The sequence below is a fragment of the Pigmentiphaga litoralis genome, assembly GCF_013408655.1.
GTDB lineage: Bacteria > Pseudomonadota > Gammaproteobacteria > Burkholderiales > Burkholderiaceae_B > Pigmentiphaga > Pigmentiphaga litoralis_A.
In genome coordinates this window covers 1,143,628-1,201,298 of the sequence record NZ_JACCBP010000001.1, presented here as the reverse complement: position 1 = coordinate 1,201,298, position 57,671 = coordinate 1,143,628, and the positions used below count along the sequence as shown (strand labels likewise).

The window sequence follows — 57,671 nt, the reverse complement described above, 5'->3', positions numbered from 1 at the left end:
CTGCTTCCATGGTCTTCCTATGCAATTATTTCGACGTAACTTCGCATTTTAGCGCTCGTTGCGCCGCGCGGGCTCGGCATGTTCAACAAGCAGTTGCACCGCCACCATGCCGTTCCAGTTGTTGAGTCCCAGGCGGTAGGCCACATCGACCGCCGCGGGGAGCGAATCGGCCTGTCCGAACCAGATGCCGTCGAAGCGCTGGTTGCCGCGCTCCAGGGCCAGTTTCAGGTGCTTTTCCCCGACAATGCGCTGGTTCCGGACAGTGAACGTGTCGACAAAGACCGGGGCGGGAAAGCCCGAGCCCCACACCTGCTGGTCCAGCAGCGTTGCCATTTCGGTGTTGGCATAACAGGTGTCGAGCGATCCGTCGGTTTCCAGCGCCGGTTCGAACTGGCTGCGGCCGCTGAGCTCGCGCACCGCCGCATCGAACGCCGACGCGAACACCGGAAAATCCGACTCATGCAGCGTCAAGCCCGCCGCCATGGCGTGCCCGCCAAATTTGCGGATCAGTTGCGGATAGCGTTTGGACACCAGGTCCAGTACGTCACGCAGGTGCACGTCGGGCACCGAGCGGCCCGAGCCGCGCAATTCGCCGTCTCCGGCCGGTGCGAATGCAATGGTCGGACACCAGAATTTGTCTTTCAATTTCGAAGCGACCAGACCTACCACGCCCTGATGCCAGCCGGCGTCGAACACGCAGACGCTGGCATTCATGGACGCGGTCAGGTTTTCCACCGCCAGCAAGGCCTGCTCGCGCATCGTGGCTTCGATATCGCGGCGTTCCCGGTTGATCGTGTCGAGCTGTCGGGCCAGTTGCAGGGCCTCGTCCTCGTCATCGGTGATCAGGCAGCGGATGCCCAGGCTCATGTCGGCCAGACGCCCGGCCGCATTGATCCGGGGGCCCAGCGCAAAGCCCATGTCAAACGTGCTGGCTTCACGCGGCGCGCGGGACGCCACGACGAACAGCGCCTGCACACCGGGCTGCATTAGCCCCTTGCGGATCCGCTGCAGGCCCTGCGCGACCAGCAGGCGATTGTTGGCGTCCAGCTTGACCACGTCGGCCACCGTGCCAAGCGCCACCAGGTCCACCAAAGCATTGAGCCGCGGGCCGCCATCGGGCGGGTACACACCGCGTTTGCGAAGTTCGGCCCGCAAGGCCAGCATCAGGTAAAAAATGACGCCGACACCGGCGAGGTTCTTTGAAGGGAAACCGCAGCCCGGCTGGTTCGGATTGACGATGGCCAGGGCGTCGGGCAACACGTCGCCGGGCAGGTGGTGGTCGGTCACAATCACGTCGATGCCGACTGCCTTGGCGGCGGCCACGCCATCGATACTGGCAATGCCGTTGTCGACCGTGACGATAATGTCCGGCTTGCCCATGCGCGGATGCTTTACCGCCAGGTCGACCACGGCGGGCGACAGCCCATAGCCGGTCTCGAAGCGATTCGGCACCAGAAAATCGACATCGGCTCCCATGCTGCGCAGGCCGCGAATGCCGACTGCGCACGCGGTTGCGCCGTCGCAGTCATAGTCGGCCACGATCAACAGGCGCTTGCGGTCGCGGATGGCGTCCGCCAGCAGTTCCGCAGCGCGCGTGGCGTGCGTCAAGCCGTGCGGCGCCAGCATCGACGTCCACTCGCCCCGCGTTTCGGCGGGTTCCGCCACGCCACGCGCTGCCCATAACCGGGCGAGCAGCGGGTGGATGCCCGACCGCTCCAGGCGTTGTGCGATACCGCTGTCGACGCGGCGCGTCAGGATTCGGGGTGCAGCCACCAGCGGGTCCAGTCTTGTTTGGGTTGAGGAAGCCAGCGCAGCGCCTTCGGGCGCGCCGTCAGGCGTAAGGTGACATGGCGTTCGACATCGGGAAATACAAGGTCGATCGCCTGAATGCTGCCATCGAGCAGCGCGGCATCCAGCGGCGCGAACCAGTCGGCGTCGAGCCGGGTCAGGGCCGCCAGCCAGTCGCCCCAGGCCTGCGCGCGACAGGGCAGTTCCAGGGCGTCGAGCAGAATGGCTGCGTCCGTCTTGATCTGCGACGCGGGGGTGCTGCTGCCGCTCCAGGCGAGCTTGGCCCGTTCGGCCAGTCCCTGCAGCCAGGGCGCATCGCCGATCAGGTGACGCGGCGGCGTGCCGCGCCAGGTGGGCGTCCAGGCCGGAGCGCCCCCGTGCAGCCATAGTCCGTTCACGGCGGGTTCGCCCCGTTCCGCGCGGGCCTCATTGACAGGATGCTCGTGCCAGCTCATCTGCACGTCATTGGCCAGGCGGCGCCACGGCCGCGCGGGCAGGCCCTTGGGCCAGTAATCGTTCAGGTCACCGCCCATGACCGCCGACGGCGTGGCCGCATAAGGCGTCAGACCGTCTGGCAAGCCGACTTGCCAGCGGCGCGGGGTCAGATAGGTCACCGTAAAGCCATCGGCGTCGAAGAGCGGCTGGACCGTGGCCAGCAAGGCCCGTGATTCGTCGGCGGTGATGTCCAGCGAGTTGGTATCGGTCAGCACCAGGCCGTCACGTCCGACCTGGATGTGGGCCAGGTCGGCGACCCAGAGGGGGCCGTCTCCCTGAGCGTCGGGCGCGAGCAGAGCGGCCAGGCCGGCACCGAGGGGTGCCATCGGCGCGTCGGGTGCATCCCCCGGACCCGCAGGCGGCTCGAATCCGGCGCGGTGCAGCCACCAGGCTTCGGACGGCGTGGCCTTGGGATCGAAAACAGGCGGCTCGCTGACTGTCGCGGGCGCTGTCCGCAGCCACTTCAACAGCGTGGGGGCGGGCGACGGCGTGGCCGACAGTTGTTTGGCGAGTTCGGGGGCGATCGGGCCGGGCGGCAGCGCGCCGGGCACGACGAGGACGAGGGAAGGGGAGGCAGGCACGGCGCTATTGTAAGGCGGTCGCAGGCTAGGTCTGTGACGACTGGACACGGGCGGCGGATGAGCGCGCCACGGGCATCTGACATAATACGCGCGTGCTCAATATTCCCTACGAACTCTGGGTCGGCTGGCGCTACACGCGCGCCGGCCGCGGGCGGCGTCGCGACCGCTTCATTTCCTTCATTGCCGGCAGTTCGATGGCAGGCATCGCGCTGGGCGTGGCGGCGCTGATCATCGTGCTGTCCGTCATGAATGGCTTTCAGACCGAAGTGCGCGACCGGATGCTGTCGGTGCTGCCGCACATCGAACTGTTCTCGAACGGTGGCGAGCGTGGGGCGGCCCTGGCCGACTGGCGGGGGCTGACCGAATTGGCCAAGAAGAATCCCGAAGTGCTGGCGGGCGCGCCTTACGTATCGGCGCAGGCCATGATCGCACGCGACCAGACGCTGCGTGGCGTGCAGGTGCGCGGAGTCGACCCGGCCACCGAGCGCAACGTATCCGACCTGGTCGGCAGCATGAAACAGGGTTCGCTGGACGCCCTGCAACCCGGCAGCTTTGGCGTGGTGCTGGGCCGGACCCTGGCCAGCGCGCTTGATGTCAGGCTGGGCGATCCGGTGTTGATGCTGGCCCCCCAGGGGTCGGTCACCCCGGCGGGCTTTACGCCGCGCATGCGCCAGTTCACGGTCGTGGGCGTGTTCGAAGCGGGCCATTACGAATATGACTCCAGCCTGGCCTTTGTGAACGTGGATGACGCCGCGCGGCTGTTCCGGGAAACCGGTACCGGCGGCGTACGTTTGCGGATCAAGGACATGCAGGAGGCCCCGCAGGTGGCTTCCGAATTGGCGTCGTTATTGCCCGCGGGCATCGTGGCCAGCGACTGGTCCAGGAACAACCGCACGTGGTTTGCGGCCGTGCAGACCGAGAAGCGGATGATGTTCCTGATCCTGACCCTGATCGTGGCGGTGGCGGCGTTCAATCTGCTGTCTTCCCTGGTCATGGCGGTCAACGACAAACAATCCGATATCGCGATCATGCGGACTTTGGGCGCATCGCCGGGCGAAGTTGCCCGCGTGTTCGTGGTGCAAGGCGCGCTGATCGGCGTTATCGGCACGATCCTGGGGGTGGCTGGCGGCATGCTGGTGGCCTTCAATATCGATGTGATTGTCCCGTTCATCGAACGTCTGCTGGGCATGCAGTTCTTGCCCAAGGACATTTATCTGATTACCGAACTGCCGTCCGATCCGCGGATGGCAGACATCGTTTCCATTGGTGTGACGTCGCTGGTGCTGTCTTTCCTGGCCACGTTGTATCCCAGCTGGCGCGCCTCGCGGCTGCAGCCGGCGGAGGTGTTGCGTCATGATTGAACAGGTTCCGGGCAACGTGGTTCCGGATGGCGTGGTCGCAAGCACCGCGCCGGCGCGGGTGGCGCCCGGCCGGGTGGTCCTGGAAGGCCGAGGCCTGACCAAGATCTATACCGAAGGCGAAAATCGCGTGCAGGTGCTGGGCGGGGTCGACCTGGCCGTGCACCAGTCTGAAATGCTGGCATTGATCGGCGCGTCGGGTTCGGGCAAAAGCACCCTGCTGCATGTGCTGGGGCTGCTGGACCAGCCCACGTCCGGCACCGTGACGGTGGACGGGCAGGCCGCCGCCAACTTTTCCGAAAAACAGCGCAGCGTCGTGCGAAACGAAAAGCTGGGGTTCGTGTACCAGTTCCATCATCTGCTGGCCGAGTTCTCGGCGCTGGACAACGTGGCCATGCCGCTCATCATCCGGCGCATGAGCCGCGCCGACGCGCGCGAGCAGGCAGCCGACATGCTGCAGCAGGTCGGGCTGGCGGCGCGTGCGACGCATCACCCTGGCCAGTTGTCGGGGGGCGAGCGTCAGCGCGTCGCCCTGGCACGCGCCTTGGTGACACGACCCGTGTGCGTGCTGGCCGATGAACCCACTGGCAACCTGGACCGGCACACGGCACGGGATATCTTTGCGCTGCTGCGTCGACTGAACCAGGAATTGGGCATGGCGTTCGTGATCGTGACCCACGATTCGGAACTGGCCGCGCGCGCCGACCGGCAACTGAAGATGGCGGACGGCGTCTTGCTGCCGGCCGAGATCGCAGCGGCGTGACGCGCTTGGTGGCGGCGCCGCTGAGCGACCGCCGCGACGATCGTTTGGGGACAGCGCCTGCTGCCGGGTCACGCTGTAATAAGAGCTCGTGTCTGCTCGCGCTGATTTATTCTGGCAGCTATGCTGATTGATACCCACTGCCATCTCGATGCATCGGAATTCGATGCCGACCGGCCTGACGTCATTGTGCAGGCCGCGGCGCGAGGTGTGCGCGCCATCGTCATTCCGGCCATCGCCCGGTCCAACTTCGACACCGTACGCGACCTGGCTCATCGATTTGACGGTGGCACGTACGCGCTTGGCATCCATCCCATCTTTGTGCGGCACGCGCAGGACAGTGATCTGGATGCCCTGCGCGACGCGATTGTCGCGGCGTTGCCCGACCCGCGTTTTGTTGCCATTGGCGAGATCGGCCTGGACTTCTTCATTCCGGAGATTTCGCAAGGCGCCGAGCGCGACAAACAGGAGCGCTTCTACGCCGCGCAACTGAAGCTGGCTGCGGAATTCGATCTGCCGGTACTGCTGCATGTTCGGCGTTCGCAAGACATTCTCCTCAAATACCTAAGACGCATCCCGGTTCGCGGTGGCATCGGCCACGCCTTCAATGGCAGCGAACAACAGGCGCGTGCGTTTATCGACATGGGCTTTGCCCTGGGCGTGGGCGGCGCGATGACCTGGACACGGGCGCTCAACATCCGCCGGCTGTGCAGCGAGTTCGATCTGGAGCACTACGTGCTTGAGACCGACGCCCCTGACATTCCCCCTGCGTGGTTGCCCGACACGGACCGGCGCAACACCCCCGGACAGGTGCAAGGTGTGGCGCAGGCCCTTGCCGATTTGCGCGGCATTCCCGTCGATGACGTGATCAAGGTTACCGGCGCCAACGCCCTTCGTGTCCTGCCAAGATTGGCAGGGATAAAACTGTCCTGATGCGCCTCCGTTGATTGCCGGCAGTCGGTAGCATGGGTCGTCTCGCGCCATGTCGGCGCGGCGATTCAGGGCGGGGTTGGGGCAGTCATGGGACGATGGGCGGCATGGGCATTCGTGGTGGGGGCGGCTCTCGTACATGGGTTGCCGGCGCTGCCGCATGTGCTGCTCGGCGTGATCGTGTTCATCGCTTTCGTTTGTGCGGGTGCGGGTCTGTGGCAGGCGGCGGATGTGCGGGCACGTCGTCCCTGGGTGGGCTGGCTTGCCTGGCCGGCGCTAGCGCTTGGCCTGGGCGCAGCCATGACCATGGTGCGCGCCGATTTCCGCTTGCGGGATGCGTTGGACGCGTCGGTCGAGAATCAGGCGATGCCATTGACCTGGCGTGTCGCGGGCCTGGCGACGGTAACGGATCGTGGGCAGCGCTTCGAAGCGGACATCATTGATCCACCCCCGGGCGTTCCAACGCGCGTGCTGGTGATGCAGCCCAGTGCCGGCAGGTTTGGCCAGCCCGGACGCTCGCCACATTCGGTGCCCCCGGACCGTGCGTCGCCTTCGGGTTCTCCGATAGACCGTACAAGCGCTGTTCGCCCTGTGGGCTCGGTGGCGTCTTCCTTGCCAGGTGCGTCCGATCCGATTCCGATGGGGGTGGTTCCCGGAAACATCTGGACCGGCAGGCTTGCGCTCAAGCGGCCACATGGCCTCCTGAACCCGCACGGCTTTGATTATGAAGCGCATCTTTTTCAGCAGGGCATCCGCGCCACCGCAACGGTGCGCGGCCCGGCGACCCGCGTCGGCGATGCGCCGTACGCCAGCTTCGATATCGCGATCCAACGCGTGCGGCACCGGCTGCGGGAGGCCATGGCGCCGGGACTGGAGGGCACACGGTATGGCGGCGTCATACTCGCCCTGGCCATGGGCGATCAGGCGGCCATCCGAAAGGAAGATTGGCGCACCTTCAATCTGACAGGCATCACCCATCTGGTGTCGATCAGCGGCCTGCACGTCACGATGATGGCGGCCCTGGGCGGTGCGTTGGCCATGCTGGGCTGGTCCCGCCTGTCTTGGCGCGGCGTCATGCTGGCCGAACGGGCGCCGGCGCAGGTCATGGGCGCCTGCGCTGCATTGTGCGTGGCCTGGGCCTACTGCCTGGTGGCAGGTTGGGGCATTCCTGCCCAGCGCACATTCTTCATGCTGGCCGTGGTGGCGGTGGCGGCCATTGCCCGACTGCGGCTTGGCGGGCCACGGGTGCTGGCCCTGGCGGCGGCGACGGTCACCGTATTGGATCCCTGGGCGCCTGTGTCGGCAGGCTTCTGGCTGTCGTTCGGCGCCGTCGCCGTATTGATGCTCGCGGGAAGCGGGCGGTGGCGGCGTCAACGGGTGCCCGACGTGGCGGGCCGGCTGACGGTGTGGCGACACCGGCTCGGGCAGGGGCTGCGCGACGCTGCCCGTCTGCAAGCGGCGTTGACGCTCGGGCTGCTGCCTTTGCTGGCGCTCATGTTCCAGCAGGTATCACTGGTGTCGCCGATTGCCAATGCCATCGCGATACCGGTAGTCAGTCTGGTGGTCACGCCGCTGGCACTCGCCGCCATGTTCCTGTCGGTGCTGCCCGGTCCGGACGGGCTGGCGCACCTGGTATCAGCGGCAGCGCAGGGGGTGTTCGCGGCGGTGATGTGGCCCGTGCAGGCACTGGCTGACCTGCCGTATGCCAGCGCCACTACGGCGGCGGCGCCGTGGCCCTGGGTTGCGATCGGGCTGCTCGGGGTGGCGTGGACCTTGCAGCCTGCCGGTTTGCCGCGGCGATGGCTCGGCATCGCGCTGGTGCTGCCCGTGCTGTGCTATCGGCCGGAACGGCCGGAGGCGGGCGACTGGCGGCTGGCGGTGCTGGATGTGGGGCAGGGCGGCGCCGCGGTACTCGAGACGGCGACCCAGACCTTGGTATTCGATACCGGGCCACCGTTTGGCGACAACGCCGATGCGGGCGAGCGTGTCGTCTGGCCCTATCTGCGGGCACGTGGCATCCGGAAGGTCGATCATCTGCTGGTGTCCCACGGGGACGCCGATCATGCAGGCGGCCTTGCGTCATTGCTGGCGGCTGTGCCGGTGACGGCCATCACCGCGTCGTATGACGTGGCGCGCGAGACCGCCTGGCCGGCCACTTTGCCCGGGTTGCCCTCGGCGACCCGATCCGGGCCGTGCGAGGCGGGGCAGGCGTGGCAGGTGGATGGCGTGACGTTTCACATGCTGTATCCGCGCGCCGTGACTGGAAAGCCTCGCTCACCCCCTGCAGATGCGGCCACGGCGCGACGCGCCTCGGCGGACCGCAACGCGAACAGCTGCGTGCTGCATGTGCAAGGACGCCATCACTCGGCTTTGCTTCCAGGGGACATTGGCGCGGAGCAGGAGGACGTGATTCTGCGGTCGGCTCGTCTGCAGGGCGGGGTGGTTCCGGCTGCCCGGACAAACGGGGCCGCATCGGCAGGAGATGTGGACGAAGGGAATGCGGATGAAGGCAAGGCGGACGAAGGCAATGTAGATGAAGGCAATGGGTACGAAGGCAATGGGTACGAAGGCAATGCGGCCAACCTAGTGGCGGCGGCCCGGCACTCCGTAGATCGGGTGGCCGCTGCGAACCTTGGGGCAGGCCAGAGTCCTGACGCAGATGCCTTGGCCAGTCCCTTGCCGGCCGATGTCGCGTTGATGGCGCACCACGGGTCCCGGCATTCCTCCCACGTCGCCTGGACGGTGGCCGTCGCAGCCAGGCACGCGGTGGCGCAGGCAGGCTACTTGAACAGCTATCGGCATCCGCACCCGGACGCCCTGGCCCGATGGCAGGCGGCCGGGGCCGCTATCCACCGCACTGACAGGCACGGCGCGGTCATTTTCACTTCGCGCCGCGGCGTGCTGTCCGTCAGCCGGGAGCGAGAACAGCGGCGACGGTACTGGCATGCCGAATGATCGACATGATGATTGTGGCCTTCGACTGCGGCGACGTTGGTGAGGAGCACCCGTCCTGCCTTCCGTCCTGCCAGCACTCTACAATCGTTCCATCAATCCACCACGAGGTGACCCGCATGACGCATCACGCCGCACCGGACGCGCTTGAAGAACCCCGTCTTGCCCATGTGACCTGCTTGAGCCCGGCCGGGCTGCATCGGATGGCGTACTGGGAGTGGGGCGATCCGGACAATCCGGCGGTGCTGATCTGCGCGCATGGATTGACTCGCAGCGGGCGCGATTTTGACCGGCTGGCGCGGCGGCTGTCATCGCGGTATCGCGTGGTCTGTCCCGACATCGTGGGGCGAGGGCAGTCGGATTGGCTGAGCGACTCGGCCTACTACGTGATTCCCCAATACGTGTCTGACATGCTGCCCTTGTTGGCGGCAGTGGGCGGCAAGACGGTGCATTGGTTCGGCACGTCGCTGGGTGGCTTGATCGGCATGAGCCTGGCGAGCCTGGCGGGCACGCCGATCACGCGTCTGGTGATCAATGACGTCGGCCCGCGTCTTGCGCCCGATGCCTTGATGCGCATCGGGCAGTACGTCGGAAAAGCGGGGGACTTTCCGTCGAGAGAAGCCGGGTTGGAGTACCTGAGCGTGGTGTCGGCGGCGTTTGGTCCGCATAAGCCCGAAGCCTGGCAGGAGCTGAACCAGTACATTCTGGTGCCGGCGGACGCGGGGCCGGGCAGGACTCAGCAAGGGAATTCGAGGACGCTGGCCGCCGCGATCCCGGCAGCAACGCCGGCGGCCTCGGCGGAACCCACCGCCTGGCGCTTGCACTATGACCCGGCGATTTCCGTCGCCTTCAAGCCCATGGCGCCGCCGATCGCCATGGCGGCCGAGATGATGTTGTGGAAGGCGTTCGACGCGATCGACTGCCCGACGCTGATCGTGCGGGGCGAGCAGTCCGACCTGCTGAGCGCGGCAACGGCTGCCGAAATGACGAGGCGCAATCCGAATGCGCAGGTGGTCGAGATTGCCGGCGTGGGGCACGCGCCCACGTTCATGTCGGACGACCAGATCGCCATCGCCGAGGGCTTCCTGACAGGCGGGGCCGGCGCGACCGCCACGTCGCACACCCGCGGCGCGGCAGGCCCGGCGGACTGACTGACGATGCTGCATCCGCCACGACATTACGTCTACCTCGATGCGGTCGCGCGCGCGGGCTCGATCCGCAAGGCGGCGGAGCAGCTGCATGTCGCGTCCACGGCCTTGAACCGCAAGATCCTCGAGATCGAAGGCGAAGTCGGCACGCCCCTGTTCGAACGGCTGCCGCGCGGGGTGCGGCTCACCGCGGCAGGCGAAGTTCTGCTCGCCACCGTGCGCCGCGGCCTGGCGGATCTGGAGTCCGCGTCGTCTCAGATCGAGCAGTTGCAGGGCCTGGTGCGCGGCACGGTGCGTATCGCCTGTGCCGAGTCGGTCGCCAACGACCTGGTGCCTGCGACCGTGGCCGCCTATCAGCGCACGCATCCTGGCGTCCAGTTCCGGATCACGGTTGGCGGGACGGCGGCGCTGGTGCGCGATGTGCTGAATGACGACGTGGAACTGGTGGTCGCCCATGACCCTCCGGCTGCCGAAGGCCTGGAGATCATCGCCAGTGTGCCCCAACCCCTGTGCGTGATGATGCGGCCGGACCATCCGCTGGCCGGCCAGGAAAGCGTCCGCCTGGCCGACTGCGAACGGTATCCCATCGCCTTGGGCGCCGAAAGTTTCGGCAGCCGCCGGCTGATCGACCGGCTGGCCGCCAAACTGCGGCTGTCTTTACGAGTCTCGCTGGAAGCGAATTCGGTGGAGACGCTCAAGTTCTTTGCGTTGACCACCAACGCGCTGTGCTTCCAGTTTCGGGTCGGCACCGCGCGCGATGTTGGCCGTGGGGATCTGGTCGCTATCCCGTTGGCTGACCGCGATCTGGCCGGCGGAAAATTGATGATGGCCGCGCGCGCTGGCCGCGCCTTGCCAGTCGCCACGTCCAGTTTTGCGCAGGCGCTAAAAGCAGCATTGGAAGCGATGTAGGAGCGCCGTCAGGCGTTGAATCGAAACAGGAAAACCCGTTAAGTCGAGTTCAGCGCATCACGCAGCCGCAGCCGCGCCCGCCAGATCACGCAGCAGATCCTCACCCAGCGCATTAACAGACGGCGCGCCGCATAGCTGCATCGTTCTCGACAACTCGTCGCGCAGGATGGTCAGGACCCGGGACGCGCCAGCATGTCCGCCCGCGCACACCCCATACAACAGGGGCCGGCCGACCAGCACGCCGGCCGCGCCCAGACACAGCGCCTTGGCAATGTCCGACCCCCGCCGTATGCCGCCATCAAAAAAGACCGGAGTGCGTCCGTCGACCCGACTGACGATGGCCGCCAAGGCGGCCAACGCGGGAATGCCTGTGTCGAGCTGTCGGCCACCATGATTCGACACGATGACCCCATCGCATCCCGCGTGCAGGGTGCGTTCGGCGTCGTCCGGCCGCAGGATGCCTTTCACCAGCAGGGGGCCATCCCACTGCTTCCTTATCTCCGCCAGTCCCGCCCAGCCAAACGCGTGATCGAATTCCGCGCCGACCGACGGCGCCAGGCTGGACGCCCGCTTGGATGCCGGTGCCAATGCCGACAGGTTAGGCATGCCGGGCGGGCCATGCCGCAGCAGGTTTAAGGCCCACGCGGGGCGGGACGCGAAGGCCGCCAGGTTTCGCGCGGTGAACCGGAAGGGCATGCTGCAATCGTTGCGAAGGTCGCGTTCCCGCTTGCCGCCCACGGGCACGTCCACCGTCACGATCAAGGTCTCGAAGCCGCAAGCACGGGCTCGGCCGATCAGTCCCTTCATTAACGCCCGATCTTTCAAGGGATAGAGCTGGAACCATTTTCGTCCTGGTACGGACGCGCCGATCTGTTCGATGGACGTGCTGGCTGTCGTGGACAAGGTGTAGGGAATGTCGAAGTCGGAGGCGACTTGCCCGAGAAGCTGGTCCCCTTCGATGCACCCATATCCCACCGCGCCCATTGGCGCCACAATGACCGGCATGCCTGCGTCGCGGCCCAGCAGTGCAGCACGAAGGTCGGGGGTCCCGCTTCCGGTCATGACGCGCGGCGTCCAGCCAAAGCGCTGGAAGACATCGCGGTTCAACGCCAGCGTGCGTTCGTCCTCGGCGCCGCCTGCATAAAAGTCAAAGATCGGCTTGGGCAGGCGGCGGCGCGCAATGGCTTCGAAATCATCGACGCGAAAGGTCCGGTTCAGCGTGGCCATGGCAAGTCGGTCAAGGCTGCCTGGGCACGCGGGCGAGCTCGACCAGCACGCGTGCGGCCTGCCGGTCCTGCGTCAGGAAGCCTGCGAATTCGTCGGGCGTGTCGACGGCTTTCTCTACGTATCTCGACTCCAGCATTTCCATCATCTTCGGGTCGTCGAAGGTCTCGGCAAAGGCACGATGCACCCGTGTCACCACGCTGGCTGGCGTACCCGCCGGGGCGGCAATGCCCCACCAGGGGCGGCTCGGGAATCCGTCCAGTCCCGCTTCCGCCGCAGTCGGCACGTCCGGAAGCTGCGCCGAGCGTTTTGATGCGGACAGGGCAATGGCGCGCAGCTGGCCGCTCTGGATCAGGCCGATGAAGTTGCCGAGCCCCATCTGCGCCACCTGGATATCGCCTGCGGTCACCGCATTGGCGATCGGCCCGCCGCCCTTGTACGGGACGCCGACGATGCGCGTGCGCCATTCCTGGTTCAGCCAGGCAACGAACAGTTCCTGCAGCGATCCGGACCCCAAGGTGCCGACGTTGACCTTGTCGGGGTGGGCTTGCGCGTAGGACCGCAATTCGGCCACCGATCGGACAGGAAGGGCGGCGGGCACTACCAGGCCTTCGGTCACGAAGAACAGCCGGTTGACCGGCTTGAAGTCCTTTTCGGGATCGTAGGGCAGCTTTTCAAACATGTAGGGATTGAAGGACATGATCGAGTGATAAACCGCACACAGTGTGTAGCCGTCGGCTGGCGCACGCGCGCAGGCTTCGGCCCCGACAATCCCGCTGGCGCCTGGGCGGTTGTCAATGACAACGGGTTGGCCCAGGCGTTGCGCCAGGCCGGGCGCGGCCGAGCGCAAGACAACGTCGGTCACGCTGCCGGCCGCGATCGGCACGATCAACCGTATGGGCCGGGTCGGGTAAGCGCCCTGCGCGTGGGCAAAGCCCGCAAGCGCCAACAGGGCAGCGCCGAGCACCCCGCGTGAAAGGGATGGCGTCATGTCAGTCTCCTCGGCGGCGTCGATCGCCGCTCGTTGGTCTAGTGAAGCGATGTCTGGGTATTGAGCGACATGTCCAGGGCGGCAATGACTTCGCCAAACCGGGCGTCGTCTTCGCGCATGTAGTCGGCGAACGCGTCGCCCATCCGCCAACCCAGCGTAAAGAAACTGGCCGCGGCTTCCGCATTGAAGTCAGGATCGGCCGCCACGGCGTGCAACGCATCAATGTAGATGCGGGTCATCGGTTCAGGAAGGCCACGGGGCGCCACGATGCCGCGCCAGTGCGCGACGGACCAGTCCACCCCGATCGCTTCGGCCACGGTCGGCACTGACGGGAACGCGGCGTGGCGCCGATCTTCCATGGTCGCCAGCGCGCGCGCCGCGTTCGACAGGAGCGGCCCCCGCGCGTCGGTCATAGTGATCGGGGCAACATCGGCGCGTCCCGCCAGGGCGTGTTCCAGCCCTTGCTCGCCGCTGTGGGTTTCGATCCAGCCAAGGTGGCTCAAGGGAATGCCGGCAGCCTGCATCAGGCCCGCAAGCGAAAACTTCCAGACACTGAAGTCAGGTCCGCCGGACCCGGTAATACGGTGATGGCGGCAATGCTCCAGGAATTCGGCCAGCGTATGAAATGGCGATGCCGCGGGAACGATGATGGCGCTTGATTCCACAAACGGCACCGCCAGCGGGGTGAAGTCGGCGGGCGTCAACGACGTCAGTCCCGGATGCCAATGCATCATGCCGATCTCGCCCGTGATCAGGCCCAGCGTGGCGCCATCGGGCGCGGCATCGGCGATGGCTTGGTGACCGGACACGGCGCCAGGGCAATTGATGACCGTGACGTCACGGTTCAGGTGGCGCTGCAGGTACTTCGCGATCAGGCGTGCGCGCTGGTCGCTGCCGCCGCCTTGCACGTAGGGCACCAGCATTCGAATGGAGGAAGCAGAAGCGGGCATAGGGTTCCTGTCGGATAAGGCATGGCTACAGGATGATGGACCGATATCCGTCCTGCAGCGACGCCAGAGTACCCAGCGCCATGCCCACTGCCCAATGGCATCTTTTCATGCCCCATTCCCGCCAGTTATAGGGGGTGTGCAAGTACATCAAGACGCCGCATCAAGACGCCGCATCAAGACGCCGCATGCAGATGCCGCAACAGGCTGTGGCGGAACAGGTCGACCACCGGCAGCGGCACGGGCCGCTTCAGCCGGGCCAGGCCCCCGCGAAACGTCCAGATGCCTTCGTCCGTGGCCAGGGTGTCGATACCCAACTGGCGCGCATGGGCCAGGACCTGATGCGATTGGGTGGCAATGAATTCGCCGGTGGCCACCAGTGACAGCACCAGCTCCAGCGAATCGGCCTCGGCGGCAAAGCCGGGCGAATCCAGTCCGCGCAACGCAAAGAACTGCTTCATCCGGTCCAGCACGGCATAGTCGTTGTGCGGACCCACGAACTTGCACCGGCTCAGGTCGGCAACCGATACCTGGGACTTACTGGCAAGGGGATGGCTGGCATGCGCAAGGAACACGTGGCTGCTGTCGATCAGGTATTCCTTCTCGATGTCATCGTGGTCAGGAAAGTCGAGCGCCGCGCACAGCACGTCGACTTCGCCACGAAGAAGCTGAGGCAACAGCGTGCTCAGCACACCCGGCACCACACGCACGCGAAGGCTGGCGTGCGTCCGGGACAACTCCGCGATCACATCGGGCAACAGGTGGACGGACCAGAGCGGCCCGGCCCCGACCGTCAAGGTGCCGACGCCCCCGTCCTTCATCAGCAGTATTTCGTCGTGGGCGCGTTGCGCTTCCAGCTGGATCAGCCTGGCCCGGTGGGCCAGCGTCGATCCGTAAGCGGTCAGGACCATGCCGGCCGAAGTGCGCTGGAACAGAGGCACACCCAATTCATCTTCGAGCCGGCGCAGGCTTTTCGACAGCGCCGGTTGGGTGATGCAAAGATGGTCGGCAGCTGCCGTCAGCGTGCGGTGGGTGACCACCGCAAGAAAGCAGGTCAGCAGTTTCGAATTGAGCACGGGGGGCGGCCTTGATCAGGATCGTGCCGCCACTGTAGCGTCCGCTGGCTGCGACTTCCAGCCAGGGGACACCCCCGTCTGATTACGGCGTGGTCCCGCCCGGATAGGCGCCCGGCGAATCGCCGTAGATCGGTGCGCCCATGTCGATCTTGACGGTACTCGGATCGACGTTGGCCTGGCCGTCCTTGTAATGGGTGACCATGCGCGGATACATGATCACCAGCGCGACCATGATCAGCTGGATCGCAATGAAAGGTACGGACCCCCAATAGATCTGACGGGTTTCGACCTTCTTGATCATCTTGCCGGTCACGCGATCCTTGTAGTCCTTGTTGGGCGCCACGGACCGCAGGTAGAACAGCGCGAAGCCGAAGGGCGGGTGCATGAAGGACGTCTGCATGTTGACAGCCAGCAGCACGCCGAACCAGACCAGGTCGATGCCGAGCTTGTCGGCGACGGGGCCGAGCAGCGGCACCAGGATGAAGGCCAGTTCAAAGAAGTCCAGGAAGAAGGCCAGGAAGAACATGATGACGTTGACTGCGATCAGGAAGCCGATCTGGCCGCCGGGCAGGTTGGTCAGCAGATGTTCCACCCACAGGTCGCCGCTCACGCCGCGGAAAGTCAGGCCGAACACGGTCGAGCCCACCAGGATGAAGACGACGAAGCAGGTGATCTTGGTGGTCACGGTCATCGACTGACGCAGCAGCGACAGGCTCAGGCTGCGGCGTCCCCATGCCATCAGCAGCGCGCCCACGGCGCCCATGGCGCCGCCTTCCGTCGGCGTGGCGATGCCAAGGAAGATCGTGCCCAGCACCAGAAAGATCAGCCCCAGGGGCGGGATCAGCACGAAGGTGACGCGTTCGGCAATCGCTGAAAGCAGGCCCAGCTTGAACCACTTGTTCAGCAGGGCCAGCACCCATGCCACCGCGCCGCCGACCAGCATGGACAGCACGATCTTTTCGTCCATGGCGCGGCCGACCAGTTCCAGCCTGGCGTAGGTCAGCGCCGCCGCAGTGGCAATCCCCAGCAGCACCAGCAGCGACAGGTTGCCGCTTGCGCCGTTGGATTCGCGAAAACGCCGGGCTTCGGGCGGCAGGGCAGGCACGTCGCCGGGCCGGAACATGGCAAGCAGCATCACGTACACGACATACAGGCCGGTCAGGATCAGGCCGGGCAGCATGGCGCCCATGTACATGTCGCCCACGGAACGGCCCAGCTGGTCGGCCAGCACGATCAGGACCATGGACGGCGGGATGACCTGCGTCAGCGTGCCAGATGCAGCGATGACGCCACTGGCGAGCTTGCGGTCATAGCCATAGCGCAACATGATGGGCAACGAGATGAGGCCCATGGAAATGACCGAGGCCGACACCACGCCCGTCACGGCGCCGAGCAGTGCGCCGACCAGAATCACCGCCACGGCCAGGCCGCCGCGGATCGGGCCAAACAGCTGGCCGATGGTTTCGAGCAGGTCTTCGGCCATCCCGGATCGGTCCAGGATCAGGCCCATGAAGGTGAAAAAGGGAATCGCCAGCAGCGTGTCATTGGTCATGATGCCGAACACACGTTGCGGCAAGGCCTGGAACAGCACGGGCGTGAACAAGCCCAGTTCGATGCCGATCAGGCCGAACAGCACGCCGTTGGCGGCCAGCGCAAACGCAACCGGGAACCCGACCAGCAGAAGCAGGATCAGGCACGCGAACATGATCGGCGCCAGATTGGCGATCAGGAATTCGGTCATGGCCGTTCTCCGTGCTGGAGCGCGGCCAGGCGGGCAGCTTCTTCGGTGCGCCGCTCGGCTTCAAGCCGGACCTGTTCCGTATAGTCCTCTTCGGCCTGCGCTTCTGAATTCTTGATGCGCGGATCGGGACAGTCACCGCGCAGAAAGCCGATGCACTTGATCAGGTGGGACACGCCCGCCAGGAACAGCAACGAGAACCCGACCGGGATCAGCAGCTTGGCGGGCCAGAGCAGCAGGCCGCCGCTGTTGGCGGAACGCTCCAGCGTGTCGTAGGACGCGACGAACATGGGCCACGACGGCAGCAGGATCAGGAAGACCATCGGGAACAGCATGAAGATGACGCCGAAGATCTCGATCTTGACCTGGGTGCGGATCGGCAGCTTTTCCATCAGGATGTCGAGCCGAACATGATCATTATTGAGCAGCGTATAGCCTGCGGCGAGCAGGAAGCTCGCGCCGAACAGATACCACTGCAGTTCCAGCCAGGCGTTGGAACTGATGTGGAAGAACTTGCGGATGATGGCGTTGCCGGCGCTGATGACGACAACCACCAGCACAAGCCACGATACCCATTCGCCAACACGGCGATTGATGGCATCGATCAGATGCGAGAAGGCGAGCAGGGGCCGCATGGAACGGGTTCCTAAGACAGGGACGGATCGGTGAAGCAGCGCGGCTCGCGTGGGGCGAGCCGCGTAACGGCGTGGGCAGCGATCAATGCGTGCGGCTGAAGATCCCCTTGATCCGGTCCCACAGCACGCCGAAGAACATGCGGGTCGGACTGAAGGCGGCGACCGGTGGGGGCGCGCCGGCATCGGCCGGACGCTGCAGACGGGCCGTGACGTTGCGGCCAAAGTCCGCGATCATGCGGCGCACGAAGTCCCGGACCAGGCCCGAGCGCGAAAACTGCGCCAGGGGGCCTTGCAAGGAATACAGCAGTTCCACATCGACCCGCGTGCGGCTGCTGTCGAGGGCGGTCAGGCGATAGGTGATGTCGCCATTGGCGCGCGACTGGCTGAGCGTGTCCTGCCCCGCGCCGCGAAAGACTGCGGTCTTGGTGGTGTCGTCCCGTTCCAGCCGGGCCGCGCCATTGAACGCGGCGGACATCGGCCCGAATTTGATCGCGACCTTCCCCTTGACGCGATCACCATCATGTTCGGTGATCGATGCGCCGGGCAGGCAGCTGGCCACGGCGGGCAGGTCCACCATGAAGTCCCAGACCTGGTCGGCCGGGAAGGGCACTTCGAATTGCCCGGTGATCTCCGACCCCTTGGTGCGGGAAGCGGGGGCGGTCGAGGCAGACGAAGACGTCGACGCCGAAGACGCAGTGGAAGCCGATGAAGCCGATGCAGCCGTGTCCTTCACCGGCGTCGTCACCTTGGCAATGAAGCCTTCGAACGGCGTCTGCGCAGCCGGGGCGGCAGCCGACGATGAAGCAGGGGCCGGCAGGGCCGCCACCGCGCCCGCGGGCTCGCCACGCAGCGCACGGCGCAAAGCCGAGATCTCTTCGTCCGGCGTGGCGATCAGATCCGCCAGCACCGACCGGATCGCCGCCACGATGCCCATGTATCCGGTACAGCGGCACAGGTTGCCGGCCAGTTCGACCCGGATGCGCGCATCGTCGGCATCGGGACAACGCAGCACGATGTCGCGCGCGGTGGCCAGCATGCCGGGCGTGCAGTAGCCGCACTGCAAAGCATGGTGCGCAGTGAACGCTTCACGCAGGCGCCGCATGACGGGGTCCGCGTCGTAGCCTTCAATGGTGGTGATGTGCTTGCCCGCACAGGCGGACGCAAACGAAATGCAGGACCTGATCGGTTGTCCGTCCATCAGGACAGTACAGGCGCCGCAGACGCCGTGCTCGCAACCCAGGTGGGTGCCGGTCAGACGGGCTTCTTCGCGCAGGAAGTCGCCCAGGTGCATACGCGCGGGAACGTCGGATGAGACCTTGCGGCCATTCACATCCAGGGTGACTAACGCCATGTTGATTCTTCTGCTCCAAGAAGTTGCGCCAGGCAGCGGCGGACCGCTACGGCATGCAATTTACGGTCGACGGCGTCGTGATCCGGCATCGCTTCGGCCACCGCATGGGCGATGGCGTCCTGGGTGCAGGCCGTCTGGCCTTCGCGCGCCACGGCGGCCGCCAGGGACGGCAGCAGGCGGGGGGCACCCGACAGGGCGCCGATCGCAATGCGCGCCATGCCCGTGGACGAATCGAAGCGGGCCGCGCAACTGGCTTCGGCAAACTCGCCGGTCTTGCGGCAATACTTGTAGTAGCCCCAGCGCATGGCGGGAGACGCCACCGGGAAGCGGACGGCGGCGATCAGTTCGTTCTCGGCAAGCACCGTGGTGTAGGCGCCGATCATGAAGGCATCGGCATCCACCAGGCGGCTGCCGGCCGGTGAAACAATCTCGAGCGATGCCCCGAAGGCCACGGCCGTGACCAGCCAGTCCGCTGCCGGATCGGCATGGGCCAGGCTGCCGCCCAGGGTGCCGCGATTGCGTACGGACCGGTAGGCAATGCCCGCCGCGATCTTTTGCAGGGGCGTGCCGCGCAGCAGGGGGTGGATGCCGTCTTCGATCTCGGCGTGCGTCACGGCGGCGCCGACCCGGATGCTGTCGCCCTCCTGGGTGACCGTGCGCAGGCCAGGGATGCCCGAGACGTCCACCACGACGCCGGGCCGCGCCAGGCGCAGATTGAGCATGGGGCCCAGCGACTGGCTGCCGCCCATGGCCTTGGCGCCCGGGCTGCCGGACAGCAGCGACATGGCCGCGCCGACCTCGTCGGGCCGGGTGTAGTCGAATAAAGCGGCTTTCATGAAAAGTCCTTCACGCCACGTTGACGGTCTGGCGGATCGGCAGAGTGATGACGAGGGGATCGGGGCCCGGACCGTCTTCGATCGCCTGCAGCAGGCGGCGCGGGCTCAGCGGCGTGCGCGTCACTTCGGCCGCGCCAATCACGCGCAGGGCGTCGTTGACCGCGTTGAAGATCACCGCGGGCGGTGCAATCGCGCCGCCTTCGCCCATGCCCTTGGCGCCGAATTCGGTGTGCGGCGACTTGGTCTCGAAGTGATGCATGCGGATGGTCGGCACTTCGACCGCGCCAGGCAGCACATAGTCGGCCAAGGTCGACGCCAGCGGCTGGCCGTTTTCGTCGTAGGGCGTCTCTTCGTACAGCGCGGTGCCGATGCCTTGCGCAATGCCGCCGTAGGTCTGGCCTTCGACCACCATGGGGTTGATCATCGTGCCGCAGTCCTCGACCACCACATAGTCCAGGATCTCGACATCGCCGGTATCGGTGTCCACCGCCACGACGGCCGCGTGGGTGGCATAAGTAAATGCGCCGGTGTCGACCTTGGGCTTGTAGCCCGCCGTGACTTCCAGCCCGCCCGTATCCACGTCGGCCGGCAGCAGATGCGGACGCAGGTACCACGCGTTCGCCACGTCGCCGATCGATACCGACTTGCCGTCCGGACCGACCACGCGGCCATCGGCCAGCGAGACGGCGGACAGGTCGGCGCCGAGCAGATGCGCGCCAATGGCAAGCACCCGCGGCGCCAGTTTCTTGCACGCCACCGACACGGCGCCGCCCGACATCACCATCGAACGCGACGCATAGGTGCCGGTCGAAAACGGTGTCTGGCCCGTGTCGCCATGAATCAACTTGGTCCGCGCAATGTCGACGCCCAGGATTTCATGCGCGATCTGCGCAAACGTCGTTTCCATGCCCTGGCCGTGCGAATGCACGCCCACCCGCATTTCCAGGCCGCCGTCGGGCGTGATGCGCACCGTGGCCGAGTCGAAGCCCGGAATCAGCGGCGTGCCCCACGCGGCGAACACCGACGTGCCGTGCGCGGATTGTTCGGTGTAGGTGGCGATGCCGATGCCCAGCAGGCGGCCATCGGCTTCACCGGCTTTCTGGCGTTCGCGCAGTTGGTCGAACTGCAGCATCTCCATGGCCTTGGCCAGGCTGGCGCCATAGTCGCCACTGTCCAGATGTTTGTTGGTGACGTTGACGTAGGGCATCGCGTCGGCCGGCACCAGGTTTTCCTTGCGGACTTCCCAGGGCTCGCGGCCGACCTCGCGCGCAATGGCGTCCATGGTCAGCTCGATCGCAAAGCACACGCCGGTGCGCGCCACGCCGCGATAGGGAACGAATCCGGGCTTGTTGGTCGCCACGCATTTGGTCACGCAGCGGTAGCCGCGAAAGTCATACGGGCCGGGCAGGTTGCCGATGGCCTGGCCGGGTTCGAGTCCGGCCGTGAAGGGCCAGACCGAATAGGCGCCGCCATCGATGGTGATGACCGCGTCGAGCGCGAGCAGCTTGCCGCGCTTGTCGACATAGGCCGTCATGTCATACGAATGCTCGCGCGAGTTCGCGCCGGCAATCAGGTGTTCGCGCCGGTCTTCAATGAAGCGGAACGGGCGCTTGTGGGTCTTGGCCAGCCACGCAATGCACAGCTCTTCCTGCTGCAGCACGCACTTGTAGCCGAAGGCCCCGCCCACGTCGGGCGAGATCACGCGGACCTGGTCCTGCGGCAGCTTCAGGCACTCGGCCAGGATCGTGCGGATCATGTGCGGGACCTGGGTCGCGCTGACCACCACCAACTGGTCGGCCTGGAAGTCCCAGTAGGCCAGGACGGCCTTGCCTTCCATCGGCACCATGCATTGGCGCGACAGGTCCACCGTGCGCTTGACCACCCGGTCAGCCTTTGCCGCCCAGGTGTCGAAGTCGCGATCGGCATGCAGCGTCATGAACAGGTTGCTGGTCCAGTCATCATGGACGAAGGTGCCGGTGGCGGCCTCGGCAGTGGTGGCGTTGGCATAGACCGGCAGGTCGTCCAGGTCGATCTGGATCTGTTCGACGATGTCTTCGGCCAGCGCGCGGGTCGGCGCAAAGGCCATGGCCATGGGCTCGCCCACAAAGCGGACCTTGCCCGATGCCAGTGGCGGCTGCGCCGACAGCTGATACGTGGGCAAGGTCGATTCGGCAACGATATCCAGCGAATCGGCCATGTCGCCGCGCAGCACCACAGCCACGCGAATGTCGTCAGGAATCGATGCGCCCACGATGCGCGCATGGGCCAGGGGGCTGCGCAAAAAGGCCACTTCACTCAGGCCGGGCATGGACATGTCGGCAACGAAGTTGCCCTTGCCATGCAGGTGGCGCGCGTCTTCCTTGCGGCGCACGCGCGCCCCGACCCCCTGCGCCTTGTGCGCGGACGTGGGATGTTCGGTACTCATGAGCTACGTGCCACCGCCGCAAAGGTGTAGTTGTCGAGCGCGTTTTCGGCCACGCGGAACCAGCTGACTTCGTCTTGCTGGAATTTCTTCCACGACGGGTAGATGGCCTTGAAGTCGGCGTTCTTTTCCGACAGCTCGGTCCACAGTTCCTGCGATGCCTTGTAGGTGGCGTCCATCACGTCTTTCGGGAAGTAGCCCAGCTTGGCGCCGCCGCCCACCAGCTTGCGCAGGGCCAGCGGATTCTGTGCGTCGTAGTTGGCCAGCATCTTCATGGTCTGTTCGGCACAGGCACATTCGAATGCGGCCTTGTAAGAGGCCGGCAGGGCTTCCCAGGCTTTCTCGTTGACCATCGACGTGATCGAAGCGCTGCCTTCGAACCAGCCTGGCGAGTAATAGAACGGCGCCACGCGGTTCAGGCCCAGCTTTTCATCGTCGTGGGGGCCGATCCATTCGGCCGCGTCGATCGTGCCTTTTTCCAGCGCCGAGTAGATATCGCCCGCCGGAATCTGCTGCGAGACCGCGCCGAATTTGGCGAGCACCATGCCGCCGATCCCGCCGATGCGCATCTTCAGACCGTTGAGATCCGCAACCGATTTGATTTCCTTGCGATACCAGCCGCCCATCTGCACGCCCACGTTGCCGCTGACGTGATTGACGATGCCGTACTGCTTGTACATCTTGCGCAGCAAGGCCATGCCGCCGCCGTAGTGGATCCATGCGTTGTGCTGGCGCGAGTTCAGGCCGAAGGCCAGGCCGGTGTCAAAGGCCACCGCAGTGTTCTTGCCGATGAAGGCCGAGCTCAGCACGTGATTGCATTCCACCGTGCCGTTGCTGACGGCATCCATGTTCTGTGGCGGCGGCACGAGTTCGCCGGCCGGGAAGGCGCGGATTTCGAACTTGCCGTCGGTCATTGCCGACACGCGCTTGCACAGTTCTTCGGCCGAACCGTAGATCGTGTCCAGGCTCTTGGGCCAGCTGGTCGACATGCGCCAGCGCACGGTCGGCGTGCCCTGGGCAATGGCGGGAGCGGCCAATGTGGCAAGGCTGGCGCCGGCGGCGGTGGTGGCTTGGGAAAGGAAACGGCGTCGCTGCATGGATGCATCCCTGGGTAGGTGGGGTGGGGTAGAGAATTACTCAGCGTACTGACATATTCGTCAGCCTACTGATGGTTTTTGCCTGTGTCAACGGTATTTGCAGGGGTTGATTTCGCACGCGCTAAGGTGGTGCCGCCCCAGGAAGCCGCCCCGTTTTTCTGCACCACGCGTGCGCTTCGATGCATCGACTTGGCGCATTTTTCGGGCTGCATTGCACTGCACACAATTTGCGCTCGGTCCGAGCGTTTTATTGCGCTATGCGGCAGGAAGCGCCGTGCGCAGACTGTGGGTGTTGCGGCGCAAACCATTCATCTCTTCCATGCAAACTTTTGTCTACCGACTTCCCATGGCCCATCCGGGCGACGTCTCGGCCCTGGCCAGCCTGATCGATGCGGGCGAACTGCGGGCCCGCGATATCGTTGCCTTCATCGGCAAGACAGAAGGCAATGGCGGCGTCAACGATTTCACGCGCGGTTATTTCACGCAGTCGCTGATGGCGCTGCTGGCCCGCCATACCGGCGAGCCGGCCGAGGCATTGGCCGCGCGTATTCCCTGTGTCCTGTCGGGCGGAACCGAAGGCGTGCTCAGCCCGCACTTCGTGGTGTTCGCGCGGCACGGTGATGCGCCCGCCCAACCGGTTGACACTGTCAACGGTTCGCTGGCGATCGGCACCGCGTTCACCGACCCCTTGCCGGCCGAAGCGGTGGGCCGATGGGCGCAAGTGGAAAGCGTGGCCGCGGCGGTGCGTGCGGCCATGAATGACGCGGGCCTGACGGATCCGCGCGAGATCGAATTCGTGCAGGTCAAGTGTCCGTGCATCACGTCGGCGCGGGTGCAGGATGCCGCCGCCCGTGGCCAGACCGTCGTAACGACCGATGCCAACCGGTCGATGGCCTTGTCGCGTGCGGCCGGGGCGTTCGGCATTGCACTGGCCTTGGGTGAACTGCCCGCGTCAGCCACCGATGCCGACCTGCTGGCCGATTTTGCGGTGGCCTGCAACCGCGCCAGTGTGTCGTCGGGTGTGGAAGTCACCTGCAATGAAGTGATCGTGCTGGGCAACTCGACACGCTGGTCGGGCCCCTTGCGGATTGCCCATGCGCCGATGCGCGACGCGCTCGATCTGCCTGCTGTCGGCGCGGCGCTGGACCGGCTGGGCATTGCGGCGCGGCCGCAGGTTGACGACGCTGACCGGGATCGCATCGCCGCGGTGCTGGTCAAGTGCGAGCCCGATCGCCGCGGTCAGATTCGCGGCGCGCGCCATACCATGCTGGACGACACCGACATCAATGCCCAGCGGCACATCCGTGGCGCGGTCGGCGCCCTGGTCGCCGGTGTGATGGGTGACGGCCGGCTGTTCGTGTCGGGCGGCGCGGAACACCAGGGCCCCGATGGCGGCGGACTGGTGGCGGTGATCGCGGCCGGGCGCGCATGACCAATGCAGATTCCGCCCGCCCGGATGGGACATCGTCCGCGCTGGCAACATCGCCGCGGCCGGCGTGGCAGCATTCGGCCACCGAGCTGTCCCTGCGGTTTGCCGCTGGCACCTTGACGCCGGTACACGCGCTGCAATCCATCGCGGACCGCCTGGCGGCCGTGAACCCGTTGCTCAACGCGGTGATCAGCGAACGGCTGGCGGATGCGGCACTCGAGGCCGAGGCAAGCACCGCGCGCTGGCGCGCCGGTATGCCGCTGTCGGCATTCGACGGCGTGCCGTTGACGGTCAAGGACAACATCCCGGTACAAGGATTGCCGTGCACCTGGGGCAGCCGCCTGTACGCCGGCTATCGGCCTGAACGTGACGAGCTGGCGGTGGAACGCCTGCGCGCGGCAGGCATGATCGTGATCGGCAAGACCAACGTGCCGGAATTCACGCTGCAGGGCTACACCGACAACCTGGTGTTCGGTGCCACCGTCAATCCATGGGACCGGGCAATGACGCCGGGCGGATCGAGCGGCGGCGCGGTCGCGTGCGTTGCGGCCGGCATTGGCCCGGTGGCGATCGGCACCGATGGCGGCGGGTCGATCCGCCGGCCGTGTTCGCACACCGGGCTGGTCGGATTCAAGCCGGGGGAGGGGACCGTGCCACGTGAACAGGGCTTGCCCGAGATCCTGCCTGGCATGGAAGTCATCGGACCGATCACCCGCACGGTGGCCGATGCCGCGGCCGTGCTGCGCTTGCTAAGCGGTGGCAGTTTGCCCGGCGACAGTTTGCCCGGCGGCCGTCTTCCCGCGCCCCCATGCACCAACATCGAGCATCCCAAGCTGGTGCAGCCCGCGCCGCTGCGCATCGTGTACTGGCCCGAATTCGACGGAGATCCTGTCGATCCGGCCATTGCGGCAAGCGTCAATGAGGTGGCCGACATGCTTGCGGGTCTCAACCATCTCGTTGACACACGCAACGGGCCGGCCATCCTGCGCGACTTCAACAGCCAGGCCTGGCCTGTCATCAGCCAGACCGGGCTGGCCGCCACGCTGCAGGCCACCTTTGGCGCCGCGCTGGACGATACGGCCATGACGCCCGCGCTGCAGGCCATGGCCACCGCCGGCCGGGCCCTGTCGGCGATCGACCTGTTCAACGCCCACGCGCTGGTCCGCCGCATGAAAGCGGAACTGTCAGCCTGCTTCGCCACGGCGGATCTGCTGCTGTTGCCCAGCGCCGCCGCCTTGCCATGGCCGGCCACGCACAGCCATCCGGACACCATTGCCGGGCTGCCGGTGGGCCCGCGCGGCCATGCCGTTTTCACCGCCTTCGTGAATGCCGCCGGGTTGCCCGCGATCAATCTGCCGGCCCGACCCGACCGCACTGGCATGCCCATCGGCTTCCAGCTGGTGGGACCGCCCGGCGCCGAATCGCTGCTGCTGGGCTTGGCCGCGCAGTACGAAGCTGCCCACCCGTGGGCCCATCGGTGGCCGGCTCTGTGATGCGCCCGCTTCCGTCCAACCCACCGCCGTGCATGCCCCGCCTTGGCGCATGCGCATGGCACCGTTTTTGCCTATTGATGGGCGGGCAGGCCGCGCCGCGCGTGCGCCGCGCCCGCCCGAGTCGTCAAGGAATCCCTACAGCATGAAAATCGCAATCATCGGCGCCGGCGTGGCGGGCTGCATTCTTGCCCGTTCCCTGGCCGACATCCCGGGCGTGGAAACGGTCTGCCTTGAACGGGTTCTGCAAGACGATCATTCCGAATCGGGCACCGGCCTGAACATCGGGCCCAATGCGGTCAAGGCCTTGCGCCTGACCGAACCGGCGCTGGCCGATGCCATTGCCGCGGCAAGCTTTGCGTGGAAGAAGTGGCGGGTGTCCCTGACCGATGGCACCGTGCTGTTCGATCTGCCGCTGGACCAGGTGGCCGATTGCGACGGCGTGCGCATCCGCTGGTCGGAACTCTACAGTGTGCTGCGCCGCGAAGCCGCCGGCGTCATCCAGTACGGCTGCGAGATCCAGGCGATCGCCCGCGACCCGGACGCCGCCGGCAAGACGACCGTGCAGTACACCCACCATGGCGAGCCCCGTGTGCTCGACGACATCGACCTGCTGATAGCCGCGGACGGCCGCTATTCGCAAACGCGCGAGACCTTCTCGGGTACGCCGCCAGTGCGCCAGCTGGGCGTGTCCATCTTCCGCCTGCTCGTGCCCGACACCAGCGCCGGGCTGATCGACGACTACGAACAATGGTTCAACGGGCCCAACCGACTGCTGTCGTTCCGCGTGCCCTCGGCCCACATCTATATCGCCGGCACCTTCCCGATTCCCGCCGACGAATCCGTGCCCGACGCCTGCAAGACCGCCGACTTCCTGCGCGCCGCCTACACGCCTGAAGGCGGGCTGCCCAGCGATCAGGCCACCTGGCTGATCGATACCGTGTGCGCCAACACCGACGCGCTGCACTGGGCGCGCATGCAGGAATCCGACATGCGTTTTGCCGAGCCCGACGTGCAGGTGATGTACCTGGGCGATGCGGCCCACGGCATGGTGCCGACTCTGGGGCAGGGCGCCACGCAGGCCATCGAAGACGCCTGCTGCGCCGTGCACCTGCTGCGCGCCGGCATGGCAGCCGGCACGCCGCCGCGCGACTGGCTGGACCAGCTGGACGCCGCCCGCCGCGATCGCGTGCGCTTCACCATGCAGCTGTCGTTCGATGCCAGCGACACCATGCTCGCAGGGGCCGATCCGGTCGCCGGCACCCTCAAGAAAACCGGACCCGAATTCATCGGCGATCTGACGCGCCTGTACCGCGACGTCGTCCTGCCAGGAGTGAGCGCATGACCGCCGCGAACCGCGCCCCCGGCGCCGCCATCCTGGGCCTGTTCCACATCGCCATCAAGACTTCGAACCTGGACGCCACCCGCGCGTTCTGGTGCAAGGTGCTGGGCCTGAAAGAAATCGCGCGCCCCGACTTCGGCTATCCGGGCGCGTGGCTGGCCTGCCCGCAACCGGGTGGCCAGGCCATCATCCACGTGTACGCCGGCGGCCCCGCGCTGGGTCCGGAAGGCATCGCGCCCGCCGGCACCGCCGCGATCGATCACCTGTCGGTCGCCTGCCTGGGCTTTCATGACTATGTGGCCCGCTTCAAAGCCGCTGGCCTGGCGTGGCGCGAGTTCATCGTGCCCGGCACTTCGCTGTGGCAGCTGTTCGTGTACGACCCGAGCGGCGTGCAGATCGAACTGACCTTTGAAGGCAGCATCGAAGGCGGCGCGGCCATCGGCCCCGATGGCACATCCACCGAATTGCCTTTGCCCGACATGTCGCCCGGCCGCGGCTATGTCGCCGGCGCTTCCTTTTTCGACCCCCTGAACTATCCCGACCTGCTCACTCTCTTGAATTGAAGGATGTTGTCATGAAGCTTCGTCATGGTTTTACCGCCGCTGTCGGGACCGCCGCCGTGCTGCTGGCAGGGCTCTTTGCCGCGCCCGCCAGCGCCGCCGACAAGGTCAAGGTCGGGGTCTTCCCGTCCAGCTCGGCCCTACCTTATTTCGTCGCCCTGCATCGCGGCTACTTCAAGGACGTGGGCATCGAAGTCGAAACCGTGCCCCTGGCCAACCATCCGCTGATCGTGCAATCAATGGTCGCCGGCACCATCGACATCGCCTCCAACCTGGTGACGCTGGAAGGCGCCAACATCAACGCGCGCCGTCCCAATACGCTCAGCTACATCGCGTTGAACGGCCAGAACGCGCAGTACATCACCGAGCAGTTCGTGGTGAAGTCGTCCAGCACGGCCAAGTCGCTCAAGGACCTGAAGGGCACCAAGCTCTTTTCGGCGCCCGGCCCGGCCAACATCGGCAGCGCGCGCGCCGTGCTCAAGGCCATCGGCCTGGAAGAAAACAAGGACTACACGATCCAGGAACAGCAGCTGAGCGTGCACCTGGGCGCATTGCAGGGCGGCCAGTTCGATGGCGGCTACACGCTGGAACCCATTGCCAGCAACATCATCGCGCAAGGGGTGGGACGGCGCCTGGAAGCGGGCGTGATCTCGACGCACCTGCTGGGCAACAAGGACGCCCTGGCGTTCGCCGCGGGCGCGGCGATTTCCGGCAAGTTGCTGGCCGACAACCCCGACCTGGCCAAGCGCTTTGCGTCGGCCTGGGCCAAGGGCGCCAAGGATGCGAACACCGATCCCAAGGTGCGTGACTACCTGGCGCAGGACATGAACACGCCCGCCGCGCTGGCGCCCACCGTGCCGCTGGCCAAGATCGTCATGGTCAGCGACCTGTCGCCGGCCGATCTCACGTCCTTCCAGAAGTTCGTCGACATCGGCGTGAGCCTGGGTGTCGTGAAGGACAAGATCGATACCGCCACCTTCATCAAGAAATTCTGATCCAAGGCCTCTCCATGCGCGCAGCTCACCTCCAGGCCGTCGCCTCCGGCCCCAGCGTTGCCCCGGCGCAGGGGGTCGGGGCCGACGCGGCCGCGGGCCACCGCTGGTTTCCGGCAGGCACCCACATCACCGTGCGGGGCCTGACCAAGCGATTCGAAGGCGGCACGCTGTACGAAAACTTCGACCTCGACATTCCGAAGGGCAAGATCATTTCGATCTTCGGACCCAACGGCTGCGGCAAGAGCACCCTCATCAACATGATGTCGGGGATCATGCCGTACGACAGCGGGCAGATCCTGTTCGAGGGCAAGGAGGTGCGCGAAAGCCGCATCGGCTACGTCTTCCAGAACTATCGCGAAGCCGTGTTCCCATGGCTGCGCGCCCGCGACAACATCCGGTATCCGCTCCAGTTCCTGGGGCTGAGCCGGGCCGAATGCGACGCGCGTGTGGAAAGCCTGCTGGCCAGTTTCGACGTCAAGCTCGACCTGAATCGCTACCCGTATGAAATGTCAGGCGGGCAGCAGCAGCTGGTGTCGATCATGCGGGCCCTGGTGGTCGACCCCGAAGTGCTGTTTCTTGACGAGCCGTTTTCGGCGCTCGATTACGAGATGACGCTATTCCTGCGCGACCGCCTGCAGAAGGTGCTGATCGAGCGGCAGACCACCACGCTGCTGGTGTCGCATGACCTGGACGAGGCCGTGTGCCTGGCCGACATCGTGCTGCTGCTGACCAAGCGGCCGACCCACGTGAGCGAGATCGTGCCCTTCGATGCGCCGCGTCCGCGCACCGTCGACACCACCGTCACGCCCGAGTTTGTCCGGGTCAAGAGCCATTGCCTGGAAGTCTTTCAACGCGAGGTACGCAAGCCATGATCACGCACCTGTCGCGCCGCTGGGCGCCCCGCCTGCAACCGCTGGTGGGGGCCTTGCTCATCATCTTTCTGTGGTGGTTCGCGCACGAGGTCAAGCTGGTCGACCCGGTGCTGCTGCCATCGCCCGGTGAATCGCTGGACGCCTTCTGGAAGGGCCTGACGCAGGGCACTTTGTGGGGCGATTTCTACAAGACCATCATTCGGACTTTTGCGTCCTTCATCATCGCCACGGTGATTGCCGTGCCGCTGGGGATCTTGCTCGGATCATCCGAACGCGTCTATCGTTCGCTCGAATTCGCGATCGACTTTTTCCGCTCGACGCCGGCGTCGGCCATGTTCCCCTTGTTCCTGGTGCTGTTCGGCGTAGGCGAGGCGACCAAGATCGCGGTCGCCGCGTTTGGCGCCGGCCTGGGCATCCTGTTCAACGTGTCGTATGGTGTGATGAACGCGCGCAAGCAGCGTCAGCTGGCGGCCAAGGTGATGGGCGCCTCGTCGTTCAAGGTGCTGCGTGACGTGACCTTGTGGGAATCGTTGCCGCAGACGTTCGTGGGCATGCGGTCGGGCGTCTCGCTGGCGCTCGTGATCGTGATCGTGGCCGAGATGTTCATCGGTTCCACCGACGGCCTGGGCCAGCGCATCATGAACGCGCAGATGGTGTTCGACATGCCCGAAATGTATGCCGCGATTTTTGCCGCCGGCGCGCTCGGTTACGTGCTCAATCTGCTGTTCCTGGTGGCCGAACGCCGTTTCGTCCACTGGGGCGGCAAGTAATTCCCTTCTTCCTTTTCAGGCGCTTTTCATGTCCCCAGAAATCAATCATCCCGAGACCCTGGCCGAAGTCGAAGCCGTGTTTGCCGAGTACGAACAGGCGCTGGTCACCAACGACGTCGACGTGCTCGACCGTCTGTTCTGGAATTCGCCGCACACGCTGCGTTACGGCGCCGGCGAAAACCTGTATGGCTTCCAGGCGATCCAGGATTTTCGCAATGCGCGCCCATCGGTTGGCCTGTCGCGCACCATTTCGGCCAAGTCGGTCACTACCTTTGGCCGCGACTTTGCCGTGGCGAACGTGGAATTCACGCGTGAATCGACGCCGCGCATCGGCCGGCAGACGCAGACCTGGGTGCGCATGGACGACGGCTGGCGCGTGGTGGCGGCGCATGTGAGCCTGATGGATACGCCCAAGGGCTGAGGGCAGGGCGCGGCGCGGTCACTGCTAAACTCGCTGCCGCTTTCCTCTTTCCCTCACGTTCAAGGAATTCCATGAGTCTCAAGCGCTTCCACACCGGCAAACGGATGTCTGAAATGGTTGTCCACGGCAACGTTGCCTACCTGGCTGGCCAGGTTGCAGGCGACCCGTCGCAAGACGTCGCCGGTCAGACCACCCAAGTGCTGGCCGCCATCGACGCCTTGCTGGCCGAAGCCGGTACCGACAAGACCCAGATCATCCGCGCCGAGATCTTCCTGGCCGACATCGCTACCTTCAGCCAGATGAATGGCGTGTGGGACACCTGGGTGCCTGCCGGCAACACGCCTGCCCGCGCCACCGTCGAAGCCAAGCTGGCCGCGCCGGAATACAAGGTCGAGATCGTCATCACCGCGGCGATCTGACGCCCTGAGCGGCGGAACCAGCTGGCCGGCTCACCCGGCCGGCCGGTCTTGTCTGCTCACGTGGCCAGCGGGTCCTGCCGGCTTACCCGCCCAGCGGGTCCTGCCGGTAATACGCCGCCAGCAGCGCATACCAGTCCGGGTATGCCGCGGCCAGCGGCGCCGGCCGCACAAAGAACGCCTCCGAGCTCACCGCAAAGAACTCGGCAATATCGGTTGCGGCATACGGATCGATCGGCAGCTGGCCATACCAGGCGTTCGCTTCTTCCGATTCCGGGTCGACATCGTCCGGAATCGCGGCCTCGATGGCATCGAGCTGGTCATTGAACGCCTCATAACTTGCCGTTATCACCTGTTGCCACTGCCGCGGCCGCAAGTCCGGATGGGCATCGAGCGCGGGCATACCATCGGGCTCGCCATCGATCAGGTCGAGCTTGTGCGCGAACTCGTGCACCACCACATTAAAGGCATGGGCGGGGTCTTCCGCGGCGTCGGGATCGGTGTTGCGCGGTGCGGCGTCTTCCCACGACAGCACCACGGGTCCGCCGTCCCACGCTTCGCCCGCGGCCTCCTGTACATACTCGTGGACCACGCCGTCTTCGTCCATTTCCTCTCGGGGAATCAGGAAACCGGCCGGATAGACGATGATTTCATTCCAGCCATGGTAGAGCAGGGGATCGAGCTTCAGGATGGGCAGGCAGGCCTGGACCGCGATCGACAGGCAGGTCGCATCGTCCAGCACAAAACCGCCGGCCCCGGACATTGATTTGCTTGCAAGGAACCAGGCGCAACGGCTTTTGAGCTCTTCCGTTTCCGATTGGCTCAACCGCGCCAGAAACCCATGCCCTTGGAGCGTTTGGGTCCATAATTCGGGTGTAATGCGTGCCTGTACCTGAGCCACCTGCGTCGTCGACGCACCGCGGCCAAAAATCCATCCCAACATGATGTGTGGTTCCCGGGTCTGAAGGCAGTGGTCGCACTCTTGCAACCCTGCGCGATTTAAAGTGTATGACGATGAGCGATACCACCCTCCAAGCTTCTTCTGCCGTGATGTCCCACTTCGGGGACGCGTGGAATCACGTCGCCAACGACGGCCTGTCGTTCGACGCGCAGGAAGAACTGCGTCAGGCGCTGGCGTGGGCCTTGCCCCGCTTCGAGCGCGACGGCGCCGTGGGGGAAGAATCGCTGGCCGGCCATGCCGCCGGTGTGGTCGCCATTCTGTCTGGCCTGCAGGTCGACGTGCACACCCGGATGGCCGCCATGCTCGCGACCGCGGTCGGCAACCGCGAAGTCAACGCCAATCCCAGCAAGGACCCCGTCACGCTGCGCTTTGGCGCCGAGATCGGCCGGCTGGTGCACGGCTACCGCGCCCTGATCCGGCTGGGACAAGTCACGCGCGACGCCAGCGATTCGTCCGCCGGCAGCGGCGCGCAGTCCGAAATGCTCCGCAAGATGCTGCTTGCCATGGCGGCGGACCTGCGCATCGTGCTGATGCGGCTGGCGTCACGGCTGCAGACGCTGCGCTGGCATGCACAAAGCAAGCTGCCGCTTGAAGAGTCCGTGGCGCGCGAAACGCTGGAACTTTACGCCCCGCTGGCGAACCGCCTGGGCATCTGGCAGATCAAGTGGGAAATGGAAGACCTGGCCTTCCGGTTTCTTGAGCCTGTCCGCTACAAGGAAATCGCCCGGCTGCTGGAAGAAAAGCGGGTGGAACGCGAGCTGTTCATCAACCTCGCGGTCACGCGCGTGTCCGCGGCGCTGGCCTCGGCCGGCATCGCCGGCGAAGTCACCGGCCGGCCCAAGCACATCTACAGCATCTGGAACAAGATGCGCAACAAGCGCATGGATTTTTCCAGCCTGTTCGATCTGCGGGCGCTGCGCATCATCGTTGACGACATCCGTACCTGCTATACCGCGCTCAGCCTGGTCCACAACCTGTGGACCCCGGTGCCCAACGAATTCGACGACTACATTTCGCGGCCCAAGCCCAACGGCTACCGGTCCTTGCACACGGTGGTGTACGACGACGACGGCCGGCCGTTCGAAGTCCAGATCCGCACCGAAGAGATGCACCAGTTTGCCGAGTTCGGGATGGCGGCCCACTGGCGCTACAAGGAAGCCGGCGCCAAGGGCGGCAACGTCAGCGCCGATTCCGAATACGACCGCAAGCTGTCCTGGATCCGCCAGCTGCTGGCGTGGAAAAGCGATGTCCAGGTTGACGAGACCCTGGGCGCGACCGCGCTCGACCAGCTCGACGACAACATCTACGTGCTGACCCCGCAAGCCCGCGTGATCGAGTTGCCGTCGGGTGCGACCCCGGTCGACTTCGCCTATCAGGTGCATACCGACCTGGGTCATCGCTGCCGGGGTGCGCGGGTGGATGGCGTCATGGTGCCGCTCAATACCCGGCTGATCACCGGGCAGACGGTGGAAGTCATCACGACCAAGTCGGGCGGCCCGTCGCGCGACTGGCTGAACCCGCAGCTGGCCTACCTGGCCAGCCAGCGCTCGCGCGCCAAGGTCCGCGCGTGGTTCAACGCGATCGACATCCAGCAGCGGATCGCGCAGGGCCAGACCATGCTCGACAAAGAGCTGCAGCGCCTGGGCAAGACCGCGACCAATCTGGAACAGCTGGCCCAGCAGTTGGGTTTTGCCTGCGCCGACGACTTGTACGTGGCCATCGCCAAAGACGAATTCGGGTTGCGCCAGGTCGGCACGGCGTTCGAGGCGCCCACGATCGAACCCGAGATCGAACTGGCCGCGCTCAATCGCCCCAGCCTGTCCGAAAGCCCGGCCCATGCCGGCAAGAGCGGGGTGCTGGTGGTGGGCGTCGATGCGCTGATGACCCAGCTGGCCAAATGCTGCCGGCCCGCGCCGCCCGACCTGATCTCCGGCTTCGTCACGCGCGGCCGCGGGGTGTCGATCCACCGCCGCGACTGCAAGAGCTTCCTGGCCCTGGCCGACCGTGAACGCGAACGGATCATCGACGTGACCTGGGGCGACACCCGCGACGCCGTCTATCCGGTCGACATTATCGTCATGGCGGCCGATCGTCACGGCCTGCTGCGCGACATCTCCGAAGTGTTCGCGCGCCAGCGCATCAACGTGATTGGCGTGAACACACAAAGCCGGCAGTTGCAGGCAAGAATGGTCTTCACGGCCGAGGTCGGCAATGCCGAGCACCTGAACAAGGCGCTGGCAGGGATCCGGGACGTGGCGGGGGTGGTCGAGGTATCGCGGCGCTGATCAGGCGCTGATCAGGTGCTGCACTGGGCGATGCCGGAGCGGTACTGTGGTCGGGCCGGCGCCGCACGCGTGCCCACCTTGCGCTAGTCCGGCGGCCCGCTCCGGCCGCCGGTTCTCGCCATCAAGCGGCCAGCCCGTCCAGCCAGTCCTCGACGCGGGTCGACGCCATGCAGGCTTGTCCGCTCAGCCCTGACAGCACCTGTTCGCGTTTTTCTGCGGGCCAATGATCCGCCGTCAACCCGGCAAATTTCTCCAGCAGGCGGGGCAGGCATGCCGCTCGCCGCGAAGGATCACCCATCGGATACAGGGTTTCGACCCGGTCCGACGTTTCGCCTGAACGCAGCTCGATCTCCACCGCATTCGCGCAACTCAGGACTGCCGGGTCATGGTGGCCAACGGTATAGGCGGGGTCTTCCATCACGTCCATCTTGGCCCGCAGTGCGTCGATCCGTGGGTCGCTCGCGCTGGCGTCGCTATAGTCCTCGCTGCGTACCGATCCCTTCAGCAAGGCCGTCGCAACGATGTACTGCAGCGAGTGGTCGCGCGCCGCACGCGTGGTCAGTGGGCCGGTCTTGTTGATGCGCCGCATGACTTCGTCGTGCGTGAAGATGCGAATCCGGGCGATGTCATCGATGCGGCCAGCCAGCCACGGCCGCAGCGCCACGGCGCTTTCCAGCGCCGTGCTGGCATTGCGTTGGCACGGCGACAGCTTGAAGATGACCCGGTCCAGGATGCCGTGGCCCAGCGATTGCGCCAACGTGACCGGGCGGCCACCCAGATGCACCGCTTCGAATCCCCATGTGGGGGCCGATAGCGGCTGCGGGTAGCCCATCTCTCCTTGCAGCGTACGCAGTGCCAGCCACACCGCCCGCGCGCCGGCATCCCCGCCGGCCCAGCCTTTGCGCGTGCCGGCGTTGGGGGTGTGCCGGTAGGCGTTCAGTGCCTGTCCATCAAGAAAGGCATGGCTCAATGCACGCCGGACGGCATCGCGATCGCCGCCCAGCAGCCAGGTGGCCACTGCCGTCGATGCGATCTTGACCCCGATGACATGGTCCAGCGCCACGGACGGGTGATCGAAGCGGTTGGCCTGGGCCAGACGGCCCTGGATGTCGTACGCCTTGATCATGGCATCCTGCACGTCCCGCAAGGTCAGGGCGGGTCGCGACTGACGCTGGCGCAAGCGGCTGGCATAGCAGGCGGTTGCCAGGATGGCGCCCAGATTGTCCGACGGATGACCGCCCACCACGCTGGTGTCGCTAAAGTCCAGCCACCGTATGGCAGTGCCGATGTCGAACGCCGCAGTGACGGGATCGAGTCGCCACGCGGTGCCGGGCACGGGCACGCTTTCCCATCCCGGCGCCGGCGTAAAAAGCGGCGTCAGCAGCCGCACGCACTCGGGGTCACCCAGCGCACCGATTGCACATCCCAGCGCATCCACCAGGCAGAGGCGCGTCGTGTCCAGGGTGGCATCGGGCCAGTCCACGTTCGTCACGACATAGTCGGCGATCCCGTCGAGTACAGCTTCGCCGCGCCACACGGCATGCAAAGCGCTGTCGGCCATTACTCGATCCTGGCATTGGCAAGCTTCGCGATCCGGCCCCATTTGGTGCTTTCCGAAGTCAGATAGGCCGCAAAGGCCTCGCGCGTGGTCGGCGACGGTTCCGCCCCCTGCGCCGTCAGCTTGGTCCGCACGGCGTCGGATTCCAGGGTCTCGCGCATGGCGGTGCTGAGCTTGTCCAACACCGGCGCAGGGGTGCCCGCCGGCGCCATCATGCCGTTCCAGTTCAAGGCTTCAAAGTTCGGCAGGCCGGCGCTCGCGATGGTGGGCACGTCAGGCAACGATGGCGCGCGCTTCAGGCTGGTGACCCCGATGGCCTTCAACGTGCCGTTCTTGATGTAGGGCAGGGCGGCCGGCACACTGCTGAAATACATGTCGACCTGGCCGGCAGCCACCGCAAGCAGGGCGGGTCCGCCGCCTTTGTAGGGCACGTGCAGCCAGTTGGCGCCCAGTTCCGTCTTGAGCCATTCCGCCGCCAGATGCGTGGAACTGCCATTGCCCGCCGATCCGTAGGTCAGCCCCTTCAGCTCGCCCTTGGCTTTTGACACGAACTGCGCCAACGTGTCGGCCGGAAACGCCGCCTTCACCACCAGCACATTCGGGAACACGGTGGCCAGTCCCACGGGCGCGAGATCTTTCACGGCGTCGTACGGCATCCTGGCGTACAGGTGCGGATTGATGGCGACTGGCGCGACGTTGGCCCAAAGCAGCGTGTAGCCATCCGGCTTGCTCTTGGCGACCGCATCGGTGCCGATGTTCCCGCCCGCGCCTGCCTTGTTTTCGACGACGATGCTCTGCCCAAGGCGCTCGCTCATGTGCTGGGCGGTGATGCGTGCGGTCAGATCGGTGCTGCCGCCGGGTTCGAACGGGACGATCAAGCGGATGGGGCGCGACGGGTAGGCGTCCGCGGCGTGGGCCAGTGGCGTCGACAGGGCGGTAATGCTTACCAGCGCGGCAAGGGCGGTGCGCCCGCCGACGGTGGCGAGGGCGCCGAGCGCGCTCAGTCCCTTGCAGGCGCTGACGCTGGCGCGGCAGGGCAGGTGGATGATCATGGCGGTCTCCGGATTTATGATGGGTGTCTGGCTCTGCCTGGGATAGGCCAGTTGCGGTGATTCTAGGTAGCCGGGCTGCACGGCTCCAGCGAATAGATTTCCCGGTTGATGTGAGGAAAAGGAACAATGCGCCGTCTGCCGCCCTTGAACAGCCTGAAAACGTTCGAAGCAGCGGCGCGCCTGGGGGGCGTCGTGCCAGCTGCGGATGAACTCTGCGTGTCCCACGGCGCCGTCAGCAAACAGTTGGCCAATCTGGAAAGCTGGATGGGGGTTGCGCTGTTCGACCGCAGCGCGCGCAGGCTCGTGTTGACGGCCGCCGGCCGGGAGCTGCTCGCGGCGGTCAGCCCCGCGCTCGACCAGGTGGCGGAGGCGATCGGACGCATTGCAACCGTGGCCCGGCCCGACGCCGTGCAACTGGTCGTGAGCGCGCCGCCGACCTTGACCTTGCACTGGCTCGTGCCGCGCCTGACAAGCTTTTTGCGGCTGCATCCCGACATCGGCATCCGGCTCAACAATCGCCGCGAACAGAACGGGGCATGGCCCACCGGCGTGGATATGGTGATCCGCCGGGGCGCCAGCCGCCACGGTCAGCGCCAGCAAGTGCCGTTCATGCGCGAATCGATCACCCCGATGTGTTCGCCATCGATTGCCAAGCGGTTCACGGAAGGCTCCAACCTCGATCATGACGGCGGCCTGACCCGTGACGCGCTGTCGGTGCTGGCAAGCCAGACCTGGCTGACCGCCGATATGCGGCCCGACGACTGGAGCCATTGGCAGGGCTACGCCCAACTGGCCGCGCCGGATCCGGTGGCGACCGTCAGCTTCGATCACACCTATCTGGCGCTGGAGGCCGCGCTGGACGGGCTGGGCGTGGCGATGGCGCCCCGCTACCTGATGGAAGACGAACTGGCGTCCGGGCGGCTGGTCGCGCCATTTCCGCAGGCGCTTGCGCCGTCCGAACCGTATGTCATCGTTTATGAAACCCATCGGGAAGGGGATAGGGCCATTGCCGCATTTTCCGCGTGGTTGCTGGGGCAAGGGTCGATGCACGAAGCCCGTGTGGCGGGTACCGACGCATTGATTGAATTCTCCTAGCGTCAGCGCTTTGACAAGCCGATATTTAATAGGTTATAGTTTCATTCGTTGCTGCTGCAGGCGGTTAGCTCAGTTGGTTAGAGCGCTTCGTTGACATCGAAGAGGTCGCTGGTTCGAATCCAGTACTGCCTACCAGTTATTTCCCTTCAAGCTTTGGTTTGTTTTCTTCCAGGCTTGAATCTCCAGAGAATGTCCACAGATATTCTCGGAACCGGCGGTGGTTCAATGCCGGTAATTCAGGAAATGCCGGAACATGCGTTCTGTCTTGTTTAACGTACGTGAAGTCGAAGTGCACGGTAAGGTTCAAGTGCACAACGCACGAACTACTCGCAGAGAAATCGCCGCCTAGTCGCGCTGGTTTTTCTGAGGGCTGTTGTTGTTTGTCCCGACCATATCGGGGTCCTTGCAGAATCGGAAATGAAACGCGGCCATGGCCGCTTTTTTTTCGTCCAACGATTTGATGTGGCCCGACGATTCGGCATGGCGGGCGTCGCATCCCTGGCTGTTCCCCAATACCGCTTTCTCTATCGAGGTTTGTCATGATTCAGGTAACGCTGCCCGACGGCTCCCAGCGTGAGTTTCCCGGTCCGGTGACCGTGGGCGAAGTGGCTGCGTCGATCGGCGCTGGCTTAGCCAAGGCTGCGCTGGCGGGGCGGGTCACGCTCGACGACGCAGAATCGCGCCTGGTCGACACCAGCTTCACCATTGACCGTGACGCCAAACTGGCGATCGTGACCGCCAAGGACGCCGACGGGCTGGATACCATCCGCCATTCGACGGCGCACTTGCTCGCGTACGCGGTCAAGTTGCTTTACCCGTCGGCGCAAGTGACCATCGGCCCGGTCATCGACAATGGCTTCTACTACGACTTTTCGTACTCGCGCCCGTTCACGCCCGACGATCTGGCCGCCATCGAAGCGAAGATGGCAGAGCTCGCCAAGAAAGACGAGCCGGTCACACGCGAAGAATGGAAGCGCGACGACGCGGTGGCCTTCTTCAATTCGATCGGCGAAAAGTACAAGGCCGAGATCATCTCGTCCATTCCGGCCGACCAGAACATCACCCTGTACCGGGAAGGCGATTTCCTGGATCTGTGCCGCGGCCCCCACGTGCCGAGTACCGGCAAGCTGAAGGTCTTCAAGCTGATGAAGGTGGCTGGCGCCTACTGGCGCGGCGACAGCAAAAACGAGATGCTGCAGCGGATCTACGGCACGGCCTGGGCCAAGAAAGAAGACCAGGATCAGTACCTGCACCAGTTGGAAGAAGCCGAAAAGCGCGACCACCGTCGCCTTGGCCGGGAACTGGACCTGTTCCACTTCCAGGAAGAAGCGCCGGGCCTGATTTTCTGGCATCCCAAGGGTTGGACGATCTGGCAGAACGTCGAGCAATACATGCGCGGCGTGTATCGCGACAACGGCTACCAGGAAGTCAAGGCGCCGCAGATTCTGGATCGCTCGCTGTGGGAGAAAACCGGCCACTGGGATAACTACCGTGACAACATGTTCACGACGGAATCCGAGAACCGTTATTACGCGCTCAAGCCCATGAACTGCCCGGGTCACGTGCAGATCTTCAAGTCCAATCTGCATTCCTACCGCGACCTGCCGCTGCGGTATGGCGAGTTTGGCCAGTGCCACCGGAACGAACCGTCGGGCTCGCTGCACGGCATGATGCGTGTGCGCGGCTTTACGCAAGACGACGGCCACATTTTCTGTACCGACGACCAGATCCTGGACGAGTGCGTGGCGTTCACGTCCTTGCTACAAAGCGTGTACCGCGATTTCGGCTTTGGCGAGATCCTGTACAAGGTCGCGACGCGCCCCGAAAACCGCATCGGCTCCGACGAAAGCTGGGACAAGGCCGAGCACGCGCTGATCGAAAGCCTGCGCCGCTCGGGCTGCGAATTCGACATTACGCCCGGAGAGGGCGCGTTCTACGGTCCCAAGATCGAGTACACGCTCAAGGACGCGATCGGCCGCCATTGGCAGTGCGGCACGATCCAGGTCGACTTTTCGATGCCTGGCCGTCTGGGCGCCGAATATGTCGACCAGAACGACCAGCGTCTGGTGCCCGTGATGCTCCACCGTGCGATCCTCGGATCGTTCGAACGCTTCATCGGCATGCTCATCGAGCACTACTCGGGCGCCATGCCGCCGTGGCTCGCGCCGACCCAGGCGGTGGTGGTCAACATCTCGGCATCGTCGGCGGATTACGCCAAAAGCGTGGCCGACAATCTGAAAAAGCAGGGGTTCCGCGTCAATTCGGATTTGCGCGGCGAGAAGATCACCTATAAAATCCGTGAGCACAGTCTGCAAAAAATTCCTTATATCCTCGTAGTAGGTGACAAGGAAGCGCAGGCTGCTTCAGTGGCTGTGCGCGCCCGGGGTGGCGTCGATCTGGGTGTCATGCCCATCGATGCCTTCGCATCCCGGCTCGCCACCGACGTCTCCGACCGCCGCAATCTGGATCTGCCCGCCGCTCCGAAATAAACCGGACACGGCCCGCACCGGATCCCCACGGCGGGGCAGCAGCGTCGAGCACTTGCCGACGCTGCACTCGCGCCGCATGGTCACTCAATCAAATTAGGAGTTTCAAACATCGCAACCGACAAGCCGAATCGCATCAATGGTGAAATCAACGTACCAGAGGTGCGCCTGATTGGAGTCGACGGTGAAGCGCTTGGCATCGTCAAGATCGCCGAAGCAGTCAGGCTGTCCGAGCAAGCCGACGTCGACCTGGTAGAAATTGCCCCCACCGCGCAGCCTCCGGTCTGCCGCCTGATGGACTTCGGCAAATTCAAGTACCAGGAACAGAAGCGTCAGCACGAAGCCAAGCTCAAGCAAAAGATCATCCAGGTCAAGGAAGTCAAATTCCGTCCGGGTACCGACGAAGGCGATTACCAGGTCAAACTGCGTAACCTGAAACGGTTCCTTGAAGAAGGCGACAAGGCCAAGGTCACGCTGCGCTTCCGTGGCCGTGAAATGGCCCACCAGGAACTCGGCATGCGGGTGTTGGAACGGGTTCGCGACGATTTGCTGGACACGGCAATCGTCGAAGCCATGCCCAAGCTGGAAGGTCGGCAGATGGTCATGGTGTTGTCTCCAAAGAAAAAGGTCGTGCCGGCAGGCAAGCCTTCCGCCGAATAACGCGGTATACTCTTTTGCTGCCCGGGATCGCTTTTACGTGATTCCGGGCAAAACCACGCGTTCCGGGCGCTTTCAAATCCGCAAAGGTGGCATTTACCTTTTTGCGGTGCGTTTCCAGACAGTGGACAAAACAAGTGAATGCGGGTCATCAAGTGCCTCACCGTTCGTTGGTGGGTCCACCCGTGAGCATGTAAACAACAGGAAAGTCTCATCGTGCCTAAGATGAAATCGAAGAAAAGCGCCTCCAAGCGCTTTGTCGTCCGCCCAGGCGGTTCGATCAAACGGGGTCAAGCGTTCAAGCGCCACATCCTGACCAAGAAAACGACCAAGACCAAGCGCCAGCTGCGCGGTTCCGCCGAAGTCGCCAAGTCCGACGTGAAATCCGTCCGGGCCATGTTGCCGTACGCCTAACCCCTCAGCCGCTTAGATTGGAGTTTTTATATGCCTAGAGTCAAACGTGGGGTAACCGCAAGGGCCCGTCACAAGAAAGTCATCGACCTTGCCAAGGGCTACCGTGGCCGTCGTGGCAATGTGTTCCGTATCGCCAAGCAGGCTGTCATGCGTGCTGGCCAGTATGCGTATCGTGACCGTCGCGCCAAGAAGCGCACGTTCCGCGCACTCTGGATCACGCGTATCAACGCCGCTGTGCGCGAGCACGGCGTGACGTACAGCGTGTTCATCGCTGGCCTGAAAAAGGCTTCGATCGACCTCGATCGCAAGGTCCTGGCCGACCTGGCTGTGCACGACAAGGCGGGTTTTGCCGCCATCGTGACGCAAGTCAAGAACGCCCTGGCCGCCTGAGGCTGATTCCGCCGGCGCTTCGCCCTGCGGCGATTCCGCCGGCGATCTGAACCAGGCAGTGCGCGTTCATGCGTGCACGCTACCCGAACGGGGCTTCTCTGGAAGCCCCGTTTGCGTTTCCGCCGCCGCGCTGCCTTCCTCGCGCCTTCCCTTACCCTATTTGAACGAATCCGCCATGTCCCAGAACCTGGACGACCTGATACGCCAAGCCGGCGAGGCATTTGCCGCCGCGGCCGACCCCGCTGCGCTGGAAAACGAAAAGGCCCGCTTCCTGGGCAAGCAGGGTGCGCTGACCGCGCTGCTGAAGGGCATGGCCTCGCTTTCGCCTGAAGAAAAACGCAGCGAAGGCGCAAAGATCAACGTCGCCAAGACGTCCATCGAAAATCTGCTGAACGCCCGCCGCCAGGCGCTGGCCGATGCCAAGCTGGCCGCGCGCCTTGCCGAAGAAACGATCGACGTCACCTTGCCTGGCCGCGGCCGGGGCACGGGCGGCATCCACCCGGTGATCCGCACCTGGGAACGCGTCGAAGCGATTTTCCGGTCGATCGGTTTCGATGTGGCCGATGGCCCCGAAATCGAAAACGACTGGACCAACTTCACGGCCCTGAACAACCCGGAAAACCACCCGGCGCGGTCCATGCAGGACACCTTCTACGTCGACATGAAAGACGAAAAGGGCCTGCCGCTGCTGCTGCGCACGCACACCAGCCCGATGCAGGTGCGCTACGCGCGCATGAACAAGCCGCCGATCAAGGTGATCGCCCCGGGCAAGACCTACCGTGTCGATAGCGATGCGACGCATTCGCCCATGTTCCATCAGGTCGAAGGCCTGTGGATCGCCGAAGACATTTCGTTTGCGGACCTGAAGGGTGTCTACACCGACTTCCTGCGGGCGTTCTTCGAAACGGACGACCTGGTGCTGCGCTTCCGTCCTTCGTTCTTCCCGTTTACCGAACCTTCCGCCGAAATCGACATGATGTTCACGACCGGCCCCAACAAGGGACGCTGGCTGGAAATCTCCGGTTCGGGCCAGGTGCACCCGTCGGTGGTGCGCAATTTCGGGCTCGATCCCGAGCGGTATATCGGCTTTGCGTTCGGCTCCGGCCTTGAGCGCCTGACCATGTTGCGCTATGGGGTCAATGACCTGCGCCAGTTCTTCGAAGGCGATCTGCGCTTTCTGAAGCAGTTCAACTGAACGAAGGTACACGCTGCTATGCAATTCCCAGAATCCTGGCTGCGGTCGATGACCGACCCGGCCCTGTCCACCGCCGATCTCGCGCACACGCTGACGATGGCGGGCCTGGAAGTCGAAGACCTGGCCCCGGTGGCGCCGCCGTTTTCCGGTGTGATCGTGGCCCATGTCACGCATCTTGAACCGCATCCCAACGCCGACAAGCTGCGCGTCTGCACGGTCGACACGGGCGCGGCTGCGCCGCTGCAGATCGTATGCGGCGCGCCCAATGTGGCCCAAGGCATGAAGGTCGCGCTGGCGACCGTCGGCGCTACGCTGCCCGGCGACATCACCATCGGCGTTGCCAAGATGCGCGGTGTGGAATCGGCCGGCATGCTGTGCTCGGCTCGCGAACTGGGCCTGTCGCAAGACCACGCCGGCCTGATCGACCTTGGCTTTGATGCGCCTGTCGGCCAATCGGTGCGCGACTGGCTGGGCCTTGACGACACGCTGATCACGCTCAAGCTGACCCCGAACAAGGCGGACTGCCTGTCCATCCTGGGCGTTGCGCGCGAAGTGTCGGCACTGACCGATACGCCGCTGAAGCGGCCCACCTGGACGCCGGTGCCGGTCACGCTGGACGAACGCCTGCCGGTGCGCATCAGCGCGCCCGACCTGTGCGGCCGTTTTGCCGGGCGTGTCATCCGCAATGTGCGCGCCGATGCGCCCACACCCGACTACATCAAGCAGCGCCTGGAGCGGGCAGGGCAGCGCTCGATTTCGGCACTGGTCGACATTTCCAACTATGTGATGCTGGAAATGGGCCGCCCGTCCCACGTGTTCGACCTGGACAAGGTGCACGGCGGCCTGGACGTGCGGTGGGGCAAGCCGGGCGAAAGCCTGCTGCTGCTCAATGGCCAGACCGTCGAGCTGGACGGGACCGTTGGCGTGGTGGCCGATGACCAGGGCGTCGAAAGCCTGGCCGGCATCATGGGCGGCGAGTCGACGTCCGTCAGCCTGGCCACGACCAACATCTTTGTCGAAACGGCGTTCTGGTTCCCGGATGCGATCGCAGGCCGCGCGCGCAAGTTCAATTTCAGTTCGGATGCCAGCTTCCGTTTCGAACGGGGCGTGGACTTCGAGCACATCCCCGAAGAACTGGAATATCTGACGCGCCTGATCGTGGATGTCTGCGGTGGTGACGTCGGCCCGATCGACCAGCAGACGGTGGCCTTGCCTGACCGCAAGCCCGTGCGCCTGCGTGTCGCGCGTTGCCACAAGGTGCTGGGCGTGCAGGTGCCCGAAGACGAGATTGCGGCGATCTTCACGCGCCTGGGTCTGGAATTTGTGAAGGAAGAGGGCGCGTTCGTCGTCACGCCGCCGTCCTTCCGTTTCGACCTGGAAATCGAAGAAGACCTGATCGAAGAAATCGCCCGGGTCTATGGTTTCGAACGCATCCCCGACGTGCCGCCGATGGCGCGCGCCGAAGTGCGTGCCCTGCCCGAAAACCGCCGGTCCTTCCATGATCTGCGCCATCGTATGGCCGACCTGGACTTCCAGGAAGTGGTCAACTTCAGCTTCGTCGAAGCCGACTGGGAAAAGGACTATGCCGGCAACGCCGACCCGATCCGCCTGCTCAACCCGATCGCCAGCCAGCTGTCGGTCATGCGCAGCAGCCTGATCGGCGGCCTGGTCGCCAACGCCCAGTACAACCTGAACCGCAAGATGTCCCGCGTCCGTGTGTTCGAACTGGGCCGGGTGTTCTGGCGCGATGCATCCGTGCAGGCCGGTGACCTGACCGTTGCCGGCGTGTGCCAGCCCATGCGTCTGAGCGGCCTGGCCTACGGTCCGGCAGTCGAAGAGCAATGGGGCGCCGCCACGCGCCAGACCGACTTCTTCGACGTCAAGGCCGATGTCGAAGCGCTGTTGGCGGGTGCGTCGCACCAGGCCGTGCGCTTCGAGCCCGCGTCGCATCCGGCGCTGCATCCTGGCCGCAGCGCCCGCATCGTGCTGGATGGCAAGGCGGTTGGCTGGATTGGCGAGCTGCATCCGCAGTGGGCGCAAAAAGCGGAACTGCCGCATGCCCCGGTCGTATTCGAGCTGGATGCGGATGCCGTGGCGGCTCGGCCGCTGCCTGACCTGGCCGAGATTTCACGCCAGCCAGTCGTCACGCGCGACCTGGCCTTGTGGGTGGACGAGGCGGTATTGGCCCAGCAGATGCTCGACACCATTGCCGCAACGTGCGCTGCAGAGCCGGATTTGGCGGTCGTGAAAGATGCACGCATTTTCGATGTTTGGCGAGATAAGTCCTTGTCAACAAAGGAAAAAAGCCTTGCCTTCCGATTCCGCCTGCAGGATACTGCCGTGACCCTGGATGACGCGCGCGTCGAAGGTTGTCTCACACGTATTCGCGACGCATTGGGTGCCGCGCATGGTGCGAGACTTCGGGTGTAACCTGAGTTCCGAATCTTTGCCTATGCATTCTCTTGCTTCCGACGTGTTTGATCCCAACGAAGACTTCGACGCGCCCGCGGGCGCTGTCGCAGGCGCCGACGATTCCCGCACCCTGACCAAAGCCGAACTCGCCGACCTCTTGTTCGAGCGGGTCGGCCTCAACAAACGGGAAGCCAAAGACATGGTGGAAACGTTCTTTGAGGAAATTCGCGATGCTCTCGAGCGCGGCGATATGGTCAAGCTGTCGGGCTTCGGCAACTTCCAGGTTCGGAACAAACCGCAGCGCCCCGGACGCAATCCCAAGACCGGCGAGGCCATTCCCATCGCGGCTCGCCGCGTCGTCACGTTCCACGCCAGCCAGAAGCTGAAAAGCATGGTTGAGCAAGTCGCTCTGCGCGAGCAGAGCCAGTCCTGAGAGGTACTATGGCGCGCATTGAAACGCCGGTCGTTCTCCCTCCCATTCCCGCCAAGCGATACTTCACCATCGGTGAAGTGAGCGACCTCTGCGGCGTCAAGCCGCATGTGCTGCGCTATTGGGAGCAGGAGTTCACGCAACTCAAACCCATCAAACGTCGCGGCAACCGCCGCTACTACCAGCACCACGAAGTGCTGCTGATCCGCCGCATTCGCGAATTGCTGTACGAAGAAGGCTTCACGATCAGCGGCGCCCGCAATCGCCTGGACGACTCGCGCGCCAACGAGCGCGAAGAAGAGCCGGTCGAGGTCACGTATGCGATCGCTGAAGCCGATTTGCTCGCGATCCGTGCCGAACTCGGCGATATTTCAAAAATGCTGGGCAGCGCGTTGAAGTAATCAGAAATCCTGCTATAATCTTTTTCTGTTCGGAGCGTAGCGCAGCCTGGTAGCGCACTTGCATGGGGTGCAAGGGGTCGCGAGTTCGAATCCCGCCGTTCCGACCATTTAATTTGCAGTTTGCAGCACGCAGTATGTAATGACGAAAGCCCGCTGGTTTATTCCGGCGGGCTTTTTGTTTTGGTCGCGAGTTTAGTGCGAAGGCGCTGTGTATTCATCTGACTGAATATTCACCGTCTGACAATTAATTGCCGTCGCGTTAATAGGTGGCCCCGGGTGGCCGCAGAATTAATACGCGGCACGCCTGCAGGCGCGGGCCATCGTTCATTCGACATGGGTTCGTGCTGCGACGTATTGCGGGCATCCATGCGTCCTATTTCTGCCAGCATGACTCAATTCAATAATCTCTTGGTATTCTCACACCTTCAAAGAGGGATAAAAAAAGCCATGGAAAATCGGCAACTTAACGCGCTGCGTACCTGGGCAAGCTCGTCGCACCAGTTCTTTGAAGCGTTCAGTCAGGCCAGGGATGCGGGCTTTGACGCGACGACGTGTGCGGCGTATCGCGACGCCGCCAGGCAGGTAGACGCAGCGAAGCAGGAACTGGATGCGATCGTGGCTTTGCTGGAACAGCATGCGTCGTGATCGGTAACTGGCCTGCTTTCGATCGCGCTGACCAACTCACGCAGTGAGCATTGGCCGTGTGGCTCGCCGCACTCTCACTGTGGGTCAACTCAGTGACTTGAAAGCTATGTGTGCGTTATCGCGCACGTGTTAGCGCCGCGTTTCAAGCTGGTGGTTTTTGGCTCTCCGGTTACACACGCCGCGCGTGGGTGCCGGGCAAGGCGTGTAATGGCCTTGCGATATATGAGCTTATAACGAGACCCCCAGAAAGGAGTACGGCATGAAACGCATACTACTGAGCACCTTGGTTGGCATGGCTTGCCTGTCGGGCGCAGCTTCCGTGATGGCGCAGGGGATGACCTCTCCTGACGGCATGGCGCCGCCACCACCGCCCATGGGCGCACCTGGGGACCGTGTCCGTCCTCCCGCACCGCCACCCGGCGCAAAGCCCGGCATGATGAAGCCCGCGCCCATGCAACGTATGGAAGGCGGCGATATGCGCATGAGTGACACGCCGCGCCCGGACCGCGCACCGCGTGGCACCCGTCCGCCACCGCCCCCGCGTCCTGGCATGGATCCGGGAATGAAGCCGGGAATGCAGCAAGGCATGCAACCCGGCATGGGCGGCCCCGGCCGCGGCGGGATGGCGCAGCCAGGCATGGACGGCCGATCGGGTTCCATGCCCATGACGGGCACCAACACGGGTATGGTGCCGCCGCGCTGGAACAAGGGCGATCAACTGCCGATGGACTATCGCGGCAATCAGTATGTGATCGATGACTGGAAAAGCTTCAAGCTCTCGGCGCCACCGCGTGGGCATCGCTGGGTGGGCGTAGGGGCGGATTTCTATCTGGTGAATTCGTCCAACGGACGCATCCAGGACATGATGGCCGGACGGTGAGGCCAGCGGCCGGTATCGACCTTGCGTCCGATATTGGCGTGACGTCTTGAAGCGGCGAAGTACTGAAGCGACACAGAAGTAAAGAAACCGCCGGCGCCCTGAGTGCCGGCGGTTTTTTCTCGGCTTGCCGAAGATCCGGCGGCAACAACAGCGCGCAACACGTAACGAGCTTGTCATCGAACACCACCTCCATTCGGCTTGCGTTGAGCCCCTACGCCTCTGCAAGCCTGCGGTTGCGGACCACTGCCCCCTACCTTTCGCAAAACACATTGGTCATCGTTGGATACGAGCGGTGACTTGTGTGGGACAGGTCGCGGCCGAATAATCATTGCTCGATTCAACGAATTCAATTTTTCGCACAAGGAGCACGAGATGAGCGCAGATGCAACGGCAGGAAAGGCCAAGGACGCAGTATCGGCAGGTGCAGATTCCGTCGAAGGTGCGATCAACGACGTGGCCAGCAAGGCAACCGAAGTGACCCGCAAGGCGAAAGAAACCGCATCGGAACTGATCGACGAACACCGCGACGCAGTGGCCGAAGCGCTGCAAAGCGCGACCGAAACCATTCGCGCCCGCCCGATCACGTCGGTCGCCGTGGTGGCAGCAGTGGCCTACCTGTGGGGCAAGCTGTCTTAATTGACAGGGTGCTCGACTCGAGTGAAGTGATACGCAGGCCACGCGCCTGCTAGCATTTCCTCAGGCGCCGTGATGGGTCGCCTAAACCAAGGAAGCCGTGCCGGTCTATGCCGAGCGCGGCTTTTTTGCGTCCACCAATTTCTGCTAATTCTCTCCACAGGTGTAATCCGCGGGTTTCATCCTGGCGGTTTTGAGGCGTCTGGTTACATGCGATGCGCCACACGACAATGACTGGGGTGTAATCGGGGTGCTCGACCGTAGGACGTGAGGTGTGCCGGTGGCATAGCCCATGATCCGACGGTCCTTTCCCTAGGAGGGGTCTCATGAAACACCGCATCATTAGCAGCTTGCTGGCCAGCACCTTGCTGGTGGCTTCGGTTGGCGTATCGGCGCAAGGGCGCGGCAATGGCCCGGATCATCGCGGCGGCCCGCCGCATGGCAATGCGCATGGCCACGACCGGGGGCCACATGGCAATCCGGGTCCGCGTGGCGGCCCACCCGACCGGGACTGGAACGGACGGCATTCGGACTATCGCGGTCCGGCTCCGCGCCACTGGAATCGGGGTGACCGCCTGCCGTACGACTATCGCACGCGCCAATACTATGTGAGCGATTGGCGCGCCCATCGTCTGCCGCCGCCACAGCGTGGTCAGCAGTGGGTGGCCGTCGGCGCCGATTATTTCCTGATCGGTGTCGCGACAGGCGTGATCGCGGCGACGATTTTCGGTCGTTGATGCCGCCAGACGTCAGCGATGATCGCGTGATCGTTTGACAAGAAGACGTGCCAAGGGCGCGGCGTTGAAAGACGCCGCGCCTTTTTTCGTTGGCGGGTCAGCTTCAAATAAAGTCCGGACAATCCGGCATTGAATGCTTTTCCTTAAGGGTTAACGCCTGCTATTGTGAGTATTCACCCTCGTTGAACCCCACCAGGAGCACCGGCCCCATGAGCCATGATCTGACACCGACCCTCGTTTCGTTTCAGGCTGCCACGGAGGGCTTTCGCGCCGGCACGGACAGTCCGCGCGACTTTCTGGAGCGCGCCATCGACAAGCTCGAAGCGGCCGAGCCGACCTTGAAGGCCTTTGCGGCGTTGGCGATTCCTCGGGCGCGCATCGTGGCCGATGGTGCATCGCTGCGGTGGAAAGAAGGCAGGCCGGTGTCGCGCATCGATGGGATGCCGATCGGGATCAAGGACATCATCGAGACCTTCGACATGCCCATGGGCCTGGGTTCGCCGACGGCCAGCGGCTTTCAGCCTGTCCGCGATGCGGCGGTGGTGCATGCGCTGAGGGATTCGGGGGCCGCCATCGTCGGCAAGACCAAGACGACGGAGTTTGCGGGCAGCTATGCGACGGATACGCGCAATCCGCATGATCCGACGCGGACGTCGGGCGGATCGAGTGCCGGGTCGGCCAGTGCGGTGGGTGCGGGGATTCTGCCGGTGGCCCTGGGCACGCAGGTGATCGGGTCGACCTTGCGGCCGGCCAGCTTTTGCGGGGCGTTCGGGTTCAAGCCGACGCTGGGCGCCATCAATCGTGGCGGCAGCCATGATTTCCAGAGCCACAGTTGCATTGGCGTGATCGGCGCCAGCCTGGCGGACATCTGGTTCACGACGCACGAGATGGTGCAACGGGCGGGTGGCGATCCGGGCGCCATGGGCCTGATCGGCAAGGCCGAATTGGCGGCGCCGGCCAAGCCGGGCAAGCTGATTCTGCTGCAGACGCCCGCATGGGATGACGCGACGGCCAGTGCGCGCGAGCAACTGCTGGCGACGGTGTCGACGATGAGCGCGGCGGGGGTGCAGATCCTGTCGCGAGACAACCATGAGGGCGTGGCGAAGTTCGAGACGGCCTTGCTTGAGGTGATGGACCTGGCGCTGGACATCGTGGGCTATGAGTCGCGGTGGCCGCTCAAAAGCGTCGCGTATCGGGACCGCGATGGCCTGAGCCCGTCGGTGCTGACCCGGATCAAGCTGTCAGACGAATTGGGGCTGGACGGCTATCGGGCGTTGCTGACGCGGCGGGCGGCCATGCGGGAGGCGTTCGAGACGCTGGCGCGTGAGGCCGATGCGTTCATCACGCTGGGGGCGACGGGTGCCGCGCCCAAGGGTATTCAGTGGACGGGCAATCCGATGTTCAATGTGCCGGCGTCGGTGCTGGGCGCGCCGGCGTTGTCATTGCCGGTGTACGAGGATGAAGGCATGCCGCTGGGGCTGCAGCTGATGGGTGCTCAGCATACGGATGAAAGGCTGTTCGCCATCGCGAATTACGTGATGGCGCGTTAAGCAGAGGCGGCGGAGCGATGGCGGCGGAGCCATGGCATCTACGGCCGTCGCCGTCGCCATCACCCCGCATCGCGCAGCCGCCGCCACAGGGTGGTGCTGCTGATGCCGAGGACCCGGCACGCGGCGGCGCGGTCGCCGTGGCAGTCGGCAAGCACACGATGGATGTGCGCGACCTGACTGTGCCGGGAGACCTGCGAGAGCGGAGCCTCCGATATCCGTGCCTCCGATACCCGAGCCACGCCACGTAGCCCGGTTGCCGCGCCCGCGTCTGCAACGCCGAAGATTTCAGGAATCGCCTGCCGCAGGGCGGGCCGATCTGTGTCGTGGCCTGCGACCTCATCGACCGCCTCCTGATCCCCCGCAGCCAGCACCGCCACGCGCTCCAGCACGTTTTCCAGTTCCCGCACATTCCCTGGCCACGGGTACGTCATCAACGCCGCCTGAATCCACTCAGGCAGACCTTGCGCGGGCAAGCCCAGCCGCCCAAGAATCCGTTCGTACAAGGCGCCGGCAATCTCCGGCAGGTCTTCCATCCGCTCGCGCAGCGGCGCCACGTCGATCCGCAGAATGTTCAGGCGGAACAGCAGGTCTTCGCGGAACAATCCTAGGGCCACGCGCGCGGGCAGATCGCGGTGGGTCGCTGCCATCACTCGCACGTTGACCGGCACGGGGTCCAGCCCGCCGATGGGCAACACCTGGCGTTCCTGCAGCACGCGCAGCAGGCGGACCTGCAGGGCAGGGGACATGTCGCCGATTTCGTCCAGGAACAGGGTGCCGTTGTGGGCGGCTTCGATCAGCCCGACCTTGCCGCCGCGGCTCGCGCCGCTGAACGCGCCTTCCTGGTAGCCAAACAGTTCGCTTTCCAGCAGGGGTTCCGGAAAGGCCGCGCAGTTGACGGCCACGAAGGGGAAGGCCTGGCGGGGGCTGGCGTGGTGCATGCCTTGGGCGATCACTTCCTTGCCGGTGCCGCTGTCGCCGCGGATCAATACGGTGGAGTCCACCTGCGCGTAGCGCCGGGCCAGCGTGCGCACCGAGGTGATGGATGGCGAATGGCCCAGCAGGTCATCAAGCGTGTAGCGGGTGGCGGTGCCGCGCGGCCGGTTGCGTGAACGCAGATTGCGGTCGACGCGCTGGATGGCTTGCGCGTCCTGCACCGTCAGCACCGCGCCGGCGGATTCGCCCTGGCGGATCAGCGGGATGCGGTTGACGACCACGGTCTTGTCGCCCAGCCGGTGAATGGCTTCGAGTTCCTGGCGGCCGGATCGCATCACCGCGTCAAGGGGCAGGGACGGGGACAGGGTCTGCCAGCGCTGGCCCAGCGCTTCGTTGACCGGCACGTTAAGAAAACGCTCCATGGCCGGATTGAACGCCTGGACGTCGCCAGCGGCATCGACAGCGACGACACCTTCGTTCAGATGCGCCAGGATCGCGTTGACGTATTGCCGGCGCACGGACTCGGCCTGCCTGACCTGCGCCGCGTCAATCGCATCGTTCATCGCGGCGCGGACGGAATTGCCGGAGTACAGGAAGACGCCGGTCATGCCGGCCTTGTCAGCCAGGTCGGTGACCAGGCCCGGGCCGACAACGACCTCGGTGCCCGCGGCCTTCAGGGACAGGACGAGTGTCGACGCGTCATAGCCGGTCAGGTAGGTATGCAGCGGGATGTCGAGGTCGAAGGCCTGGCAGAACTCGGCCAGTTCGGCATAGACCGATGCATGGGTCACCAGCGCGATGCGCGGCGACACCCGGCGCGCGGTCGCCAAGGCGCTCAAGACATCAAAGCCCGTGACCTTGACCAGAATGACCGGCACGGACACGTGCTGACGCAGGTAGGCGCCATTTGCGCCACCCGAAACGACGGCATCCACCCGCCGTTCGCGCGCTGCGGCTTCGACAGCCACGGCCGCGGCTTCAAAGCCTTTTTCGATGACGCGAATGTCGGCACGATCGGCAAAGCCCGGCACGATCTCGACAAAGGCGCCTGACAGCCGGCTGATGCCTGCGGCCCAGATGATGGGGCGGGGAGAGGTGATGGCGACCATGGCAAGGGACCGGTTGGAAGGAAGGTCGGGAAGAAGGCCACGCGCTGCGTCGGAGCGAATGACGAGCGGTTCGACGGCGAAACGGCAGGTGGTGCTCCGCCAGCCATGATATCTCAACACTGCAATACCAGATTTCACATCTGCAATGCCGCGTGCGCAAGGCAGTCATCTCTGCTTTCGCGTAGTTGCCGATAGCTCCCGCAGAGCCTGCCCCAGCGCCACCCCTTGCGTACTGCCCTCCATTGGCACACCCTTTGCATTGAGACATCCACCTACCGGACTACCGGCCGCGCGGCGTTCCGCCGCGCAGCACCAACCCATTCCACAAGGACGACCATGAGCCTGACTCCCTCCGCCGGCGCGCGTTTCCGCCAGGCGCTCAAAGAAGAATCCCCTTTGCAAGTGGTGGGCACGATCAACGCCAACCATTCCTTGCTGGCGACCCGCGCCGGCTTCAAGGCCATCTACCTGTCGGGTGGCGGGGTGGCCGCCGGCTCGCTGGGCATGCCGGACCTGGGCATCAACACGCTGGATGACGTGCTGATCGACATCCGTCGGATCACCGACGTGTGCGACACCCCGCTGCTGGTGGATATCGACACGGGCTTCGGGCCGTCGGCATTCAACATCGGCCGCACCATCAAGTCGTTGATCAAGGCTGGCGCGGCCGCCTGCCACATCGAAGATCAGGCGGGCGCCAAGCGCTGCGGCCATCGTCCGGGCAAGGAGATCGTGTCCAAGCAGGAAATGGTGGACCGCGTGAAGGCCGCCGTGGACGCCAAGACGGATCCGGACTTTTTCCTGATCGCGCGGACCGACGCAATTGCGGTGGAAGGCATTGATGCCGCCATCGAGCGATCGCTGGCCTGCGTCGAAGCGGGCGCCGATGCCATCTTTGCCGAAGCGGCCTATGATCTGGACAGCTATCGCAAGTTCGTGGATGCCGTCAAAGTGCCGGTGCTGGCCAACATTACCGAGTTCGGCCAGACGCCGCTGTTCAGCGTGGACGAATTGCGCAGCGCCGGCGTGGCGATGGTGCTGTATCCGCTGTCGGCATTCCGCGCCATGAACAAGGCGGCCGAAAATGTGTTCACCGCGATTCGCCGCGACGGGCACCAGAAGGGCGTGCTCGACACCATGCAGACGCGCATGGAACTGTACGAGAGCATCGGCTACTTCGACTTTGAACGTAAGCTGGATGCGCTGTATGCGCAGAACAAGGACAAGGCGCCGCGCTGAGCGCCGTTCCTGCTGGACCAACCCCTATCAGGAGACCTGTCGATGAGTGCTGAAAAGACCCCTCTCAAACCGAAGAAGTCGGTGGCGCTGTCCGGCGTGGCCGCAGGCAACACGGCGCTGTGTTCCGTGGGCCAGACCGGCAACGACCTGCATTACCGGGGCTATGACATCCTGGATATTGCCGAGCAGTGCGAATTCGAAGAAATCGCGCACCTGCTGGTGCACGGCAAGCTGCCGACCCGCGCCGAACTGACCGCCTACAAGACCAGACTGAAGGCCCTGCGCGGCCTGCCGGCGCCTTTGATGGCGGCGTTGGAACAGATCCCGGCGGCCGCGCATCCGATGGATGTGATGCGCACGGGCGTGTCGGTACTGGGCACGGTGCTGCCCGAGAAAGATGATCACAACGTGCCGGGCGCGCGCGACATTGCAGACCGCCTGATGGCGTCCCTGGGCAGCATGCTGCTGTACTGGTATCACTACAGCCATAACGGCAAGCGCATCGATGTCGAGACGGATGACGATTCGATCGGCGGGCACTTCCTGCATCTGCTGCATGGCCAGGCGCCCAACGATGCCTGGGTGCATGCGATGCACGTGTCCCTGAATCTGTATGCCGAACATGAATTCAACGCGTCGACCTTCGCGGCCCGCGTCGTGGCGGGTACGGGGTCGGACATGCATTCGGCGATTTGCGGCGGCATTGGCGCACTGCGTGGACCCAAGCACGGCGGCGCCAACGAAGTCGCCTTCGAAGTGCAGAAGCGGTATGCCAATCCCGATGAAGCCGAAGCGGATATCCGCCGCCGGGTCGAGGCCAAGGAAGTCGTGATCGGCTTTGGCCATCCGGTCTATACCGTGAGCGATCCACGCAATCAGGTCATCAAGGAAGTAGCGCGGGACCTGTCGAACGCCAGCGGATCGACCCGCATGTTCGACATCGCCGAACGGCTGGAGACCGTCATGTGGGACGTCAAGAAAATGTTCCCGAACCTGGACTGGTTCAGCGCCGTCAGCTATCACATGATGGGCGTGCCGACCGCCATGTTCACGCCCTTGTTCGTGATTGCGCGAACCGCAGGGTGGAGTGCCCATGTGATCGAGCAGCGCATCGACAACAAGATCATCCGGCCCAGCGCGAACTACACCGGCCCCGAGAACCTGGCCTTTGTGCCGATCGACGCGCGCACCTGAGGGGATGGCGAAGGCGCTGCGGCCGCGCGCCGGAACCGTGACCTTCCACATCTTCCCTTTCATTCGATCTCTTTCCATTCATCGAGCATCATGAGCCAACACATCTCCAACGTCCGTCCCGAACCCGATCAGGTCCTGACCGACATCGTCGACTACGTCCTGAACTACCGCATCGACAGCGAGCAGGCGTACGACACGGCGCGCAACTGCCTGATCGACACGCTGGGTTGCGGACTGGAAGCCCTGGAATACCCCGCGTGCACCAAGCTGCTCGGACCCATCGTGCCCGGCACCGTCGTGCCGAACGGCGCCAAGGTGCCGGGCACGCAGTTCCAGCTCGACCCCATCCAGGCCGCGTTCAACATCGGCACCATGATCCGCTGGCTGGACTTCAATGACACCTGGCTGGCCGCGGAGTGGGGCCATCCGTCGGACAACCTGGGCGGCATCCTGGCCACCGCCGACTGGCTGTCGCGCAATGCCATTGCCGACGGCAAAGCGCCATTGACCATGAAAGACGTGCTGACCGCGATGATCAAGGCGCACGAAATCCAGGGCTGCATCGCGCTGGAAAATTCGTTCAACAAGGTAGGCCTGGATCACGTGGTGCTGGTCAAGGTTGCGTCCACCGCGGTGGTCGCGCAGATGCTTGGCCTGACGCGCGACGAGATCATCAACGCCGTGTCGCTGGCGTGGGTGGACGGACAGTCGCTGCGCACCTATCGCCATTCGCCCAACACCGGGTCGCGCAAGAGCTGGGCGGCAGGGGGCGCCACCAGCCGCGCCGTGCGTCTGGCGCTGATCGCCAAAACCGGCGAGATGGGCTACCCGTCGGTGCTGACGGCGCCCACCTGGGGCTTCTACGACGTGCTGTTCAAGGGCAAGCCTTTTGCCTTCCAGCGCCCGTACGGCAGCTATGTGATGGAAAACGTGCTGTTCAAGATTTCGTTCCCGGCGGAATTCCATTCGCAGACAGCGGTCGAGGCGGCCGTGACGCTGCACGGTCAGTTGATGGCCACGGGCCGCACGGCGGCCGACATCCGCAAGGTGACGATCCGGACGCACGAAGCCTGCATCCGCATCATCGACAAGACCGGTCCGCTGAACAACCCGGCTGACCGCGACCACTGCATCCAGTACATGGTGGCAGTGCCATTGCTGTTCGGCAGCCTGACCGCCGAGCACTACGAGGACAAGGTGGCGGCCGATCCACGCATTGACGAGCTGCGCAGCAAGATCGTGTGCGTGGAAGACCCGCGCTTTACCGCCGACTACCATGACCCGGAAAAGCGGTCGATCGCCAATGCGCTGACGGTCGAATTCCACGATGGCACATCACTGGCCGAGATCGAAGTGGACTACCCGATCGGCCACGGCCGCCGCCGTCATGATGGCATCCCGCTCCTGGTCGAGAAGTTCAAGACCAATCTGGCGCGGCGTTTCCCGGTCAAGCAGCAGCAAGCCATCCTGGATATCTCGCTGGACCAGGCACGGCTGGAAGCCATGCCCGTGCATGAGTATGTGAATTTGTACGTGATCTAAGTAAGTGATCTAAGTATCTGGCGCGACCGTAAGGCGCGGCGCAACCCCGCGCCACACCACGGCAGGCGGCGATGTGGGGCCTCGAGACAGGCGCCGCATCGCCGTTTTGTTTTGCTCATCCATGGTATCGGTTGCGCATAGATCCTTACATGCTGTAGCGCCGATATGGCAGAGCAGGGGCGTAGGATGAGTTGCATCACAGGCGCGTCGCTTGTGACCCTCGCCAAAGCCGATGTGCTTTGAGAACTGGACGCCCAACGATTTGGGTGTGTCGAACCTTCCCGCGGCATTGGTCGTGCAGGAAGGGTGCCGATGCCGTCCAGTGCGGCAAATTCCGGTT

Annotated in this window: 50 protein-coding genes and 2 tRNA genes (1 of these 52 running past the window's edge); 35 read left to right on the top strand and 17 right to left on the bottom strand. The window is 64.7% G+C overall.

What is annotated here, in order from left to right; translation table 11 throughout:
• The 3 genes from prfB to HD883_RS27620 all read right to left on the bottom strand — a co-directional run.
• Nucleotides 1-10, bottom strand: a protein-coding gene (gene prfB, locus HD883_RS05315) for a peptide chain release factor 2 (RefSeq protein ID WP_179587494.1); it reaches 1,095 nt to the left of the window's first position. Within the gene, nt 1-10 belong to an annotated coding region that runs on past the window's edge; the region does not span the whole gene.
• Nucleotides 11-48: 38 nt separating this feature from the next.
• On the bottom strand, nt 49-1,773 hold the full coding sequence (gene recJ, locus HD883_RS05310; protein ID WP_373563315.1) for a single-stranded-DNA-specific exonuclease RecJ: 1,725 nt from the start codon (nt 1,771-1,773) through the stop codon (nt 49-51).
• Complete coding sequence (locus tag HD883_RS27620) at nt 1,752-2,864, bottom strand: hypothetical protein (RefSeq protein WP_257022000.1); 1,113 nt, start codon at nt 2,862-2,864, stop codon at nt 1,752-1,754. Before HD883_RS27620 ends, recJ begins: the two co-directional genes overlap by 22 nt.
• A 92-nt stretch (nt 2,865-2,956) precedes the next feature.
• Here HD883_RS27620 and HD883_RS05305 point away from each other — a divergent pair, with 92 nt between their 5' ends.
• The 6 genes from HD883_RS05305 (at nt 2,957) to HD883_RS05280 (ending at nt 10,921) form a co-directional block, all read left to right on the top strand.
• Nucleotides 2,957-4,225 (top strand): lipoprotein-releasing ABC transporter permease subunit, encoded by a 1,269-nt coding sequence (locus tag HD883_RS05305; protein ID WP_179587496.1) that lies wholly within the window; start codon nt 2,957-2,959, stop codon nt 4,223-4,225.
• On the top strand, nt 4,218-4,985 hold the full coding sequence (gene lolD, locus HD883_RS05300) for a lipoprotein-releasing ABC transporter ATP-binding protein LolD (RefSeq protein WP_179587497.1): 768 nt from the start codon (nt 4,218-4,220) through the stop codon (nt 4,983-4,985). Before HD883_RS05305 ends, lolD begins: the two co-directional genes overlap by 8 nt.
• Nucleotides 4,986-5,105: 120 nt before the next feature.
• On the top strand, nt 5,106-5,915 hold the full coding sequence (locus tag HD883_RS05295; protein ID WP_179587498.1) for a TatD family hydrolase: 810 nt from the start codon (nt 5,106-5,108) through the stop codon (nt 5,913-5,915).
• An 87-nt stretch (nt 5,916-6,002) separates the two neighbouring features.
• On the top strand, nt 6,003-8,867 hold the full coding sequence (locus HD883_RS05290) for a DNA internalization-related competence protein ComEC/Rec2 (protein ID WP_179587499.1): 2,865 nt from the start codon (nt 6,003-6,005) through the stop codon (nt 8,865-8,867).
• Between the two features lie 116 nt (nt 8,868-8,983).
• Nucleotides 8,984-10,015, top strand: coding sequence for an alpha/beta fold hydrolase (locus tag HD883_RS05285; protein WP_179587500.1), 1,032 nt, complete (start codon nt 8,984-8,986; stop codon nt 10,013-10,015).
• A gap of 6 nt (nt 10,016-10,021) precedes the next feature.
• Nucleotides 10,022-10,921 (top strand): LysR family transcriptional regulator, encoded by a 900-nt coding sequence (locus tag HD883_RS05280; protein WP_179587501.1) that lies wholly within the window; start codon nt 10,022-10,024, stop codon nt 10,919-10,921.
• Between the two features lie 57 nt (nt 10,922-10,978).
• Here the strand turns inward: HD883_RS05280 and HD883_RS05275 are convergent, their stop codons facing one another.
• The 10 genes from HD883_RS05275 to HD883_RS05230 all read right to left on the bottom strand — a co-directional run bounded on the left by HD883_RS05275 (nt 10,979) and on the right by HD883_RS05230 (nt 23,238).
• The gene (locus HD883_RS05275; RefSeq protein ID WP_179587502.1) at nt 10,979-12,148 is read right to left on the bottom strand and encodes an alpha-hydroxy acid oxidase; all 1,170 of its coding nucleotides are present in this window, start codon (nt 12,146-12,148) and stop codon (nt 10,979-10,981) included.
• 10 nt (nt 12,149-12,158) lie between these two features.
• Nucleotides 12,159-13,136, bottom strand: coding sequence for a Bug family tripartite tricarboxylate transporter substrate binding protein (locus tag HD883_RS05270; RefSeq protein ID WP_179587503.1), 978 nt, complete (start codon nt 13,134-13,136; stop codon nt 12,159-12,161).
• A gap of 38 nt (nt 13,137-13,174) precedes the next feature.
• Complete coding sequence (locus HD883_RS05265; RefSeq protein ID WP_179587504.1) at nt 13,175-14,086, bottom strand: tripartite tricarboxylate transporter substrate binding protein; 912 nt, start codon at nt 14,084-14,086, stop codon at nt 13,175-13,177.
• Nucleotides 14,087-14,259: 173 nt separating this feature from the next.
• Nucleotides 14,260-15,159, bottom strand: coding sequence for a LysR family transcriptional regulator (locus HD883_RS05260; protein WP_179587505.1), 900 nt, complete (start codon nt 15,157-15,159; stop codon nt 14,260-14,262).
• Nucleotides 15,160-15,241: 82 nt separating this feature from the next.
• A complete protein-coding gene (locus HD883_RS05255; protein WP_179587506.1) occupies nt 15,242-16,900 on the bottom strand; it encodes a TRAP transporter large permease in 1,659 nt (552 codons plus the stop codon).
• The gene (locus tag HD883_RS05250; protein WP_179587507.1) at nt 16,897-17,532 is read right to left on the bottom strand and encodes a TRAP transporter small permease subunit; all 636 of its coding nucleotides are present in this window, start codon (nt 17,530-17,532) and stop codon (nt 16,897-16,899) included. Before HD883_RS05250 ends, HD883_RS05255 begins: the two co-directional genes overlap by 4 nt.
• Before the next feature lie 82 nt (nt 17,533-17,614).
• Entirely contained in the window at nt 17,615-18,889 is a 1,275-nt protein-coding gene (locus tag HD883_RS05245; protein ID WP_179588720.1) for a xanthine dehydrogenase family Fe-S subunit, read from the bottom strand.
• Nucleotides 18,874-19,719 (bottom strand): FAD binding domain-containing protein, encoded by an 846-nt coding sequence (locus HD883_RS05240; RefSeq protein ID WP_179587508.1) that lies wholly within the window; start codon nt 19,717-19,719, stop codon nt 18,874-18,876. The genes HD883_RS05245 and HD883_RS05240 overlap by 16 nt, the downstream gene beginning before the upstream one ends.
• A gap of 10 nt (nt 19,720-19,729) precedes the next feature.
• Nucleotides 19,730-22,144, bottom strand: a complete 2,415-nt coding sequence (locus HD883_RS05235) for a xanthine dehydrogenase family protein molybdopterin-binding subunit (protein WP_179587509.1) — start codon at nt 22,142-22,144, stop codon at nt 19,730-19,732.
• Nucleotides 22,141-23,238: a TRAP transporter substrate-binding protein gene (locus HD883_RS05230; RefSeq protein WP_179587510.1), complete on the bottom strand. Its 1,098-nt coding sequence runs from the start codon at nt 23,236-23,238 to the stop codon at nt 22,141-22,143. The genes HD883_RS05235 and HD883_RS05230 overlap by 4 nt, the downstream gene beginning before the upstream one ends.
• A gap of 319 nt (nt 23,239-23,557) precedes the next feature.
• Here HD883_RS05230 and HD883_RS05225 point away from each other — a divergent pair, with 319 nt between their 5' ends.
• From HD883_RS05225 to HD883_RS05185, 9 genes are all read left to right on the top strand, one after another.
• Nucleotides 23,558-24,670 carry a ring-opening amidohydrolase gene (locus HD883_RS05225; RefSeq protein ID WP_218863227.1) on the top strand — a complete coding sequence of 371 codons (1,113 nt, stop codon included), beginning with the start codon at nt 23,558-23,560 and terminating at the stop codon, nt 24,668-24,670.
• Nucleotides 24,667-26,160, top strand: a complete 1,494-nt coding sequence (locus tag HD883_RS05220; protein WP_179587511.1) for an amidase — start codon at nt 24,667-24,669, stop codon at nt 26,158-26,160. The genes HD883_RS05225 and HD883_RS05220 overlap by 4 nt, the downstream gene beginning before the upstream one ends.
• Before the next feature lie 142 nt (nt 26,161-26,302).
• Nucleotides 26,303-27,502: an FAD-dependent oxidoreductase gene (locus HD883_RS05215; RefSeq protein WP_179587512.1), complete on the top strand. Its 1,200-nt coding sequence runs from the start codon at nt 26,303-26,305 to the stop codon at nt 27,500-27,502.
• Nucleotides 27,499-28,062, top strand: coding sequence for a VOC family protein (locus HD883_RS05210; protein WP_179587513.1), 564 nt, complete (start codon nt 27,499-27,501; stop codon nt 28,060-28,062). Before HD883_RS05215 ends, HD883_RS05210 begins: the two co-directional genes overlap by 4 nt.
• Nucleotides 28,063-28,073: 11 nt before the next feature.
• A complete protein-coding gene (locus tag HD883_RS05205; protein WP_179587514.1) occupies nt 28,074-29,054 on the top strand; it encodes an ABC transporter substrate-binding protein in 981 nt (326 codons plus the stop codon).
• Nucleotides 29,055-29,068: 14 nt separating this feature from the next.
• Complete coding sequence (locus tag HD883_RS05200) at nt 29,069-29,926, top strand: ABC transporter ATP-binding protein (RefSeq protein WP_179587515.1); 858 nt, start codon at nt 29,069-29,071, stop codon at nt 29,924-29,926.
• Nucleotides 29,923-30,696, top strand: coding sequence for an ABC transporter permease (locus HD883_RS05195; RefSeq protein ID WP_179587516.1), 774 nt, complete (start codon nt 29,923-29,925; stop codon nt 30,694-30,696). Before HD883_RS05200 ends, HD883_RS05195 begins: the two co-directional genes overlap by 4 nt.
• 28 nt (nt 30,697-30,724) lie before the next feature.
• Complete coding sequence (hpxZ, locus tag HD883_RS05190) at nt 30,725-31,117, top strand: oxalurate catabolism protein HpxZ (RefSeq protein ID WP_179587517.1); 393 nt, start codon at nt 30,725-30,727, stop codon at nt 31,115-31,117.
• A 71-nt stretch (nt 31,118-31,188) separates the two neighbouring features.
• Nucleotides 31,189-31,536, top strand: a complete 348-nt coding sequence (locus HD883_RS05185; RefSeq protein ID WP_179587518.1) for a RidA family protein — start codon at nt 31,189-31,191, stop codon at nt 31,534-31,536.
• An 82-nt stretch (nt 31,537-31,618) separates the two neighbouring features.
• Here HD883_RS05185 and HD883_RS05180 read toward each other — a convergent pair whose 3' ends face one another.
• A complete protein-coding gene (locus HD883_RS05180; protein ID WP_179587519.1) occupies nt 31,619-32,476 on the bottom strand; it encodes a M90 family metallopeptidase in 858 nt (285 codons plus the stop codon).
• A 71-nt stretch (nt 32,477-32,547) separates the two neighbouring features.
• Here HD883_RS05180 and HD883_RS05175 point away from each other — a divergent pair, with 71 nt between their 5' ends.
• On the top strand, nt 32,548-34,779 hold the full coding sequence (locus HD883_RS05175; RefSeq protein ID WP_179587520.1) for a RelA/SpoT family protein: 2,232 nt from the start codon (nt 32,548-32,550) through the stop codon (nt 34,777-34,779).
• 121 nt (nt 34,780-34,900) lie between these two features.
• Here the strand turns inward: HD883_RS05175 and prpD are convergent, their stop codons facing one another.
• Nucleotides 34,901-36,340 carry a 2-methylcitrate dehydratase gene (prpD, locus tag HD883_RS05170; RefSeq protein ID WP_179587521.1) on the bottom strand — a complete coding sequence of 480 codons (1,440 nt, stop codon included), beginning with the start codon at nt 36,338-36,340 and terminating at the stop codon, nt 34,901-34,903.
• A complete protein-coding gene (locus tag HD883_RS05165; RefSeq protein WP_179587522.1) occupies nt 36,340-37,389 on the bottom strand; it encodes a Bug family tripartite tricarboxylate transporter substrate binding protein in 1,050 nt (349 codons plus the stop codon). Before HD883_RS05165 ends, prpD begins: the two co-directional genes overlap by 1 nt.
• Nucleotides 37,390-37,515: 126 nt before the next feature.
• Here HD883_RS05165 and HD883_RS05160 point away from each other — a divergent pair, with 126 nt between their 5' ends.
• The 16 genes from HD883_RS05160 (at nt 37,516) to HD883_RS05085 (ending at nt 51,314) form a co-directional block, all read left to right on the top strand.
• Nucleotides 37,516-38,484, top strand: a complete 969-nt coding sequence (locus HD883_RS05160) for a LysR substrate-binding domain-containing protein (RefSeq protein ID WP_179587523.1) — start codon at nt 37,516-37,518, stop codon at nt 38,482-38,484.
• A 58-nt stretch (nt 38,485-38,542) separates the two neighbouring features.
• Nucleotides 38,543-38,619, top strand: a tRNA-Val gene (locus HD883_RS05155).
• A 404-nt stretch (nt 38,620-39,023) separates the two neighbouring features.
• Entirely contained in the window at nt 39,024-40,973 is a 1,950-nt protein-coding gene (gene thrS / locus HD883_RS05150; protein WP_179587524.1) for a threonine--tRNA ligase, read from the top strand.
• Nucleotides 40,974-41,060: 87 nt separating this feature from the next.
• On the top strand, nt 41,061-41,630 hold the full coding sequence (infC, locus tag HD883_RS05145) for a translation initiation factor IF-3 (RefSeq protein ID WP_373563422.1): 570 nt from the start codon (nt 41,061-41,063) through the stop codon (nt 41,628-41,630).
• Between the two features lie 213 nt (nt 41,631-41,843).
• Nucleotides 41,844-42,041, top strand: a complete 198-nt coding sequence (gene rpmI / locus HD883_RS05140) for a 50S ribosomal protein L35 (RefSeq protein WP_179587525.1) — start codon at nt 41,844-41,846, stop codon at nt 42,039-42,041.
• 30 nt (nt 42,042-42,071) lie between these two features.
• Nucleotides 42,072-42,431: a 50S ribosomal protein L20 gene (gene rplT, locus HD883_RS05135; RefSeq protein ID WP_179587526.1), complete on the top strand. Its 360-nt coding sequence runs from the start codon at nt 42,072-42,074 to the stop codon at nt 42,429-42,431.
• 175 nt (nt 42,432-42,606) lie between these two features.
• Complete coding sequence (gene pheS, locus HD883_RS05130; RefSeq protein ID WP_179587527.1) at nt 42,607-43,626, top strand: phenylalanine--tRNA ligase subunit alpha; 1,020 nt, start codon at nt 42,607-42,609, stop codon at nt 43,624-43,626.
• 18 nt (nt 43,627-43,644) lie between these two features.
• Complete coding sequence (gene pheT / locus HD883_RS05125; protein ID WP_179587528.1) at nt 43,645-46,056, top strand: phenylalanine--tRNA ligase subunit beta; 2,412 nt, start codon at nt 43,645-43,647, stop codon at nt 46,054-46,056.
• Between the two features lie 43 nt (nt 46,057-46,099).
• The gene (locus tag HD883_RS05120) at nt 46,100-46,471 is read left to right on the top strand and encodes an integration host factor subunit alpha (protein ID WP_373563313.1); all 372 of its coding nucleotides are present in this window, start codon (nt 46,100-46,102) and stop codon (nt 46,469-46,471) included.
• Between the two features lie 8 nt (nt 46,472-46,479).
• Nucleotides 46,480-46,869 carry a MerR family transcriptional regulator gene (locus HD883_RS05115; protein ID WP_179587529.1) on the top strand — a complete coding sequence of 130 codons (390 nt, stop codon included), beginning with the start codon at nt 46,480-46,482 and terminating at the stop codon, nt 46,867-46,869.
• Between the two features lie 30 nt (nt 46,870-46,899).
• Nucleotides 46,900-46,976 (top strand) — tRNA-Pro (locus HD883_RS05110).
• Between the two features lie 340 nt (nt 46,977-47,316).
• Nucleotides 47,317-47,514: a hypothetical protein gene (locus HD883_RS05105; protein ID WP_179587530.1), complete on the top strand. Its 198-nt coding sequence runs from the start codon at nt 47,317-47,319 to the stop codon at nt 47,512-47,514.
• 259 nt (nt 47,515-47,773) lie between these two features.
• Complete coding sequence (locus tag HD883_RS27615; RefSeq protein ID WP_257021999.1) at nt 47,774-48,394, top strand: RcnB family protein; 621 nt, start codon at nt 47,774-47,776, stop codon at nt 48,392-48,394.
• 372 nt (nt 48,395-48,766) lie between these two features.
• A complete protein-coding gene (locus HD883_RS05095) occupies nt 48,767-49,030 on the top strand; it encodes a hypothetical protein (protein ID WP_179587531.1) in 264 nt (87 codons plus the stop codon).
• A gap of 323 nt (nt 49,031-49,353) precedes the next feature.
• Nucleotides 49,354-49,764, top strand: coding sequence for an RcnB family protein (locus HD883_RS05090; RefSeq protein ID WP_179587532.1), 411 nt, complete (start codon nt 49,354-49,356; stop codon nt 49,762-49,764).
• A gap of 209 nt (nt 49,765-49,973) precedes the next feature.
• Nucleotides 49,974-51,314 carry an amidase gene (locus HD883_RS05085; protein ID WP_179587533.1) on the top strand — a complete coding sequence of 447 codons (1,341 nt, stop codon included), beginning with the start codon at nt 49,974-49,976 and terminating at the stop codon, nt 51,312-51,314.
• 59 nt (nt 51,315-51,373) lie between these two features.
• On the opposite strand, the gene prpR is transcribed toward HD883_RS05085, so the two are convergent.
• Nucleotides 51,374-53,356 (bottom strand): propionate catabolism operon regulatory protein PrpR, encoded by a 1,983-nt coding sequence (gene prpR / locus HD883_RS05080; protein WP_179587534.1) that lies wholly within the window; start codon nt 53,354-53,356, stop codon nt 51,374-51,376.
• Nucleotides 53,357-53,692: 336 nt separating this feature from the next.
• On the opposite strand from prpR, the gene prpB reads away from it, so the two are divergent.
• The 3 genes from prpB (at nt 53,693) to HD883_RS05065 (ending at nt 57,331) form a co-directional block, all read left to right on the top strand.
• A complete protein-coding gene (prpB, locus tag HD883_RS05075; RefSeq protein WP_179587535.1) occupies nt 53,693-54,595 on the top strand; it encodes a methylisocitrate lyase in 903 nt (300 codons plus the stop codon).
• A gap of 42 nt (nt 54,596-54,637) precedes the next feature.
• On the top strand, nt 54,638-55,789 hold the full coding sequence (gene prpC, locus HD883_RS05070) for a bifunctional 2-methylcitrate synthase/citrate synthase (protein WP_179587536.1): 1,152 nt from the start codon (nt 54,638-54,640) through the stop codon (nt 55,787-55,789).
• Nucleotides 55,790-55,879: 90 nt separating this feature from the next.
• Nucleotides 55,880-57,331: a bifunctional 2-methylcitrate dehydratase/aconitate hydratase gene (locus tag HD883_RS05065; protein WP_179587537.1), complete on the top strand. Its 1,452-nt coding sequence runs from the start codon at nt 55,880-55,882 to the stop codon at nt 57,329-57,331.
• Nucleotides 57,332-57,671: the final 340 nt, after the last annotated feature.

Excerpts from the sequence above, each read along its gene's own strand:
- rplT (WP_179587526.1), top strand. The coding sequence starts at position 42,072 with ATGCCTAGAGTCAAACGTGGGGTAACCGCAAGGGCCCGTCACAAGAAA.
- HD883_RS05250 (WP_179587507.1), bottom strand. The coding sequence starts at position 17,532 with ATGCGGCCCCTGCTCGCCTTCTCGCATCTGATCGATGCCATCAATCGC.
- HD883_RS05105 (WP_179587530.1), top strand. The coding sequence starts at position 47,317 with ATGGAAAATCGGCAACTTAACGCGCTGCGTACCTGGGCAAGCTCGTCG.
- HD883_RS05165 (WP_179587522.1), bottom strand. The coding sequence starts at position 37,389 with ATGATCATCCACCTGCCCTGCCGCGCCAGCGTCAGCGCCTGCAAGGGA.
- HD883_RS05115 (WP_179587529.1), top strand. The coding sequence starts at position 46,480 with ATGGCGCGCATTGAAACGCCGGTCGTTCTCCCTCCCATTCCCGCCAAG.
- HD883_RS05195 (WP_179587516.1), top strand. The coding sequence starts at position 29,923 with ATGATCACGCACCTGTCGCGCCGCTGGGCGCCCCGCCTGCAACCGCTG.
- prpC (WP_179587536.1), top strand. The coding sequence starts at position 54,638 with ATGAGTGCTGAAAAGACCCCTCTCAAACCGAAGAAGTCGGTGGCGCTG.
- HD883_RS05185 (WP_179587518.1), top strand. The coding sequence starts at position 31,189 with ATGAGTCTCAAGCGCTTCCACACCGGCAAACGGATGTCTGAAATGGTT.
- HD883_RS05205 (WP_179587514.1), top strand. The coding sequence starts at position 28,074 with ATGAAGCTTCGTCATGGTTTTACCGCCGCTGTCGGGACCGCCGCCGTG.
- prpD (WP_179587521.1), bottom strand. The coding sequence starts at position 36,340 with ATGGCCGACAGCGCTTTGCATGCCGTGTGGCGCGGCGAAGCTGTACTC.
- HD883_RS05255 (WP_179587506.1), bottom strand. The coding sequence starts at position 16,900 with ATGACCGAATTCCTGATCGCCAATCTGGCGCCGATCATGTTCGCGTGC.
- HD883_RS05065 (WP_179587537.1), top strand. The coding sequence starts at position 55,880 with ATGAGCCAACACATCTCCAACGTCCGTCCCGAACCCGATCAGGTCCTG.
- HD883_RS27615 (WP_257021999.1), top strand. The coding sequence starts at position 47,774 with ATGAAACGCATACTACTGAGCACCTTGGTTGGCATGGCTTGCCTGTCG.
- HD883_RS05220 (WP_179587511.1), top strand. The coding sequence starts at position 24,667 with ATGACCAATGCAGATTCCGCCCGCCCGGATGGGACATCGTCCGCGCTG.
- HD883_RS05265 (WP_179587504.1), bottom strand. The coding sequence starts at position 14,086 with ATGCCCGCTTCTGCTTCCTCCATTCGAATGCTGGTGCCCTACGTGCAA.
- HD883_RS05215 (WP_179587512.1), top strand. The coding sequence starts at position 26,303 with ATGAAAATCGCAATCATCGGCGCCGGCGTGGCGGGCTGCATTCTTGCC.
- HD883_RS05095 (WP_179587531.1), top strand. The coding sequence starts at position 48,767 with ATGAGCGCAGATGCAACGGCAGGAAAGGCCAAGGACGCAGTATCGGCA.
- HD883_RS05275 (WP_179587502.1), bottom strand. The coding sequence starts at position 12,148 with ATGGCCACGCTGAACCGGACCTTTCGCGTCGATGATTTCGAAGCCATT.
- pheT (WP_179587528.1), top strand. The coding sequence starts at position 43,645 with ATGCAATTCCCAGAATCCTGGCTGCGGTCGATGACCGACCCGGCCCTG.
- HD883_RS05270 (WP_179587503.1), bottom strand. The coding sequence starts at position 13,136 with ATGACGCCATCCCTTTCACGCGGGGTGCTCGGCGCTGCCCTGTTGGCG.
- HD883_RS05090 (WP_179587532.1), top strand. The coding sequence starts at position 49,354 with ATGAAACACCGCATCATTAGCAGCTTGCTGGCCAGCACCTTGCTGGTG.
- prpR (WP_179587534.1), bottom strand. The coding sequence starts at position 53,356 with ATGGTCGCCATCACCTCTCCCCGCCCCATCATCTGGGCCGCAGGCATC.
- HD883_RS05210 (WP_179587513.1), top strand. The coding sequence starts at position 27,499 with ATGACCGCCGCGAACCGCGCCCCCGGCGCCGCCATCCTGGGCCTGTTC.
- HD883_RS05180 (WP_179587519.1), bottom strand. The coding sequence starts at position 32,476 with ATGTTGGGATGGATTTTTGGCCGCGGTGCGTCGACGACGCAGGTGGCT.
- lolD (WP_179587497.1), top strand. The coding sequence starts at position 4,218 with ATGATTGAACAGGTTCCGGGCAACGTGGTTCCGGATGGCGTGGTCGCA.
- HD883_RS05160 (WP_179587523.1), top strand. The coding sequence starts at position 37,516 with ATGCGCCGTCTGCCGCCCTTGAACAGCCTGAAAACGTTCGAAGCAGCG.
- HD883_RS05285 (WP_179587500.1), top strand. The coding sequence starts at position 8,984 with ATGACGCATCACGCCGCACCGGACGCGCTTGAAGAACCCCGTCTTGCC.
- pheS (WP_179587527.1), top strand. The coding sequence starts at position 42,607 with ATGTCCCAGAACCTGGACGACCTGATACGCCAAGCCGGCGAGGCATTT.
- thrS (WP_179587524.1), top strand. The coding sequence starts at position 39,024 with ATGATTCAGGTAACGCTGCCCGACGGCTCCCAGCGTGAGTTTCCCGGT.
- HD883_RS05230 (WP_179587510.1), bottom strand. The coding sequence starts at position 23,238 with ATGCAGCGACGCCGTTTCCTTTCCCAAGCCACCACCGCCGCCGGCGCC.
- HD883_RS05235 (WP_179587509.1), bottom strand. The coding sequence starts at position 22,144 with ATGAGTACCGAACATCCCACGTCCGCGCACAAGGCGCAGGGGGTCGGG.
- HD883_RS05290 (WP_179587499.1), top strand. The coding sequence starts at position 6,003 with ATGGGACGATGGGCGGCATGGGCATTCGTGGTGGGGGCGGCTCTCGTA.
- HD883_RS05240 (WP_179587508.1), bottom strand. The coding sequence starts at position 19,719 with ATGAAAGCCGCTTTATTCGACTACACCCGGCCCGACGAGGTCGGCGCG.
- HD883_RS05225 (WP_218863227.1), top strand. The coding sequence starts at position 23,558 with ATGCAAACTTTTGTCTACCGACTTCCCATGGCCCATCCGGGCGACGTC.
- HD883_RS05280 (WP_179587501.1), top strand. The coding sequence starts at position 10,022 with ATGCTGCATCCGCCACGACATTACGTCTACCTCGATGCGGTCGCGCGC.
- HD883_RS05200 (WP_179587515.1), top strand. The coding sequence starts at position 29,069 with ATGCGCGCAGCTCACCTCCAGGCCGTCGCCTCCGGCCCCAGCGTTGCC.
- HD883_RS05295 (WP_179587498.1), top strand. The coding sequence starts at position 5,106 with ATGCTGATTGATACCCACTGCCATCTCGATGCATCGGAATTCGATGCC.
- HD883_RS05085 (WP_179587533.1), top strand. The coding sequence starts at position 49,974 with ATGAGCCATGATCTGACACCGACCCTCGTTTCGTTTCAGGCTGCCACG.
- hpxZ (WP_179587517.1), top strand. The coding sequence starts at position 30,725 with ATGTCCCCAGAAATCAATCATCCCGAGACCCTGGCCGAAGTCGAAGCC.
- HD883_RS05175 (WP_179587520.1), top strand. The coding sequence starts at position 32,548 with ATGAGCGATACCACCCTCCAAGCTTCTTCTGCCGTGATGTCCCACTTC.
- prpB (WP_179587535.1), top strand. The coding sequence starts at position 53,693 with ATGAGCCTGACTCCCTCCGCCGGCGCGCGTTTCCGCCAGGCGCTCAAA.